General features: G+C 40.0%; 35 protein-coding genes and 1 pseudogene (1 of these 36 running past the window's edge). 4 read left to right on the top strand and 32 right to left on the bottom strand.

The window, feature by feature from the left end:
• Positions 1–252, top strand: a pseudogene (locus tag BMX11_RS18705) (hypothetical protein); the annotation flags it as partial.
• 933 nt (positions 253–1,185) lie between these two features.
• Positions 1,186–4,227 carry a DUF2723 domain-containing protein gene (locus tag BMX11_RS18715; protein ID WP_090887180.1) on the top strand — a complete coding sequence of 1,014 codons (3,042 nt, stop codon included), beginning with the start codon at positions 1,186–1,188 and terminating at the stop codon, positions 4,225–4,227.
• A gap of 281 nt (positions 4,228–4,508) precedes the next feature.
• On the opposite strand, the gene BMX11_RS18720 is transcribed toward BMX11_RS18715, so the two are convergent.
• From BMX11_RS18720 to BMX11_RS18800, 19 genes are all read right to left on the bottom strand, one after another.
• Positions 4,509–5,471 (bottom strand): acetyl-CoA carboxylase carboxyltransferase subunit alpha, encoded by a 963-nt coding sequence (locus BMX11_RS18720; protein ID WP_090887183.1) that lies wholly within the window; start codon positions 5,469–5,471, stop codon positions 4,509–4,511.
• A gap of 442 nt (positions 5,472–5,913) precedes the next feature.
• Complete coding sequence (locus tag BMX11_RS18725; protein WP_090887186.1) at positions 5,914–7,473, bottom strand: S10 family peptidase; 1,560 nt, start codon at positions 7,471–7,473, stop codon at positions 5,914–5,916.
• Between the two features lie 360 nt (positions 7,474–7,833).
• On the bottom strand, positions 7,834–9,414 hold the full coding sequence (locus tag BMX11_RS18730; protein WP_090887261.1) for a SusD/RagB family nutrient-binding outer membrane lipoprotein: 1,581 nt from the start codon (positions 9,412–9,414) through the stop codon (positions 7,834–7,836).
• 19 nt (positions 9,415–9,433) lie between these two features.
• Positions 9,434–12,277: a SusC/RagA family TonB-linked outer membrane protein gene (locus BMX11_RS18735; protein ID WP_245738715.1), complete on the bottom strand. Its 2,844-nt coding sequence runs from the start codon at positions 12,275–12,277 to the stop codon at positions 9,434–9,436.
• The gene (locus BMX11_RS24700) at positions 12,237–12,710 is read right to left on the bottom strand and encodes an STN domain-containing protein (protein WP_245738716.1); all 474 of its coding nucleotides are present in this window, start codon (positions 12,708–12,710) and stop codon (positions 12,237–12,239) included. The genes BMX11_RS18735 and BMX11_RS24700 overlap by 41 nt, the downstream gene beginning before the upstream one ends.
• A 184-nt stretch (positions 12,711–12,894) precedes the next feature.
• A complete protein-coding gene (locus tag BMX11_RS18740) occupies positions 12,895–13,959 on the bottom strand; it encodes a FecR family protein (protein WP_090887189.1) in 1,065 nt (354 codons plus the stop codon).
• Positions 13,960–14,651: 692 nt separating this feature from the next.
• Entirely contained in the window at positions 14,652–15,206 is a 555-nt protein-coding gene (locus BMX11_RS18745; RefSeq protein WP_090887192.1) for an RNA polymerase sigma factor, read from the bottom strand.
• 61 nt (positions 15,207–15,267) lie between these two features.
• On the bottom strand, positions 15,268–16,125 hold the full coding sequence (locus BMX11_RS18750; RefSeq protein WP_090887195.1) for an SPFH domain-containing protein: 858 nt from the start codon (positions 16,123–16,125) through the stop codon (positions 15,268–15,270).
• A gap of 5 nt (positions 16,126–16,130) precedes the next feature.
• Positions 16,131–16,310 (bottom strand): hypothetical protein, encoded by a 180-nt coding sequence (locus BMX11_RS24165; protein WP_139180229.1) that lies wholly within the window; start codon positions 16,308–16,310, stop codon positions 16,131–16,133.
• A gap of 96 nt (positions 16,311–16,406) precedes the next feature.
• Positions 16,407–18,281, bottom strand: coding sequence for an alpha-amylase family glycosyl hydrolase (locus BMX11_RS18755; protein WP_090887197.1), 1,875 nt, complete (start codon positions 18,279–18,281; stop codon positions 16,407–16,409).
• A gap of 126 nt (positions 18,282–18,407) precedes the next feature.
• On the bottom strand, positions 18,408–19,775 hold the full coding sequence (locus BMX11_RS18760; protein WP_090887200.1) for an MFS transporter: 1,368 nt from the start codon (positions 19,773–19,775) through the stop codon (positions 18,408–18,410).
• Between the two features lie 112 nt (positions 19,776–19,887).
• Complete coding sequence (locus BMX11_RS18765) at positions 19,888–21,567, bottom strand: alpha-amylase family protein (RefSeq protein WP_090887264.1); 1,680 nt, start codon at positions 21,565–21,567, stop codon at positions 19,888–19,890.
• 182 nt (positions 21,568–21,749) lie between these two features.
• On the bottom strand, positions 21,750–24,068 hold the full coding sequence (locus tag BMX11_RS18770) for a glycoside hydrolase family 65 protein (protein WP_090887203.1): 2,319 nt from the start codon (positions 24,066–24,068) through the stop codon (positions 21,750–21,752).
• A gap of 165 nt (positions 24,069–24,233) precedes the next feature.
• Positions 24,234–24,899, bottom strand: a complete 666-nt coding sequence (gene pgmB / locus BMX11_RS18775; protein ID WP_090887206.1) for a beta-phosphoglucomutase — start codon at positions 24,897–24,899, stop codon at positions 24,234–24,236.
• Between the two features lie 53 nt (positions 24,900–24,952).
• The gene (locus BMX11_RS18780) at positions 24,953–26,863 is read right to left on the bottom strand and encodes a glycoside hydrolase family 13 protein (protein WP_245738717.1); all 1,911 of its coding nucleotides are present in this window, start codon (positions 26,861–26,863) and stop codon (positions 24,953–24,955) included.
• 72 nt (positions 26,864–26,935) lie between these two features.
• Entirely contained in the window at positions 26,936–27,991 is a 1,056-nt protein-coding gene (locus BMX11_RS18785; protein WP_090887208.1) for a SusE domain-containing protein, read from the bottom strand.
• A gap of 18 nt (positions 27,992–28,009) precedes the next feature.
• Positions 28,010–29,599, bottom strand: a complete 1,590-nt coding sequence (locus BMX11_RS18790; protein ID WP_090887269.1) for a RagB/SusD family nutrient uptake outer membrane protein — start codon at positions 29,597–29,599, stop codon at positions 28,010–28,012.
• Positions 29,600–29,612: 13 nt separating this feature from the next.
• Positions 29,613–32,600 (bottom strand): SusC/RagA family TonB-linked outer membrane protein, encoded by a 2,988-nt coding sequence (locus BMX11_RS18795; protein WP_090887211.1) that lies wholly within the window; start codon positions 32,598–32,600, stop codon positions 29,613–29,615.
• 428 nt (positions 32,601–33,028) lie between these two features.
• The gene (locus BMX11_RS18800) at positions 33,029–34,048 is read right to left on the bottom strand and encodes a LacI family DNA-binding transcriptional regulator (RefSeq protein ID WP_090887214.1); all 1,020 of its coding nucleotides are present in this window, start codon (positions 34,046–34,048) and stop codon (positions 33,029–33,031) included.
• A 242-nt stretch (positions 34,049–34,290) separates the two neighbouring features.
• Here BMX11_RS18800 and BMX11_RS18805 point away from each other — a divergent pair, with 242 nt between their 5' ends.
• On the top strand, positions 34,291–34,650 hold the full coding sequence (locus tag BMX11_RS18805; protein ID WP_090887217.1) for a response regulator: 360 nt from the start codon (positions 34,291–34,293) through the stop codon (positions 34,648–34,650).
• Positions 34,651–34,655: 5 nt separating this feature from the next.
• On the opposite strand, the gene BMX11_RS18810 is transcribed toward BMX11_RS18805, so the two are convergent.
• Positions 34,656–35,009 carry a DUF6717 family protein gene (locus BMX11_RS18810; protein ID WP_090887220.1) on the bottom strand — a complete coding sequence of 118 codons (354 nt, stop codon included), beginning with the start codon at positions 35,007–35,009 and terminating at the stop codon, positions 34,656–34,658.
• A 64-nt stretch (positions 35,010–35,073) separates the two neighbouring features.
• Here BMX11_RS18810 and dinB point away from each other — a divergent pair, with 64 nt between their 5' ends.
• Positions 35,074–36,174: a DNA polymerase IV gene (dinB, locus tag BMX11_RS18815; protein ID WP_090887223.1), complete on the top strand. Its 1,101-nt coding sequence runs from the start codon at positions 35,074–35,076 to the stop codon at positions 36,172–36,174.
• 1,088 nt (positions 36,175–37,262) lie between these two features.
• Here the strand turns inward: dinB and BMX11_RS18820 are convergent.
• The 12 genes from BMX11_RS18820 to BMX11_RS18875 all read right to left on the bottom strand — a co-directional run.
• Positions 37,263–39,734 carry a glutaminase family protein gene (locus tag BMX11_RS18820; protein ID WP_090887226.1) on the bottom strand — a complete coding sequence of 824 codons (2,472 nt, stop codon included), beginning with the start codon at positions 39,732–39,734 and terminating at the stop codon, positions 37,263–37,265.
• A 199-nt stretch (positions 39,735–39,933) separates the two neighbouring features.
• Positions 39,934–40,779: a PKD domain-containing protein gene (locus tag BMX11_RS18825; protein ID WP_090887229.1), complete on the bottom strand. Its 846-nt coding sequence runs from the start codon at positions 40,777–40,779 to the stop codon at positions 39,934–39,936.
• Positions 40,780–40,791: 12 nt separating this feature from the next.
• Complete coding sequence (locus BMX11_RS18830; protein WP_090887232.1) at positions 40,792–42,213, bottom strand: PA14 domain-containing protein; 1,422 nt, start codon at positions 42,211–42,213, stop codon at positions 40,792–40,794.
• A gap of 27 nt (positions 42,214–42,240) precedes the next feature.
• Entirely contained in the window at positions 42,241–43,935 is a 1,695-nt protein-coding gene (locus BMX11_RS18835) for a DUF4983 domain-containing protein (protein WP_175474615.1), read from the bottom strand.
• Positions 43,936–43,972: 37 nt separating this feature from the next.
• Entirely contained in the window at positions 43,973–45,592 is a 1,620-nt protein-coding gene (locus BMX11_RS18840; RefSeq protein WP_090887239.1) for a DUF5008 domain-containing protein, read from the bottom strand.
• 36 nt (positions 45,593–45,628) lie between these two features.
• Positions 45,629–46,354 carry a hypothetical protein gene (locus tag BMX11_RS18845; protein WP_090887242.1) on the bottom strand — a complete coding sequence of 242 codons (726 nt, stop codon included), beginning with the start codon at positions 46,352–46,354 and terminating at the stop codon, positions 45,629–45,631.
• 18 nt (positions 46,355–46,372) lie between these two features.
• The gene (locus tag BMX11_RS18850; protein WP_090887245.1) at positions 46,373–47,905 is read right to left on the bottom strand and encodes a RagB/SusD family nutrient uptake outer membrane protein; all 1,533 of its coding nucleotides are present in this window, start codon (positions 47,903–47,905) and stop codon (positions 46,373–46,375) included.
• 11 nt (positions 47,906–47,916) lie between these two features.
• Positions 47,917–51,063: a SusC/RagA family TonB-linked outer membrane protein gene (locus BMX11_RS18855; RefSeq protein ID WP_090887248.1), complete on the bottom strand. Its 3,147-nt coding sequence runs from the start codon at positions 51,061–51,063 to the stop codon at positions 47,917–47,919.
• A 20-nt stretch (positions 51,064–51,083) separates the two neighbouring features.
• Positions 51,084–52,205, bottom strand: a complete 1,122-nt coding sequence (locus BMX11_RS18860; RefSeq protein WP_245738718.1) for a DUF5007 domain-containing protein — start codon at positions 52,203–52,205, stop codon at positions 51,084–51,086.
• Positions 52,206–52,208: 3 nt separating this feature from the next.
• Complete coding sequence (locus BMX11_RS18865; RefSeq protein ID WP_090887251.1) at positions 52,209–53,318, bottom strand: discoidin domain-containing protein; 1,110 nt, start codon at positions 53,316–53,318, stop codon at positions 52,209–52,211.
• Positions 53,319–53,331: 13 nt separating this feature from the next.
• A complete protein-coding gene (locus BMX11_RS18870; protein ID WP_175474616.1) occupies positions 53,332–54,840 on the bottom strand; it encodes a RagB/SusD family nutrient uptake outer membrane protein in 1,509 nt (502 codons plus the stop codon).
• 34 nt (positions 54,841–54,874) lie between these two features.
• Positions 54,875–57,671 carry the 3' portion of a SusC/RagA family TonB-linked outer membrane protein gene (locus BMX11_RS18875; RefSeq protein ID WP_090887254.1) on the bottom strand. Its footprint extends 209 nt past the window's final position, so only the last 2,797 of its 3,006 coding nucleotides appear in the window; its start codon lies off the right edge, out of view; it ends in the stop codon at positions 54,875–54,877.

Below are 57,671 nucleotides of genomic sequence, written 5' to 3' on the forward strand. Positions count from 1 at the left end.
ATAAACAACAATGCAATGAAACGAATAAATACAAAGGGACTCATACAAGCAAATAAATGTATGATAATGGCAGCAGTCGCTTACAATCTTAAAAAACTATTAAGGTTTACAGTACGTAAAAACCAGCTTAAGTATGTGGCTAAAGCCGTTTTGGCAAAAAACATAAGCAATAGTGTAGAGAAAATTTATTTACGCGTATTAAATACTTTGGATGTATGTAAATACCAATTTATTTCCATAGTACACCTTTAATAAATAATCAAAAACTGAAAACAAATGAACCAGAGACATAAAAGGTTGGGATGATTAGTTAATGTTGTGCAACGGCCACTTGATAAAAAGGTAACCAAAAAATCAAGGCTTGCATCCTTTCTTGGCTATGAGCATCCGAATGCCGTTAGCGGTAATAAGAGGCTTAGGCTTTTGCACTTCAGGCCTTTGCTCGCTGCTTATTCCCTTGGGTATTGAGTAAACGTTTGAAACTGCAAGCATTCAAATGCTCCTATCCTGCGAAATGCTGCTAGGCCGGAGGCGTGCTTAGGAAAGGACGGTTATGTTTGAACGGGAGTTTGCAGGATGCACAATCCCTCGGCGGTCGTCATTCCCTCAGGAGGGAATCTTAATGCGATAGGTGTGGTCACCCCCCTTTCTGGTTGTAGCGTTAAGCTATAAACTGGCAGCTGGCATGATGCATTACCTGTTTTCTTCTATGACTTATATGGTTCGAAACTTTTTTACCATTTAAGGCATGTAAGTTCATGGTAATGACCACTCCCGCCATTTCACACGCCATCCGCACCCCCTCCTTGAAAAAAGGAGGGGAGTTCTAACCGCCCAAACCTCCTGGATGATTTTTCTGGGTGCTCTGTGTTTCCGTGGCTGAATGCAAGTGAATTTAAAAATAGATTTCCAATTGCCTTGCCTTATTATTGGATTTGATAGGGTGAGATACTTACTTTTTCTTCTATGGCTTATATGGTTAGGATTATTGCGCTTTACTGCCTGGAATGACAGATACATTTTAATTTTTTTTCCATACTTAATCGCATTGATTACTTGAGACATTAAAAACACGTTAAATTTTGTTAAATCAATCGAAAAATTTACCCATTTTATCGACTAGAATAGTTAATTTCGGCAGCATTTTTATGTTAAAACACATTTAATTATCATTATCAGAAACCAATGAATTATTCAAAAGTTAATAATATAGTAGGCTGGATCTGCTTTTTAATTGCTACAATAACTTACGTTTTGACCCTGGAACCCTCAGCTAGTTTTTGGGATTGCGGCGAATTTATTGCTTCCGCTTTCAGAATGCAGGTAGTTCACCAACCGGGAGCTCCGTTGTTTTTAATGTTACAACGTTTCTTCTCTATCTTTGCGATGGGTGATACCACTAAAATTGCCTACTGGATGAACATTGGTTCTGCCATTTCAAGTGCAGCCACCATTTTATTCTTATTCTGGACCATTACTGCTTTAGCTAAAAAAACTTTAGTAAAGGCTGGTGAAGTAATCAGCACAGGTACTTTAATCAGTATTATGGGTGCAGGTGCTGTGGGTGCTTTAGCTTATACTTTTTCCGATAGTTTTTGGTTTTCGGCTGTAGAATCTGAGGTTTATGCACAATCGTCTTTGTTCACTGCCATCGTTTTTTGGGCCATCTTAAAATGGGAAGCCCATGCCGATGAGCCAAAAGCAGATCGCTGGCTACTGTTTATTGCCTATATCATGGGTTTATCAATCGGTATCCACTTGCTAAACTTATTAACTATCCCCGCAATTGCCTTCGTTTACTACTTTAAAAGAACCAAGCAGGCAACTTCCTCTGGTGTTCTTAAAACTTTATTGGTGGGGATATTAATTTTAGGCGTTATCCAGTATGGTATCATTCAATACCTGGTATCGTTTGGCGCTTACTTTGATTTGTTCTTTGTAAATACTTTAGGCTTAGGTTTCGGAACTGGTGTGTTGTTCTTCGCTATCCTTGTTATTGCCGGATTTGTTTGGGGAATTAAATATTCTATTAAACATCAAAAGAGATTATTAAACTTAGGTTTAATTTCTACCGTATTAATCATATTCGGCTATGCCTCTTTCGCCATGATCATTATCAGAGCAAAAGCAGACCCGAACTTAAATAACAGTGCCCCAAAAGATGCCTTCTCCTTTTTAAGCTACCTTAACCGTGAGCAATATGGCGACAGACCTTTACTATTTGGCCCGAACTATAACTCACAAAGAACTGGTGTAACTGAAGGCAAAACGCTTTGGAGAAAAGGTGCTGAAAAGTACGAAGTTGCCGGAAAGAAAAATGACTACGAGTACAGCGACAACACCTTGCTTCCACGTATGTACAGCGACGACCAGCGTCACGCTGAATTTTACAGGGAATGGATGCACCTGGATGAAAGTAAAAAACCAAACCTGGTAGATAATGTTGGCTTCCTGGCTTCTTATCAGATTGGCTATATGTACATGCGTTATTTCCTTTGGAATTTCGCCGGTCGCCAGAATGATGAGCAAGGGCAAGGAAGTGGATTTGAAGGGGAATGGATTAGTGGCATTAAAGCCGTTGATGCTTTACGTATGGGCGACCAGAGCCACCTCCCTCCATCTACCATTGATAATAAAGCTTACAACAGATTCTACTTTTTACCATTAATTCTTGGTGTAATCGGTGCAATCTGGCACTTTATGCGCAACCAGAAAGATGCTGGGGTTGTTGCTCTTCTATTCTTCTTTACGGGCATTGCCATTGTACTTTACCTTAACCAGAAGCCATTAGAGCCTCGTGAAAGGGATTATGCCTATGTAGGCTCCTTCTACGCCTTTGCCATATGGATTGGGCTAGGCGTACTGGCTATTCGAGAATGGATACTTAAAAAACTAACGCCAGCTACAGGCGCTGTTTTGGCTACGGCTATTGGATTGCTTGCAGCTCCGGTAATTATGGCCGAGCAAGGCTGGGATGATCATGATCGTTCGACTAAATTGGTTGCACATGACATTGCCTTAGATTACCTTCAATCATGCGCACCAAATGCAATATTATTCACCTATGGTGATAATGATACCTATCCTCTTTGGTACATCCAGGAGGTTGAAAACGTGCGTCCGGATGTGAGAATTGTGAACCTTAGTTTATTCGATACAGACTGGTACATCAACGGTTTAAGACAAAAACAAAATGAGTCTGAGCCTTTACCTATCACGATGAAACCTGAGCAATATGTTCAGGGAGAAAGAGATGTTCTACCTTATGATGATTACAAAATTGCAGGTAATGTTGAACTTAAAAACATTGTTGAGTTATTATTATCTAATGATGATGGTGATAAAGTTGCCATGCAGGACGGTTCAAAATCAAACTTCTTACCAACTAAAAACTTCAAAATCACCATAGATCCGCAGCAAGTTATCAGTACAGGTACTGTTCCAGCAGCAGATGCCTCGAAAATTGCACCAGAAATGACCTGGACCTTCAACAAAGGTTATGTAACTAAAGGTACATTGGCTATGCTTGATATTTTAGCGCACAACAACTGGAAACGCCCTATTTATTTCGCTTCTACTGTACCTTCTGAGCAATACAATGGTTTAGATAAATATTTGTACAGTGAAGGCCTTGCTATGCGTTTATTACCATTAAAAGCTGATACCGCTGCTACTGAAGAAAGAGCAGAGCTTTTAAATACGCCAGTTTTATACAACAACGTGATGACCAAATTTAAATGGGGTAATATGAAAACTGCGACCTATTTAGATCCTCAATCATCTGACGATACATTTATCTTCACCAATATTTTCAGCAACTTAGCGGGAAGCCTGATTAAAGAAGGAAAAACTGCCGAAGCTAAGAAGGTAATGGATAAGTATTTTGAAGTAATGCCTGATAAATTCTTCGGAATACGTACAGTAGTGGTGAAGTATTACATCGCAGAAAACTTATACAAATTGGGCGAAACTGAAAAAGCAAACGACATTTTGAATAAGTCAGGAATCTATATCAATAAAGAGCTGACGTACTTAGCAGATGTTTCTCAATCTAAAGGAAGCCTAACAGGTACACAGAATGTTCAAACGGCCTTATATTATTTAGACCGAATGATCAAAGCTTCTAAAGCTGCCGGACAGGATAAAGTAAGCACATCGCTACAAAACATCTTTAACGGTTTAGAAAGCCGCTTTTCAATGTATTTTGGACAGCAACAGCCACAATAGATTCAGATAATGATCACAAAAAAAGGGATGCAAATGTTGGATCCCTTTTTTTGTGATTAAAAGACTGGGTTTTTAAGGATTGAATGACTGAATATTGCCTGGCGATTGCTCTAATCTAATGATGGAATTTTAAATGAGTGAATGAATGAATAAGCATAGCTATCATTCCATCATTCACTCATTCCATCATTCACTCATTCACTCATTCTATCAACCCCTAATAAAAAAAATCCCATTCAGCATTTGCCAAATGGGATTCAATGAATATAAGTTAGTTAATCTTATTCGTTAACAACACCCATTGCACAGAATTTATCAATTCTTTGTTCAATGAGTTTATCGGTTTTAATTTTGCCTAATGCGGCTAAATCTTTAAGGAGATATTCTTTTAATGTTTGTCCCATTAATTCTGGATCTTGATGTGCACCGCCTAATGGTTCAGGAATAATGCCATCAATAAGCTTGTTTCCAAACATATCCTCAGAAGTTAATTTTAAGCATTCTGCAGCTTTTTCTTTGAAATCCCAGCTTCTCCATAAGATAGAAGAACAAGATTCAGGAGAAATTACAGAATACCAGGTATGCTCCAGCATATAAACTTTATCTCCAATACCAATTCCTAAGGCTCCGCCTGATGCCCCCTCGCCTACTACTACACAGATAATAGGCACACGAAGGATAGACATTTCCAATAAGTTTCTGGCAATTGCCTCACCTTGACCACGCTCTTCTGCCTCCAAACCTGGGTAAGCCCCCATGGTATCGATAAAAGAAACCACTGGTTTGTTAAATTTTTCTGCTAAACGCATTAAACGTAATGCTTTGCGGTATCCCTCCGGGTTGGCCATCCCGAAATTACGGAATTGACGCTCTTTGGTATTTTTTCCTTTTTGGTGACCAATAACCATAACGGTTTGCCCGTTTATGGTTGCAAAACCTCCGATAATAGCTTTATCATCCTTAACCGTTCTATCGCCATGTAATTCGATGAAATCATCGCAAATCATGTTGATGTAATCTAAGGTTTGTGGACGATCAGGATGGCGGCTCATTTGAACTTTATTCCAGCCCGTAAGGTTATCATATAAGTTTTTGGTTGTCTCTTCTAACTTACCGTCAAGTTCATCTAAAGTGGCAGACATATCTACCTTTGTTTTTTCGGCAACTTGCTTAACCTTTTCCATTTGCTGAACTAAATCAGCAATTGGCTTTTCGAAATCGAATGATGTTTTTATCTGCTGCATAATTGAACCACAAAAATAAGTAAATATTTTTAGTTTACAGTACTAATAAATAGTCCGAAAGTCGGAGGACCGGGGACGGAAGCATGGGAGCCTATTTTGAAATTGCTATATCTTGAAACTTAAAAGCAAAAAGAATAAAGCTGAAAGCAATTAAATAGTCCTTTCAGTATGGAGTATTTAGTCGTTAGTAATTAGATCAGCTGCCTAACCTTGCAATAACAAATATACTTAGATGTCTAAGGTGCCTTAGGTGGTTAAAATTAAACCTTTTCAGTATGGAGTATTTAGTCGTTAGTAATTAGATCAGCTGCCTAACCTTGCAATAGCAAATATACTTAGATGTCTAAGGTGCCTTAGGTGGTTAAAATTAAACCAGAAAGCCCTGCCCTGAATAACTGCACCGAATCTCGATACCCGATACTACTATCTCGCTACTCCAACACTAAAACTTTGCCGATTCACCTGGCTTAGGCAGCGCCTTTAAAATAAAATTACGGATATGGTTATTGGCTGTTTTCAGATCATCCTTACGCAGGTACATCATGTGCCCACTGCGATAACCCTCCCAAGTCATTCGATCCTGGAGTTTACCCGCAGCGTCTAATTGCCACATGTTGTATTTAGCATTGAAGTAATCGCAAGCACCATCATAATATCCAGATTGAACTAACAGATGTAAAAATGGATTCTGTGCCATGGCCTGACGTAAATTTTCGCCGGTATTATCTCCCGATCTATCCCAGGGGTGTACAGGTCCAAACATGTTATATTTAAGATCAGTTTTATAATTCAGCTCATTGCGGATATACATATTGATGGCTGGAGTAAAAGAATGCAACCAGGAAGTTAGCTCCGCATTATAATCAGGCCCCTCCCCTGCAGTCATTTTATCTACACCACGGTATCTTGAATCTAACCTACCTACTGTAAAACCCTTATCTCTTAAAAGCTCTTTCCAGAAAAAATCGGTTGGTACATTTAAATTGTAACTTAAAATCACCTTTTCAGATAAGCCTGAGAAGCGGGCCATTTTAGCCGCAATGGCTCTTTTCTTTTCGGGATTAAGCGTTGCCCCGTGAGCAATAGCCGGGATCAATTCATCGATAGTAAACTGCTCAACTTCTGGAAGCATGGCGGTTAAATCTTTATTTTGTAAATCTGCTGATAGTGCTTTGTGGTACCAGGCGGTAGCAGCAAAATATGGCAACCTCAATGCAGCATCTACCGGACCACTCCTTTCTATACCCAATTCTGTTGGAGAAACCAAAACCACCCCATTCAGGTACATCCATTGATTATTTTGCAACTCTAATGCTAAGCCCGAAACACGAGTAGTGCCATAGCTTTCACCGATTAGAAACTTAGGTGATGCCCAGCGGTTGTTGCGGGTGACAAAAGTGTTAATCCACTCGGCTAGATACTTGATATCGGCTTTAACACCGAAAAACTTCTCTTTTGGTACATCCTTACTTGTAGCCCTCGAATACCCCGTGTTTACCGGATCTACGTATACAATATCGGCTACATCTAAAATAGAATAAGGATTTTCCTTATAGCCATAAGGTTGAACAGGGTAGCCCTCATCATCGATATTCAGCACTACAGGCCCAGTATACGCAATGTGCATCCATACCGATGCGGAACCTGGCCCGCCATTAAAGGAGATTACCAATGGTCTCTTATCTCTATTCTGAACGTCTGTTCGCTCATAATAAGTGTAAAACAATCCTGCAATTGGTTTACCCTCTTCATCCCACACGGGTAATGTACCTGTTGTAGCCTTGTAGGAAACAGCCTTTCCATTAATATTAACCGAATGATTAGTGATTACACTACTTTCCACCTTAATCGTTCTTTCATTGACAGTAGATTTAGGCTCATCCTTAACCGTTACTTGTGTAGTGGTTACCGTCTCTTTGCCCGAACTTCTTTTAGGCGTTTGTTGTGCCTGGGCAACAACATTTAATAATAATAGTAGTGCTAGGGTAGATTTTAATTTCATTTAAGCTGGTTTGATACCTAAATATCAAATTTAAGCGGCGTTTATCAAAAAACACACTATAAATGTTACCATAATTAGCTGTTTATGCGCTAACGGCGAAAGCTAAATCCAAAAAACCTTCCCAAAGGCTGGACTTAGGTCATCAATATCCATAAAAAAGCGGCATCACTTTCGCAATACCGCCGCTTAGATAACTTATGCCTGAAAAACGTAATGTTAATATTTGATGGAACTAAGATAGGCTAGTAATTGAAAAAAAGTGCAATCAAATCCTGCACAAACGTTTGTTTTATCGCTGAAACGGCATAAAAAAGGCCAGTATAGTTTACATACTGGCCTAATAACGGGGACGAGTTATTATTATTTATCCCACCATACTTTTCCTACTAATTTATCACCGCCAGGAACAGCGCCAGAAGCCGCTTTGTAGTTAGCCGCATTCGATACGCCCTCTGCCAGTGGATATGGGAACCGGCGTGGAATGGAGCCTCCTGTATTGGTGTTAGGGTAAACGATAGGGACTAAAGCCGGAATTCCGGTTCTTCTCCAATTTGACCAGGCTTCATAAAAATCGAGCATAGTGATGGTGTGTGCCCAATACTGTGTAGCAATCATATCCAAACCATTTGCTGCAACATAGGGATGTGCCGTTAAATAGGTATTCGCATCGGTAGTGGTTATAGCCATAGCAGCATCATATTGCGAAAGATAAGTCATGGCCGAAATTACTCCAGCATTATAGTGAGTAGCGGCAGAACCACCGATACCAAAACGTTGTGCAGCTTCTGCCCACAGCAGTTCGGTTTCTGCATAGGTTAAAATAAAGGTATTGCCCTCTCTTTTTAACATGCCAGGGTGTGGAGATGAGTAGTCGGTAAAATCGGTATAGGAAGGATCCTTACGAACATCTCTACCAGCAATACCGCTCAAATCTTTACCATTTGGCATTCCTTTCTGCACTGCGGCAGTGGTAATGAAGTTTGGATTCTGTGTTTTGGTTCCATCGGTTAAGTACAATTTAGTAACAGCTACCTTGCTTAAACGTGGATCGGCATTTGTTTTCAAATAATTGATAAAGGTAGAACTCCACCTGGTATAGTAGTTTTCTTGCCCTCCATCGCCTAACAAAACCTGCGCATTTCTATTTTGTGTTGGTCGGCCACCACCAGCGTCATGCTTAAAAAATGCATTATCCGCATCGCCAATCATGGTTTTTCCTACAGCTTTATTAATATAAGTTTGCGCTAAAGTTGCATCTGCTTTAGTTAAGCGCATGGCCATACGCAACAATAAACTATAACCAAAACGTTTCCACTTCGCGATATCGCCTGCATAAACCAAATCACCACTTACGGCATCACCACTTGCGTTTAAGGCAGTTGTGGCTTCGTCTACTTCCTTCAACAAATCGGTATAAATGGCCTGTTGAGAATCGTATTTAGGATATAAATTTCCGGTATAATAACCTGTGCCAGCTTCCGAATAAGGAATATCACCATATAAATCAGTTAATCGCTGAAAAATTAAGGCTTTCCAAATTCTGCCCATCTGATGAACATTGTTATACTGAGGTTTACCTTTGGTAAATTCGACCAGATCTGCGGCGTATTTAACCTGATCGGGATAAGCTTTTTCCCAGTAAGCAGCGGTGTATCCTTCATTAAGCATATATTTATCTCCTGCCCAATAACTGATTACTGAAGACAATCCCTGCATCATTGTAGAGGCGTAGATTAAGTTTCCCCTCCAGGTTTCATAGGCAAAATCGATACTGCCTGTATAATTAAGCTGTGCTGTAGATAAAAGATAATTTGGATTGTATTCAGCTTGTCCAACAGATTGTGGATCGGTATTTATTTTTTCGAAGTCTTTGGTACAACTGGATGCCAGCATAAGGCCAGACAATAAAAGTGGTACGTATAATTTTATGATCGTTTTCATTTTCAATTCGTTTAAAGGATTATAACTTAACACTTAGATTTAAACCATAAGAACGCACTGGCGGTACACCACCAAGCTCCATACCTGGAAAAGTTGCATTGTAACTCGATTCGGGGTCTATGTTATCCGTTTTCTTCATTAAGATGAATAGGTTACGACCAACAAAACTGAGGTTTAAGCCCTTTATTTTATTATTGAAAAGTTTAGCAGGGAAATTATATCCCAATACCAGTTGCCTGAATTTGATAAAGCTTGCATCTTGTACAAATTGCTTGGAAACATTATTGGCATAGGTAGTGTAATAATTAGCGGCATTGATACCCAGGGCATCACGGTTTTCTAAGGTGGCTTGATGTAAACCAAAAACATATCCATAATAATCAGTAGCCGAAAATATTTTACCACCCCATTTACCATCTATCAGGAAGGAAAGATTTACGCCTTTGTAGCTGAACTCGTTATTCCAGCCTGCTGTCCATTTGCTGTAAGCCGATCCATAAGCTTTCAGTTCGCCTCTTTCGGGCGCGCCATTGGTATCTTTTAATATGTTGCCATTAGCGTCATATTTAAAATCGTAAGCCATAACCTGACCTGCAGCCATGCCACCAATGTTCTGTAAGAAACCTACATTACTTCTTGATGTAGCCAATAACTGCGAAGCTGTTCCGGGTGCTAACGTAATTACTTTGTTATCGTTATATGAACCATTTATGCTGGATGTCCAGCTGAAATCTTTAGCTTTTAAAATCACGCCCGAGACCAAAGCTTCGACCCCTTTATTTTGAAGCTCTCCAATATTTAGGGTTGCACCACTATATCCTGTTGTGGTAGAGGTAGGTACATCCAAAATCTCATCACTTGATTTTTTACTATACCAGGTTAAATCTAAATTTAACCGGTCGCCAAAAAGGCGCATCTCCGTACCTACTTCAAACTCTTCGGCTTTAGAAGCAAACAGACTTGGGTTTGGAATAGAGGAGTTCACAATATTACCTATCGGACTGCCATTGATGGTTTCACTTCTTAAGTTATAATACAATTGGGTTTTAAAAGGTAGTGCCCCTTGCCCTACTACTGCATAACCTGCTCTTAATTTACCGAAGCTTAAGAAAGAAGGTTTCCAAAGCTCACTAAAAACAAATGAACCGCTGATGGCAGGATAAAACACACTTAATTTATTGTCTCTTCCTGGAGTAGCCAAAGTAGAAAACCAGTCACTTCTACCGCTACCTGTTAAATATAAGATGTCTTTATAGGTAATTTCTAATGTACCATAAACAGATTGAACTTCCTGATCGCTTTGGGTAACGCTTACGGTTTTGCCGCCGGTATTAGACAGGGTGTAAACGCCTGGAATTTGGAAAGATCCACCTTGGTTTGTGGTTTGACTTACTTTTGTACGGCGGTAACTGGCCCCAATATTTGGAGTAATAGAAATTTCGTCTACTTTGAAGCTTTTACCAATTAAACCATCTACGTTAATGTCGGAAAAATTAGTGAGCTGCTCGGTAAATCCTCCATCTAAATCGTAGGCCGTTCCAGATGGTGTAACCCCCAGATACGTTTCATTGTAGGCATCCCTACCTGCTCTTAATTGTAAAAATAATCCATTATCAAAAGTATACTTGGCATTGGCCGAACTCAATAAACGGTCTTTCTTGGTGTTATGAATAAATTCATAAGCGGCAAACCAGGGATTGGTTGCATAAGGGTTACCTGTATTGTATAAAATTTCATTCCCCTTGGCATCTTTCCAGGGTTCAAGATCTTTGATATTAATACTTGTAGGTAAGAAAGCAGCATTATAGTTAGCATTTCCGGCACCATCTGATACCATCGGGCGATTTTTAGCCTGTTCTAAAATGTAGTTAAAGCGGGCATCAATTACTAACCTCTTAATGGGATCTAATGTTGCAGATAAGGTAAAGTTTTGTCTATTTAAACCTGAATTAGGTACAACTGAATTGTTATGTAAATCACTTCCCGAAACCCGGATTACCCCTCCTTCGAAGGTTTTATTCAAGGCCAGGGTGTTGGTAAATGTATTTCCTGTTCTGTAGAAATTCTCAATATTATCTTTCTGAGCGGTGTAGGGTCTGCTCACTCCATCAAACTGAATTACATTTGAGCCATCCAGTTTTGCCCCCCAGCTTGAACCACCGGTTGAAGCAGCCGCCAGTTGCGTGGTTGGTTTTTGTCCGTTTGTTCCCTGACCGTAGATGTATTGCCAATCGGTTCTATCCATTACCTGTTCGCCAACATAGTTGCTATTGAATTCAATGCTATTGCCTTTTCCGCTTTTGGTGGTAATTAAAATTACGCCTCCTTTTGCACGATAACCATATAAAGCGGCTGCCGCAGCGCCCTTAAGTACAGAAATACTCTCAATATCATCAGGATTTAGGTTGCTGATGGCATCTCCCCTATCTGGCGCATTGTCATATTGCCCACCAGAGTTCCCTACAGAATTAGCGCTGAAACGTCCAACAGGCTCGCTTTCCATCGGAACGCCATTAATCACATACAATGGCTGGCTACTTTGACCCAAACTGGAAACGCCGCGAATGGTTACGCTCGTTGCTGCACCGGCACCGCCCGAAGTAGAACTCACATCCAAACCGGCTACCTTACCCACCAAAGAGTTTAGTACATTATTTTCTCTGGCCTGGGTTAGGGTCTCCCCTGCTACCTGAGTTACAGAATATCCTAATGCCCTGCGCTCCTTCTTAATACCTAATGCAGTAACCACAACTTCAGTTAGTTGCTTGGTATCTTCTGTTAAAACAATGTTGATAATGGCCTGGCTGCCAATGGCTACTTCTTTAGTTTGAAAGCCCGCATAAGAAAATAACCAAAATTGCATTTTCAGGCGCATTCAGGCTAAATTTTCCATTTATATCTGTAGAAGTACCTACACCAGTACCTTTAACCCTCACCGTTGCCCCGGGTAAAACGCCACCAAGCGGATCTTTTACAGTCCCCGTAATGGGTACTTCCTTATTTCTGCTAATGACAATTAATCCTCCATCGGAAACTGAATATTTTAGGTTCGTTCTATTCAATATGGCCGATAAAACTTCTGTAACAGGTGTATTGGTTACGGTTATACTTACATCCTTATTAATGGGAACATAAGTAGAACTATACACAAAATGGTAACTGCTTTGCTGTTCGATAATCTGTAATACCTTCGCCAACTTCGTTTTCTTCACATCAAGCGAAATCTTCTCTTGCGAGAAAACGGATGCCGAAACGTTGAGGCAGGTAATGAACACCACAATACAGGCTAGTTTCATTAGCATGATGAATTTTAAGAGCCTCCTATAGCTAGAACGCTCTTGCAGTAAGTAATAATAAATCATATTTTTGTTTTTTTGGTTGCAAAGTTCTTGGCAGCAATCTGTTCGCGCATAAACTGCCATTAATTAATCAGAAAGAAATCTTAAGGGCGGTGCGCCAACACCGTCCTTTTTCGCCTTTCTATTTAGAAATGATTACCTGGTTTCCTTTTATTTCATATTTAAAATATTCTACTTTTTGTAATGCCGATAAGGCTTGATTAATAGTTTCATTGCTGAATGTTGCTGTAAAACGGTACTTTTCTATTTCGGCATCCTTAAACCTGATCTCTACGTTATACCATTTTTCCAGTACGCCTTTAATTTCATCGAAATTCTGATCATAAATCTCTATCCGGTTTTTTGTCCAGGCTGTTTCTACGATCGTGCTATCTTTAATTAAGGTATAGTGGTTAATAGAAATTTCGGGGTGAACCACTTTTGGCTTTATCGCCTTGGGCTTATTGATGATGGGTTCTGTTTTATAAAAAGTAACCTTCTGACTAGGTTTTAGCGTGATGATTCCTCCATTACCATTTACGGCTTCCATGGTAATTAATCCACGAATGAGTGTAGCTTCCGAACTTACTTCATCTGGATAGGCCTTAACATTAAATGCTGTTCCCAAAACATTGATATTGAAATCGGTTGTTCCCACCTTGAAGGGCTTATCTTTATTATGGGTTACATCAAAATAAGCCTCTCCCTTTAAGTTTACTTCTCTACAGGTCACATTGAATTCTTTACCAATTGAAAGGGTACTTTTTGCATTGAGTAATACCACCGAGCCATCGGGCAGGGTAATTTTCTTTCTTTCGCCACTTCTGGTAGTAAATACCTTTGCCTCACTGGTATTCAAAGATGCAGGCTCAAGTGAATAATAGCGATACAAAAAAGTGATGGCTACTAAAACGATGATTGCTGCAGCAATCTTTAACCATAATTTATTATCCTGTAATTTAGATATTTTAGCAACGGGCAGAATATTTTCCTTCCTGTTTTCCAATTGTATATTTAACGGACGCTTATTTCCGCTCAGAATAAAATAAAGCCGCTTGGCTTCTCTTATTGTATTCTGCTGTTCTGGATGGGCATTTACATATTTCTCCCAATATTCAATGCACAACTTGTCGGTACCTGCGCAATACTGCTGAAAGGTACTATCGACAAGAAAATCTTCGGCATTGAATTTACTTCTATCAACCATTTGTAAACTGTCTTTTATATAACAGTGTCCAAAAGCTTAACTTTTTCCTAAGAAAATTTTAACTTTTTTTTAACTAACAGCATTTATGGGAAATAAACAGATCCTAAATGATTGTTTTATCTGGTGTAAGGGTATCCTGGCTAGCTATACCCTGATCTTAGCGTATCGCTAAGAACCTTTAAAAGTTTTATCTAAAACACAGAAAAGTCGTAGCGAGACGCTACCAATGCTATTAAGTTAAGGAGAAAACTAAAATGTATTGTCATCCTGAGCCTGTCGAAGGGCAATTCATTTTAGTTATACCCTGGTCTTAGCGTCTCGCTAAGAACCTAAAAAAGTTTTATCTAAAATACACAAAAGTCGTAGCGAGACGCTACCAATGCTATTAACTTAAGGAGAAAACTAAAATGTATTGTCAATCCTGAGCCTGTCGAAGGGCAATTCATTTTAGTTTTCGACTTATTAAGAAGGTCTTCGACGAGCTCAGACTGACACCATTTTGCTTAACTTAATAGCATTGGAGACGCTACAACAAGGGTAGGCATTGGAGACGCTACACTAGGGTAAAACACACAAAAGTCGTAGCGAGATGCTACAACTAGGATAGTGCGTGAGCAAATCAACCATGGTCCATGGCCTTCGCATCTGATGCGTGAGCAAATCAACCATGGTCCGTGGGTCACGGACCATGGTTAAGCATTAAATTCTTTTCTTAGAATTTTGAGTGCATCATAAATGGTATTGTAGGCCGTTTTAATGGTTTGGCTGGTTTGCTCAGCAATCTGTTCGTAGCTTAAGCCCTCGAAAAATTTGAGGTGAATCAGTTGCTTTTGTCTAAAGGTGAGTTTCTCTAAAGCTGTTTTCAGCTGGTGCCTTACAAGTTCATCGCTTTGCACCTTAACGATAAATTCCTCGTAACTCATTTCCATCCAATCGCCCTCTGCGCCCGCATTAAAAAGCGCATCGTTTATTTTGCGTTTGCGCTCCATAATCCGCAATAATTTGCGCTTTAAAAATGTGCGGAGATAGGCCTCTACATTATCTACCCGGTTAAGAGATTCGTGTTTTTCCCATATTGTGGTAAAAACCTGATCTGTAGCCTCGCTAGAAATATCGGCATCGGCACAAACCCTGATTCCAAAATTGACTAATGGATAATAAAGTTCCTTATAAAGATCGAAAAAAGCATCTTTATCACTTATACGTAAACGTTCCCACAATAAGTGGTGCGACAGTTTGCTTTGCATGTAATCGGTTAGGGATAATCACAATGATAAATAAAAACTTGCTGAATTGAATGGCAAATGGCTATTTAATTCCCATCATCAAGTTGGCTCCACCGGCTTGTGTGGTTGGAAGTGTACCGTTCCATTTTTGTATCCACTGCTGCTGGATCAGCAATGGGGTTAAAGATTGCTGTCTCAACCTGTTGGCTTCCGATTCTGCCTTTGCCTTAATCAATAAGGCCTGAGCCTCTCCATTTGCTGTTGCCACTTTAACTTTGGCCTCGGCTTCTGCTTGCTTGGCTTCATTTTCGGCCTTTAGTCTTGCCTGAATTGAAGCATTTTTTTCATCGATCATCTTTCTTAAACTTTCTGGTGGCGTAATGGCCGAAGTAAGCTGATCGTACACAAAACCATCTTTATTTAAATTTTTGGAAAGCAACAATTGAATTTTATCTTCAAAACGCTCCCGATTTGACATCACCGAATCGGAGGTAAATGAATTGGCAACAATGCGATAGGCATCGTATATGGTATTGCGCATAAATTGTTGTTCAATTTCGTTTAGCGGCTTTCTATACTGGCGATAAATTTGAGGTACCATTGCCGGATTAACATGGTAATTTAGTTTCGGATCCACCTTAAACTCTGCTGCATCCCGAGTAGTAACTACAAATGGATCATAATCTACCGATTGCGTAAAAGTTGGAAACTCCACAATTTTTGTGGTCCAGGTATTATACCACACTCTACCGGTAACAATGGTAATATTATCTACCCCTCTGTCAGAACCATAGAGATTAATTTTGATCCCCACGTTTCCGGCATCAATGTTTTCGAAGGTAAAAGGTTGAACAAACCAAACGATGATTACCACAATGGCAATGATGCCAATTCTACCAAATTTTTTAAACCAGTTACCAGAAGGGGTATTGTATTCCATGAGTGTTACTTTAAGATATTTCTAAATAGGTGTTTTACAGGTTTGATTAGTATCCATACGGCAACCACTACTAATGTAAGTCCTGCTGCTACGTATAAATTCGAAGGTCTATCTATAAAACCTACTGCCACTGTTAAAAGTACAATGGCAACTAGAATTCTTAAAATGACTTGGAGCGTAGGCATTGGTTAGTTTGATGGTTACAATTGTAATAATACCAAGATTAAGCTGAATCTGCAAATTCAAACCAACAAAACAATCTCCGTTGCCATTTAAAGCCATTATTTTAAAGCAACTTTGCTAAATATATGGTACTCACCAGGAGCCAGGGTTCCGGTGTAAGTATTGGCTGTTAAGTTAATACTTGTACCTACCGCATCCAACCAGGTACCCGAAAGTCCAAAATCAATATTAGCCGTTTGTGGCACTACATCAAAGTTCCCTACTACCACTACAGTATTGCTGGCATCTGTAAGTTTTATGTATTTAATTCCATTGGCAAGATTATAACTTGAACTGCTGGTATTGAAGATACTGTTGTTTTTTTTTAAGCGAATAAACTTAGCATAGGCATCATAAAGCAGCTTGCGATCTGGGTCGGTGTAATACTCCCATTTTATTGGCTTTTCGCCTGTACGTCCATTAAAGTCGATATTGATATCGTAACCTAACTCAGCAAATTGCCAGATCATTTTTGGCCCTGGGATGGCGAAAAGAAATGCCGCAGCAAGTTCTTCCCTTTTCAATGAAGTAGCTAAGTTCCCTTTAATGACGTAGCTTCCAGAAGCATTTCCATAGGTCATATTCTTATAATTCAATCGCTCTTCATCGTGACTTTCTCCATAAGTAACCAAATTCTCTGATTTGGTAAAACCATGCCTGGTATAGAAACCCCAGGAGAAATCGGAGTTGCCCAACCAACCCATAGTTGCCTCGTTCATATTATAATTCAGGTTGTTCCAAAGCATCATTCCATCATCGGCGAGTGCTTTTTCTTCAGATTCTTCTGCAAAATGCTCTAAAATAACATAGAAATTATTGGCATCAATACTTCTAATGAAATTGTTGTATTCTTTCCAAATCGCTACCCTGCTGGCATCGTATAATCTAAATTGTGCATCATCAGCAGAAGCTTTCTGGGTAAATCCCTTGGATAAATCGAACCTGAAACCATCAATTTTATATTGCTGCATCCAGAACTTCATTACATCTTTTGAAAATTTTCTGGTAGCTGCACTTTCATGGTTAAAGTCATAACCTACATTGAATGGATGCTTGGCCTCTGCATTAAACCAGGGACTTGAACCAGTTGGCTTTGATCCATCAAAATACAACTGCACCATAGGCGATTGCCCGAAAGAATGATTTAATACCATATCTAAAATCACGGCTATTCCCTTTCCGTGACATTCATCGATAAAATTCTGGAGTGCTGTTTTGGTGCCGTAATATTTATCCGGAGCGAAATAAAAGGATGGATTATAGCCCCAACTGAGATTGCCTTCAAATTCATTAACAGGCATGAGCTCTATGGCATTAATGCCCAGTGTGGTGAGGTAATCTAATTTTTGTAAAGTAGAAGCGTAATTATGGTCGGTAGTAAAATCGCGGATCAATAATTCGTACACCACTAGGTTATTTTTATCTGGCCGCGTAAAATTGGTGTTTTTCCAGGCATAAACAGGTTGATTAGCTTGCATTACACTCACAATACCAGTGGTTTTACCAGATGGGTAGGCTTTTAAATTGGGATAAGTGGCTGCTGAAATGTATTTATCATTATTTTCATCGAGAATCTTTTCGCAGTAAGGATCAGCCACTTTTAAGCTTCCATCCACCAAAAATTGATAAGCATATTCGGTACTGGGATTGAGGTTGTCTATTTGAACCCACCAGGTATTTCCATCAGTGGTTTTCTTCATTGCGGTTGTAGACCAGTTATTAAAATCCCCCATTAAGGCTACGCTATTTTTTCCTGGCGCATATAAAGTCACAATTGCTGATGTACCATTGTTAATAAAGGCTACACCATCTTTGGCTCCGGCTGGTAACGCTGTATTAGTAACAGGTGCTTCGGTTACCGGATCGCTGGTTGTCTTCTTACAGGCTGTTGTAAGTAACACTATGTAGCATAACAGATAAAATACTTTTTTCATTTGGTTAGTTTTAGTGTTTTCTGTTGATTTTTTGGGCAATAGTTTAACTGCCTCAGCACTGCAGCATGCAGTTGAGGTGTAAAAGCTTTAAAATGTGATAAGATCTTCCGTTAGAAAGATTAGGGATTACACCGCTCTATTTTCTTCGATTCCTAATTTAGAGCTGAGTATTTCGTTGGTTTTCTTAGGTTCGCGTATAAAAATATAGCAGATTACTGCAGCAATGATCATTAACCCGCCGCCCAATTGAACTGCCAATAACCGGTCGTTATCCAATACATTTTTCATCAGCCAGCCAAATCCTAAAGAAGCAATGATTTCTGGAAGTACAATGAAAAAGTTAAAAATCCCCATATAAATACCGATTTTATCTTTAGGTAAAGAACCGCTTAGCATGGCGTATGGCATAGATAAGATACTTGCCCAGGCAATGCCCACTCCTGTCATACAGAGATAAAGCATGTTCTTATCGTGTACCCAAGCTACACTAATCAATCCGATTGCTCCGCAAAGTAAGCAAATGGCATGGGTTGTTTTTCTACCCAGTGCATCGGCAATTTTAGGAAGCACCAAAGCAAACAAGAAGGTAACTACGCTGTAATAGGCTAAGGTTAAGCTTCCAAAATCTGCGCCATGGGCATAAACCGGATCGCTGGCATCCTTACCACCGAAAACGTTCACCGCTACTGCCGTGGTGTAGTAAAACCACATTAAAAATAAGCCGGGCCAGGTAAAAAACTGCACTAAGGATACAATTTGCATCCTTTTGGGCATGTTTCGTAGCGCACTGAATATTTCGCGTGCTCCATCTCCAAAACCCTTACCAATTTCTTTTAATTTATCTGTTTCCTGCGGAGGATATTCCTTCGTGGTTAAAACGGTATAAAGTACTGCTGCAAAGAAGAAAAAGGCACCTAAATAAAAAGAGAATTTTACATTTTCAGGAATACTTCCCTGAGCGGCTGTATTGGTTAAATCGAAGATATTATTCATCACCCAGGGCAGTGCCGAAGCTACACTTCCACCCAAACCAATCATCATGCTTTGCATAATAAAACCACGGTTAACCTGGCTATCGGGTAGTTTATCGGTAACAAAGGCACGGAAAGGTTCCATGGCCACATTACCAAATACATCCAATACCCAAAGCAATCCTGCGGCCATCCATAAAGCGCTGCTATGAGGCATAAATATTAAGGCAATACTACTTACCAATGCACCAACCATAAAGTATGGCCTCCTTCGCCCCCAAGTGGGGTGCCAGGTACGATCGCTTAAATACCCAATAATGGGCTGGACTAATAGTCCTGTTAATGGCGCGGCTAAAAACAACAAAGGAACCTGATCGGGATTGGCACCCAGGTTTTCGTAAATACGCCCCATGTTGGCGCGCTGTAAATCCCAACCGAACTGGATGCCGAAAAATCCCACACTCATATTTATAATTTGTGTCAGTGTTAATTTCGGATTCTCGAATACTGTTTTTAAGCTCATTATATTTGGTTTATTTAACTGCTAAAGGGCAATAAGTTTTTCGCAGAGGACAAAAAGCCTTTCTCTGTGTATCTCCCTGCGTACTTTCGGTGTTCTACATGGTTTATCTTTATTAAAACGCTATTATCTGTGCCGAAACAGGCCCCATATTTACCGGGATACTTGTTCCTGGCGGGATATTTAATTTTCTATCTGTTAATAAATCTGTAACTGGCGATGAAGACTTTAATTTCAGGATATTATCTGGTATTTCGATATTGGCTTCTAAACTTTTTGTCCTGTCAAAATTCACTACTACTAAAAGCCGCTGCTTTGCTGATGAACGAATAAAAGCATACATGCGATTGTTCATATTCCCCGTTTGCGGCACTTCATACATTCCTCCTTCTGCAATGGCATCGCTTTGCGAGGTAATTTTCATTAATTGCTGGTAAAATGCTCTTAGCTTAAGTTGATCGGCATCGAGTTTAGCGCCATCAAATGCTCCGTTATTCATCCATTTCTGATGTTCAGGAACTCCCCAATAATCGAAAATTGATGTGCGGTTGTCGTCACCTCCAAAACCTTCTGCACCTTTAGCCGGCTCGCCAACTTCCTGCCCGAAATAGAGCATAACCGGCCCTGAGCCCAGTGTTGCCGATACTACCATTGCCGGTAAAGCCAACTCGGCCTTTCCTGCAAATCCCGCAGATGCGATACGCTCCTCATCATGATTTTCCAGAAAGCGCAACATGTGCTGGCCAAAACCAGCACTTTCTACCTGCCATACCTGGCGAATATCTTTCACGTCTGCATTGGGTTCGTTCCTGATTAATCTCTTTAATCCATCGTAAAGTCCCACCTTATCATACAGATAGTCAAACTTTCCTTCTTCGAGGTATTGTTTATAAACTTTTGGATTATAAGCTTCGCCTAAGAAAATTAAGTCGGGATTAACCTGCTTTACCTGTGGAATTACCCAGTTCCAAAAAGCAATGGGCACCATTTCGGCCATATCGCAACGGAAACCATCTATTCCTTTTTTAGTCCAATAAACCAGAATATCCCTCATTTTCAACCAAACGGGAGGTATGGGATCAAAATACTGCTGCTCGCCATTTTGGTAATCTACACCATAATTCAACTTAATGGTTTCATACCAATCGTCATATTTGGGTGTTGGAGAAAAAACATTATTGCCCGTAGCCTTGGCTGGATTTTCTTCAAATTTACCGTCCTGTAAATTGGCAATGGGTGTATTTTTTGGACCATTGGGTGCTACAAAGGGTTGTTTTGGTGTGTAGTAAAAGTCGTTTTGCGGACTAAAACCTTTAGAAACATCATCCTGAGCGCCAAAATCCACTATATTTTCGGGTTTGGCATAAGAATGATAGCTTCGGGCCACGTGATTTGGAACAAAATCAATGATAACCTTTAGGTTTTTTGCATGGCTGCGCTGAACTAAGGCTTCAAACTCCTGCATTCTATTCTTCACATCTACAGCCAAATCAGGATTTACATCGTAATAATCGCGGATAGCATAAGGAGAACCTGCCCTGCCCTTCACCACATCGGCATCATCTACCTTAATTCCGTAGGCAGAATAATCGGTTAAACTGGCATGTGCCAAAGCGCCGGTATACCAGACATAATTGACGTGAAGCTCTTTTAAGCCATCTAAAGCTTTATCGGTGATGTCGTTAAATTTACCTGAACCATTTTGCTCAATGGTACCATAAGGGATGTTGGCGGTGTTTTTATTCCCGAATAAACGGGGCAATAGTTGATAGATCACGATCTTTTTATCGTTCATTACTACAGACTTTTTTTGTGCACAGGATGATAATGAAAGTGTAATAAAGGCACAGCAAATGATCAAAAAGCTATACCAAATGCGATCAAAAAAAGGATTTTGAGCGAACGATAAGCCAGCTTGACGTTTTACCTTCGGGCTTATTAACCCTTGGCCTTTACACGCTTTACCCCTAACCATTATCATACCAATTCTGGGTTACTAACTCCAATTTCAGCATTTCCTGCTAACTTATAAATTTGGCCTTTAATCCCAATTTCTAAATCGACATCGTTGTTATTTTTAATATTGATTCCGTGTTCGGTAATATTAACTTTCAAGGTAGCACCTCTAAAGCCGATGGTAAAGGCAAAGGATTTCCATTTTCCAGGCAAGAAAGGATTGAATTGCAATTTGCCATCTCTTACACGCATCCCTGCAAACCCTTCTACCACACTCATCCAGGTTCCAGCCATTGAAGTAATGTGCAAACCATCTTCAGTATCGTTGTTATAATCGTCTAAATCTAAACGGGCGGTTCTGAGGTAAAACTCATACGCACGGGCTTCATCATTTAGCTTAGCCGCTAAAATACTGTGTACACAAGGTGATAAGGAACTCTCATGAACGGTACGCGGCTCATAAAAATCGAAGTTTCTCCTTAAAGTCTCCAGATCGTAATCTTCCTCGAAGAAATATAACCCTTGTAATACATCTGCCTGCTTAATGAAGCAAGAGCGCAATATTCTATCCCAGCTCCATTTTTGATTGATTGGTCTTTCGCTTGCCGGAAGATCCTTTACCAAAACCTGTTCTTTATCTAAATAACCATCTTGCTGTAAGAAAATTCCCTGCTCAGCATCTGCCGGATAATACATTTTCGCTATAATGTCTGCCCAGTCTGCAAATTCCTGATCTTTAAAGTTGAGCGACTTCAACAAACTATCATATTCTGCATTTGCTTTTGTTTTTACTATTTCTGCTGCTTCAGTGGCATATTTCATGCACCAGGTGGCTAAAATATTGGTGTACCAGTTGTTGTTTACGTTATTTTCATATTCGTTCGGCCCTGTTACGCCAAGCATTACATATTGCTGTTTATCGTTACTCCAGTTCACACGCTGTTTCCAGAAACGGGCAATACCAATTAATACCTCTAAACCATATTGAATGAGATAATCTTCATCTCCCGTATAACGGATATAATTGAAAATAGCAAAGGCAATAGCGCCGTTACGGTGAATTTCTTCAAAAGTAATTTCCCATTCGTTATGGCATTCTTCACCATTCATGGTTACCATTGGATAAAGTGCCGCTCCATCTTTAAAGCCTAATTTAGCTGCATTTTCTATCGCTTTTCCCAATTGCTTGTGGCGATAAATCAATAGGTTTTTACTCACTTCCTGAGGTGCTGTAGCCAGATAAAAAGGCACGCAATAGGCTTCTGTATCCCAATAGGTAGAGCCACCATATTTTTCGCCTGTAAAGCCCTTAGGACCAATATTCAGGCGATCATCCTTGCCTGTGTAGGTTTGGAAAAGCTGGTAAATGTTAAATCGGATGGCTTGTTGAGCAGATACATCGCCTTCAATTACGATGTCGCTTTCTTCCCATTTATGTGCCCATGCTGCCGCCTGTTCTTGCAGTAAAGTATCGAAACCTTTAGCCGCTGCATTGGCAATAACCGCTTTTGTTTCTTGTAGCAGTGATTCTTTTGGATGGTTTTCAGAAGACAGATTTGCGGCAAGCTTGATTATGGTGATCTCCGTATTTGCCTTAGCGGTAACCATTGTAGACAGTCCGACAAACTTATCCCGGTAAACCGGTTCGAATTTGAGGTTGAGATTTTCTGCTCCCTGATATACTTCTATTGTGCTTCCTGTGCAAACTTCAAATGCTGTTTTCTTAGTTCTCAGTTGGAGGTAAGCCTCATTGCCGATAATTTCATCTGATACTTTATCCCAGAATTTCTCATCGTAGTTGCTGTCCTGGTTTTTAACATCACCATCAATGAAAGGCATTAAACCGATTTCAGCATCAAAGTTTAAAGGCGTGATGCTATAGCGAATCGCTCCTACCTCATCATTTGCGATACTACAAAAACGGGTAGATTTTACGGCTACACTTTTTCCATTTGCGAGTACAGCGGTGAAGCTGCGCTCCAAATAACCCTCATGCATGTTTAAAACACGCTTAAAATCCTTTACTTCAGCCTTTGCTAAATCGAGCAGTTCATGGTCAATTTTCACTTCAATACCGATCCAGTTGGCCGCGTTGAGTACTTTTGCAAAATACTCCGGATAGCCATTTTTCCACCAACCCACTCGGGTTTTATCTGGATAATATACACCGGCAACATAATTCCCCAATAGGGTTTCACCAGAATATGTTTCTTCAAAGTTGGCTCTTTGCCCCATTCGGCCATTACCCAAACTGAAGATACTTTCTGAAATTTTATTTAAATGTGGATCAAAGCCCTCTTCAATGATGTTCCACTCATCCGCTTTTATATAGTTCTTCATTTTTTAGTATCAAGTATTTAGTATCGAGTACTTAGTATTGAGTAGCAAGTATTTAGTATCAAGTATCAAGACCTTAGTATATCGCCTTGAAAATCTCAGCTACTTATCTCTGCTAACTATTATTTATTCTTTCACACAGACTCCGGACTACCGACTATAGACTAATCAAAGCGTTTCCAGATCTTCAACAGTTAGTTTATCCAGTCCGCTTACTACCAGATCTGCTTTGGTAAGCACGCTTTTTTCTCCGATTCCGATGGCCTTCATTCCGCCTCTTTTTGCGGCTTCCACTCCTGCCACAGCATCTTCAAAAACAACACATTCATTGGGTTTGAAACCTAAAAGTTCTGCTCCTTTGAGAAATACTTCCGGATCTGGTTTCGATTTGGTAACACTATTCCCATCAACAATTTCATCGAAAAAGTGAGCCAGGTTGGTTTTCTCTAAAATGGTTGCAGAATTTTTACTGGCAGAGCCTAAGGCTAATTTATAGCCTGCCTTGTGGATAGCTGTTAAGAAATCAACTGTTCCCGGGAGTACTTCTGCCGGGGTCATTTTATTGATCATTTCTACATACCAGCTATTTTTTAAGGCGGCCAGTTCTTCCCGCTCTGCTTCCGATTTTTCTACTTTTCCCCAGGCTAAAATCTTATTCAGACTCTCTACCCTGCTTACGCCTTTTAACTGCTCATTCTGTTCTTCGGTAAAATCAAAATCCATGGTATTGGCTAATCTTTTCCAGGCTTTATAGTGATAAACGGCGGTATCTACCAGTACGCCATCTAAATCGAAAAGACAGGCCTTAATATTGCTACGAAGTGTTTCTTGCATTGTATCTTATTTTTTGTCCGTTGGTGTAGGTTTAAACCAATGCCAATGGTTAATTAATTCAGCTCTAATACCCAGGTTGTTTTTGCAGGAACCTTGATTTCCTTGAAAGGCATGGTCTTACCCGTAATCACCTCTCTTGCGGTTGTAATTCCGCTTGTTCGTTCTGCAAACCTTTCTGTTGACAAGTTTTTTTCCTTATCGGTATTATTTACGACTACCATAACACTTCCCTTAGCAGAATTGTTGTAGCGGAAATAAACATAAATATCATCCTGAGGCACAAATTGCATTAGTTTACCAGTTTGCAATGCAGCATTTGTTTGACGAAAATTGGCCAGTGTTTTAACGAAATTGTAGGCTTCATTTTCTTTTTCAGTTCTGCCATTGGCGCTGAACTTGTCTTTTTTATCCCCTTCCCAGCCACCAGAAAAATCGGCACGTACCAAACCATCAGGGTTAGAGAAGTTTTTCATTAAAATCTCCGTACCATAATACATTTGAGGAATTCCCCTCATGGTTAGCAAAATTGCCATGCCCATTTTATATTTATCAAAATCTTCATTTACCACCGAGTAAAAGCGACTCATATCATGGTTATCTAAGAAAATACAATTGGCATTGGGATTTTTGTATAGAAAATCGTGTGCCAGGGTTGCATATAAACGGTTAATTCCATCTACCCAACCATTTTTACCGTTCAATCCCTCATAGATCGCGTCTTTTAAAACGGCATCGGTTATTCCTTGTAAATGAGTATCGAATCCTCTGTTAACTGTATTTCCACCGGTAAAGAATGCCTGGTTAGCTGCTGCGCTAACTAAAGTTTCTCCAAAAACGGAAAGTCTGGGGAACTCTGCTTGTAATTTCAATGCCCAATCGGCCATGTAAGCCGGATCATTATATGGATAAGTATCTAGGCGTAAACCGTCAATTCCGGCATATTCAATCCACCAGATGTGGTTTTGAGTAAGGTAATTCTGAACGTAAGGGTTGGTTTGGTTCAGATCGGGCATAGAAGGAACAAACCAACCATCGAGCATTTGTTTACGATCTGCTGCAGAAGCATGCGGATCCATAACGGTTTGATCGCGGTAACTGGTTTGTGTATATTTTGGCCATTGATTTAGCCAGCTCTTCATCGGTAAATCTTTATAAAACCAATGCCCTGTGCCAATGTGATTGTGCACAATATCTTTAATAATTTTCATGCCTTTGGCATGTGCAGTTTCTACATACTTTTTATATAGCTCATTGGTTCCGTAGCGGGGATCAATTTTGTAATGATCGGTTACCGCATAGCCATGATAAGAGGCCTGTGGCATATCATTTTCCAACTCGGGAGTCATCCAAACCGTAGTTATGCCTAAATCTTTTAAATAATCGAGGTGATTCATTACCCCTTGAATATCTCCGCCATGGCGGTAGTACATACTATCGCGATTGAGTGCAGTTTCTGCCAATCCTTTTACCACGTCGTTGCTTTTATCGCCATTGGCAAAGCGATCGGGCATTAAGAGATAAATGAAGTCTTTAGTGGTTACCCCCTGAATTCTATTTGTACTTTTATCTCTATTTTTCAATGCGTAAGCATAAGACAATATCTTTTTACCCTGAAGAGAGAAATTAATTGGGAACGTTCCCGGTTTTACGGTAGGAGAAAGCTCCAGATCCAGGAATAAATAATTTGGATTTTCGACTTTATTAACCTTCAGCAGCTTTACTCCCTGATAGTTTAATGAAACTGTTGTATTGGCAATATGATCGCCATGAACGAGCAGTTGCAACTTAGGATTGTGCATCCCCGTAAACCAGAACATGGGTTCTATCCGCTCTAATTTTTGGGCAAATGCGTTATTAAAGGTTAAAAGAATACCCAGCACCCATATTATTTTTTTCATCAGGGCTTGCACATTAAAAACAGGAAAGGACGGAGCTGAATATTTTGGTGTTAAGGATAATTTCATTAGGCTAAACTTTAAGAGGTGAAAAACCTACAGCGCGAAATGCGCTGTAGGGAAATGTAAGTTAGTTAATGATTAATTTTTGACGATCGTATAAGTACCCCCCGTAACAGCTGTTGCAGCAAGGGTTGGGTCGGGATTATTCACAGTTAAGGTTATGGTGTAATTACCTGCAGTGGCTACATTGATATCAGCACCGCCCAATGTAAGGCTTGTTCCGCCACCAAGATTAACAGCCCAATCATGGTTCATTCTGAATTTAAAGGGACCAGATTTAAGATTTAATGTTATTCTCCAGGATTCCTTTCCGTCGTTGATGTATTTCATGTCTGTATCACTACCCCAGCCTCCCGGAGTGGCATCACCAATTAGAGACCAGAGTTGCAATACTGGTTTTATTGACCAGGTTTTGGCATTCATATCTACTGTTACCTGTTTTAATCCGGCTGTACCAGCATTGATGTTGCCGCCAGTAGAACTTAAAGTGCCACCGCCACCATCACCATAGTTCACATCCCATTTTTTCTCAGGCGTGATTTTAAAGTCTAGTTTGCCCGCAGGATAGTTGATCACTCCTTTGTAAATCCCATTGCTGGTTAAGGATACAAGACTATCAGCTGTGGGTGGATTCCAATCAGGAGAAACCTGATAAGCTCCAGGTGCATAAACCCATGCAGAAGCTAAGTAAGGCGTTGCAGTTAAGGTAACAACATTAGAATAAGTTATGGCGTTGGCTGCCGGACCAGATTTTAACCTCACCTCAACTTGTGTTGAAGTTCCAATTACTCCACCTAGGGCCAAGAGCATAGTATTAAACTCGCTCACCGTTGGTGTATAAGAGGTAGTAGACATCACTACTTCTTTTGCTGTGCTAAAATTTTTACCTTTCAGATCAAATTGTAGGGTGTTGGCAACTGGAACAACATATCCCGTTACCGTTGGTGCAGGGAATGATAAGGTTAGTGCCGGTTTTGTTTGATTGGCTTGTGTTAAGCTTAACGCAGTAGCTGATGCAGCTAATGTACCTGCCGGACTTACATTGGTAACCGTTTGAGTTTCCTCTTTTTTACAAGACCAAACTGCGGTGGTTATCAAACCTAAGATCAATATTTTAGAAAAAATCGATTTCATCTTTTTAATTTTTAGAAATTAATAACCTGTGTTTTGAACCAAATTCGGGTTGGCAATTAAATCTGCTGATGGAATTGGATATAAGTTGCGGTATGCCGGCAAAGCTGTTCCAGCCTTAACCCCACCTTTGAATGGCCACAGATAAGTTGAACCTGTAAATTTACCATAGCGGATTAAGTCGGTACGGCGGTGACACTCCCAATACAACTCACGACCACGTTCATCTAAATAGAAATCGGTGGTTAAAGCCGCAGTGGTTAAATTACCAGATGCATTTCCATAAGCTCTGCTTCTTAAAGCATTAACATAAGTAAGCGCTTGAGCAACCGATCCACCCGATCCTCCTCTTGCCACTGCCTCTCCATAAATTAAATATTGCTCTGCTAAGCGGAATAATGCAAAATCTAAAGAACTGAAGGTTCCGTTTAATGAGGCAGGTGTTACGCCCGTTGAAGTCACATTTTTAAACTTAGTTACCCTTAAGCCATCTGTAAAAACCCCAATTTCATCTACTGTACTTTTTGTACCGAAGAAAACACCTCTTTTATCTAATGTACCGTTGGCATCAGGGAATAGTGCTGGCAGGTTTTGACGGGTTCTGTTACCACCCCATCCGCCAGATGGCACGCCATACGTTGCCGGACTCATGTCTGCATTGATGGCAGCGTTCACTAAAAATGTGGTTCCACCGTAGTTTGTTCCTCTTACGCCATCGTAATTGATGGTTAAAATGTTTTCGTTATTATTCAGGTTATTATCAGCCAGGAACAAATCTTTGTAGTTAGCTTTTAAACCATAGCCGGCAGCGATTACTTTACTAGAATATGTTATTGCCTCTGTATATTTTGCCGTTCCGGTATAAACCTGAGCATTTAAGTATAATCTGGCCAGTAAAGCCCAGTCTGCGCCTTTATCTGCACGGCCATACTCGTTGGTACGGGCATCGGCTAAATCGCCTTCAATGGCTTTTAACTCGGATTCTACATAAGCAAATAATGCTGCGCGTTGAATTTGTTTTGGATTTGTTTTTCCAATCGCATCATCTTCGGTTACAAAAGGTGGGTTTCCAAAACCATCCAATAAAACCCAGTATTGAAAAGCTCTTAAAAAGCGAGCCTCTGCACGGTAGCGTTGAATTGCTGCTGCATCTGCCCCGGTAATGTTGCGGCTGGCCAATTTCTCAGGTGTACTTTCGCGAAGAAACTCATTACAAATGGTGATTTGTAAGATACTTTTTGAATATAAACCTCTTAAAAACTGGTTATCTGTATTCCATGTTGAATAATCTAATTCTGGAATACCCGTATCTCCCCAGGCACAGATGGCCTCGTCGGTTACCAATTCTTGTGAAGTCCAGAATAACCTGAAGAAATCTGCAAAACCTGAGTTTAAGCCACCAATATCACTGTTATCAGATCCGGTTGGACTGGTTAAGGCATAAGTGGCGTATAATTTTACCAGTTCTTGTTTGTATCCGGCAGGGGTAGCATATACCACATCTGCGGTTACATCATTCGTAGGCGTTAAATTTAAGGCATCCTTTTTACAAGAATTTAAAGAAAGCAATAAACCTGTGGTTGCCAATATTATTTTAAACGAATTTTTCATCTCTATATCTTTATTAAAAACCAACATTTAAACCCAAAGTATATGTCCTAGGTCTAGGATATAACTTGAAGTCGATACCATCTGTTAACTCGGGGTCAACACCTTTGTAGTTAGTGATTACGAATACATTTTGGCAATTAGCCGTGATTCGCAAATTGGTGTTACTATTTTTAAATAGTTTACCCGCATCATAAGCCAATCCTAAGTTATCCATCTTTAAGAATGAAGCATTTTTAACGTAGTAATCGCTTAAATACTGGCTATTGGTGAAATTGGTATTTAAGAAATCTACACCAGCGTTGTTAATTAATCCGGCTGCACTCAAAATATTGTTTCTGATACCGTAATTTGATGAAATGTTATCGTAAACATAGTTTCCTAAATTAGCCCTTAGTACGGTGCTGATGGTCCATTTTTTATAACTGAAAGCCGAATTGAAGCCAAAAGTTACCTTTGGATCTGGTGATTTGTAGAAATATTGATCACTTGAATTTACTACACCATCCTTATTCAAATCTTCGTACACACCTTCTAAAGGTTTGCCAGTTCCATCATATACTTGTTTGTAAACGAAGAAGGAACCTGGAATTTGATTAACCGCGTTGTATTTAATGGTAATACCTGTTCCTCCGGAAATATCACCTGCACCTTGTTTACTTCCCGGATCAGGATTTAGGGTTAGGTTAGTTACCTTTCTTTGGTTGTATGCTACGTTGAAACCAAAATCCCAAGAGATATCTTCAGTTTTAATAGCTGCAAAATTTAAGCTAAACTCAGCACCCCTTACATCCATATTACCCACGTTGGTAGTTAGGGTGTTGTTGAAATTGGTACCTACCGGAATATTTACAGTAGCCAGGAGATCTTTTGTTTTTTTGTAATAAACATCTAAAGCTCCATAAATTCTTCCTTTGAAGAATCCGTAATCTAAACCCGCATTATAGGTAGAAGTAGTTTCCCATTTCAAATCCGGATCGTATTGTGAAGGTGCATAGTAATCGTAAAAAGTGTTACCAATTTGGTATTGACCCGTATTGCTATTGGCATAATATTTTGCCAGGTAGCTGTAATCGCCAATGGTATCTCCATCTTTATTACCTGTTTCACCGTAACTCAACCTTAGTTTTAAATCAGAAACGGCTTTACTTTCTTTCAGGAAGTTTTCACCGATGATTCTCCAGGTAAAACCAACTGAAGGGAAGTAACCCCAACGATTTTCTTCTCCAAATCTTGAAGACGCATCGGCACGCATGGTTCCAGAAAGGATATATTTATCAGCTAAGGTGTAAACCAACCTTCCATAATAAGATAATAACTTATTGCGATCTACTGAGAAAGGAAACTTAGCTGTAGTTCTCACTACACCAGTGGCGCTGTATTCGTCGAAACTGTAGTTGGTTTTAGCATTATCATAATAACCATAACCTGCGGTTACATCGAAGCGACTTCTGATACTGGCTACATCTTTAGCATAATTAAGGTAAAACTCTGATACTTTATTATTTGAGGTACTTAATGATTGAGTAGCTGAGCCATTAGTTGAAAAACTTGTAGCGGCAAAAGCCGGAACAAAAATACTTCCATATCCTTTAGAAATGTCATAACCCAGGTTTAAGTTAGCGTGCAACTCTGGTAAGAAATGGAAAGAATAATCGAACCTTGCATTACCAAAACTTCTGGCTGCATTTCCCGAATTATCTCTTAAAACCACCTGAGCAACCGGATTTCTCGGTGCATTAGGGTTTAATGTGCCATCTGCCCTTAACCATTCGAAATAATTACCGAATTGATTGTTGGCCGTTACCGATTGAGTTGGATCAAACTGTAGTGAAGCAGCAATGGCGTTGTTGTTATCGTTGGCAAACCTGGATTCGGTTAACGTACCTTTTAAGCTTAAATCAATTTTCAGGTGATCGGTAAATAACCTTGGCGAAACAGTAATTGCACCTGTTGCCCTGTTAAACCGATCTGTAATTAACAAACCCTGCTGATCCAGGTAACCTGCCGATACGCGATAAGGAACACCATGAAATTTACCCGCAACGCTTAAGTTATTATCTGTAGAGAAAGCATTTTGAAAAATTTCATCCTGCCAATCGGTATTTGATTTTCCTAATAGGGAAACAAATGTTTTACCCACATCGTATGTTGCATTTGGATTGGCATTTACGAAGCTTCTGATTTGATCTGCTGATAGTACATCTACTTTTTTCGCAACAGTTGCAATAGAGTTATTGGTACTGAAATTGATGATCGGATCTCCTGATCCACCTTTTTTAGTGGTGATTAGGATTACCCCATTGGAAGCTCTTGAACCATAAATGGCCGTAGCATTGGCATCCTTAAGTACGGTAAAGGTTTCAATATCATTTGGATTGATTAATGATAGTGGACTAGGTGCATTATCTATTGATTTTCCACTGAAAGGAACACCATCAATTACAATTAAAGGGTCGTTACTGGCATTTAAAGAAGCACCACCACGAACCCGGATAGTACTACCAACACCTGGCTGGCCACTATTGGTGATGATGTTAACCCCTGCTACCTTACCCTGAATTAATTGTTCGGGGGTAGTAATAGTTCCTTTTTGAAAATCCTTTGAACCTACCGTAGTAATTGATCCGGTTAGATTCTTTTTCTCTGAGGTACCATAACCAATAACCACCACCTCGTTCAATTTTTGTGCATCAGGCACCAGTTGAAAGGTAATAGTTGTGGTTCCGGGAACGTTCACGGACTTTTCTAAAGTTTGATAACCGATAAAACTTGCGGCCAGTACTATGGAACCATTTGTTAAACCTGCAAGTTTAAAATTACCATTGGCATCTGTAGATGTACTTCTGGTTGTTCCTTTTACTATTAAAGAAGCACCAGGTAAGGGTTGGCCTGTTTCGTCGAGCACCTTTCCGGACACTGATCCGGTTTGTGCTTTTACCATGAATGCTGAGAAAAGAAGCAGCACCAAAAGCCCCTGTTTTAACAGGTAAAATACTCTCATATTATTAGCTCGTTTAAGTATATAAATTTGGTTAAATATTACAGTGAATTACACATAGCCCTAATTTACAGCAGGAAATGATAATTCAAAATTTATTTAAAAAATATATTTTTCGAGGAAAAACACGCCCATAATTTTGATGAAATTTAAAGATTTTTGGCAGGTAAAAAAGTTAGGCTTGCTGAGCAAAGCTAATCTAACTAACAGATATACAATGCTTTAAAAACATTTCATATCTAAAATTAGTGTAAGAATTACACTAAGCTGTTTTTTACCGATTTTTCGGGAACGTTCCCGAAAAAAATAAACCAAATTCGATGTCATTTTCGGGAACGTTCCCGAAAATGAGCCGGAATTCTGCGTATTTTACACTAAGTGATGAATTTTTTTGAAAATTCAGGGCTTAAAAAGAGGCCCCGTTTTGAGCCCTATTTTGGCTGGTTGGAAGTAGAATTTCTTTGGATAATTTTAGATTGTAAAACCACTTCATGAGGATGATTTTTATCTGCTTTTCCATCCAAAATGATAAACAATAATTTTGCAGCCTGCTCCCCTATTTCAACGGCTGGCTGAGTGATGGTACTCAAAGATGGGTTTAGTAAAGGGGCAATCTCTAAACTAGAAAAACTGATGACCTTTAAATCATGAGGTATGCTGATTTTCAAATCGTAACAGGCGTAGTAGGTGGCAAATGCCAAACGTTCTACCGATGTGAAAACGCCGTCTGGTTTCAAATCTGTTAAGGCTTGTTTGATAATTACGCTGTTTTCTTCATAACTGTTGCTACAGTCTACAATCAAACTTTCATCAAATTTAATGTGATGTTTTTCCAGGGCATCGATATATCCCTGCATTCGGGTTTTACCAATCGACAAGCTTTTGTTTACCACCATATAGGCTATACGCTTACAGCCCTGATCAATCAGGTGTTCTGTACCTAAAAAACTGCTGTTATAATCGTTGGTTATTACCCTTGGTGTTTCTATGTCTTCGTAAATCCTGTCAAAAAAAACAAGTGGCAATCTTTTATTGCCAAACTTATTGAGGTAATTATGATCATTGGCTTCGCCGGAAACCGACATCACGATTCCATCTGCCCTGCCATTATGTAGATGTCGGATAAAGGTTACTTCTTTCTTGAAATCATCATCGGTAACATAAATCAAGATATGGTAGCCATTTTCCCTGGCAATGCGTTCTATTCCATGAATGGCTTGTGAAAAATAATTATTGGCCAGCTCTGGTACAATTACCGCAATGGTTTTGCTTTTTTGCTCCCTTAAATTACTGGCATAGTGGTTGGGTTGGTAGTTTAATTCCTTTGCTTTGGCCAAAATAAGCTCCTTGGTAGCGCTGCTTATGTCGCTATTATCCCGAAAGGCCCTTGAAATAGTAGAGGTAGATAACTTTAATGCTTCCGCTAGTTTCTTGATATTAATGCTATCCATTATTAAAAATCACCCAGTAATTTAAATTGTGCTGTAAATATAAAGCATAATAATCCTAAATAATTGATGTATTTCTTTTAAATCTAATTAAGCAGTGGGCAGTAGCACTAAAATGTTTGAAAATAACTTTGGATTATAAAAACAAAATACCCCCTTATCTTATTAATACTATTGTACAAATTAGCATATTTGCGGCTATATTTTTTATCTGCTACATTATGGCTTAGAACTTTACCGAAGACATGGAGAATAAAAAGATACTCATTGCCGATGATGATGAGGGAATAGTGGATGCTGTAACGATGATTTTAGAAGTTATGGGGTATGAGGTGGAGTATACTTATGACGGTGGAACCGTTATAGATGCGGTAAAAAATAAACCAGATTTAATTTTATTGGATATCTGGATGAGTGGTCATGATGGAAGAGACATCTGTAAGCAGCTCAAAAATGACCCCACTTATAAAGAAATTCCTATCCTGATGATCTCGGCCAGTAGAGATATTAAACAATCGGCCTTAGATGCAGGTGCGAATGATTTTATGGAAAAGCCTTTCGAAATGGATTCCCTGCTCAATAAAGTGAATCACCTTTTAAATTAGTCTTTTCAACTTAACTGCTTAAAATATATTCTTTCGGGTAATTCGTTAAAAACAAATTCGGTTACCTCACAAAGCCATAATTTGTGGTTCTTGGTTTCTCCTTTAAACGTTTCGAGCAAATAATCTCCACCCCCTCCAAGGTTTTCTTCGCGTGCATAAACTAAAGTGAGCAATTCTGCATCCTCAAAATGTGCATCTGCCATCATCAGTTTGCATTCTGTGGATTTAGCTGCAATCCAGTTTAAAAGCTCATCGGCCCCTTCTACCATCTGTAAATCAGCTATATCGCCATTCCATTCGGGAATATCTGCATACCACTCGTGTTTTGCATTTTTATAAAACCTGATTGTTCTTTCCATTGGATGTAAAGAAATGAAATCTGGTTTAATTATCCTTGAAAAAATGCCGAAATTTATACTTTAGATGACCGATCAGCCTCAACCTCTTTTAAGGAAAATTATCCACATTGATATGGATGCTTTTTACGCTTCGGTTGAGCAGCGTGATTTCCCTGAATATAGAGGTAAACCGCTTGTGGTTGGTGGAAAGCCTGATAGTAGAGGTGTAGTGGCCACTGCCAGCTATGAAGCCCGCCAATTCGGAATCCGATCTGCCATGTCTTGCAATAAGGCTTATCAGCTCTGCCCTACTGCCATTTTTGTATACCCCAGGTTTGATGCTTACAGTGCTGTTTCTAAGTCGATAAGAGAAATTTTTAGCCGCTACACGGATTTAATTGAGCCATTATCGCTGGATGAAGCTTATCTGGATGTAACTGAAGATAAGCTGGGGATTGGTTCTGCTATGGACATTGCCAAATCAATCAAAGATGCCATTAAAAATGAGTTGAATCTTACTGCATCTGCAGGCGTAAGCATTAATAAATTTGTTGCTAAAGTGGCTTCTGATATGAATAAGCCTGATGGTTTAACATTTATTGGTCCCTCCAAGATAGAGGCTTTTATGGAGAAACTCCCGGTAGAGAAGTTCTTTGGCGTGGGTAAAGTTACTGCCGCTAAAATGAAGGCTATGCAAATTACTACGGGTGCCGATCTGAAGAAATTAACGGAAGTACAGCTACTTGCTCAGTTCGGTAAATCGGGTAAATTCTACTACCAGATTGTCCGAGGAGTTGATAACCGGCCTGTACAACCACACCGGGAAACAAAATCTGTAGGGGCGGAAGATACCCTTGCTGAAGATACCAACGATGATGCGGTAATGCACGATTTGTTAAAGCAAATTAGCGAAACGGTAGCCAAACGCTTAGAGAAATACGGTTTGAAAGGTAAAACAGTCACTTTAAAAATAAAGTTCTCCGATTTTAAACTCATCACCAGAAGCAGATCTTTTAGCAACGCTATTGATGCCGCAGAGGTAATGTATGCTGAAGCTATAAAATTGTTAAATGAAGCCGAAATTGGTAATGCCAAGGTGCGCTTACTGGGGATTACCCTATCCCGTTTTTATGATGATGTATTGCCGGAGAAGATTCAGGATAATCAGTTGGAATTTGATTTTTAATGTGAAGTATTCAATTAACCGCAAAGTGCGCAAAGTTTTCGGAAAGCCAGGGAAGGGATAAGCACAGAGAAAAGGAGGTTTACTAACCAGTTTTTAAATGACAAAGCTTGTATGAACGGTCGTCACCCGGAAAGTTAATGAACGCCTGGCTTGGTGTTCTCTGCGCCTTCTCTCTGCGTACTTTGTGGTTAAAAAGAAAATGAACCACAGAGAAAAAGAGACCTACACGGCGGCACTGAATAAAAACATATAGCCTAATTTGAACCATATAAGCCAGATAAGAAAAATAAGTGGGATAGTAACTTTCCACTGCGTTACAGGTAAGCAAGACGTTTTTCTTTCTTGTTTTTGTCTTTACTGACCTGTTTTAAATGACAAAGCTTGTATGAAAGGTCGTCACCCTGAAAGTTAAAAAAATGAACGCCTGGCTTGGTGTCCTCTGCGTCTTCTCTCTGCGTACTTTGTGGTTAAAAAGAAAATGAACCACAGAGAAAAAGAGACCCACACGGCGGCAATGAGTAAAAACATATAGCGTAATTTGAACCATATAAGCCAGATAAGAAAAATAAGTGGGGTAGTAACTTTCCACTGCGTTACAGGTAAGCAAGACGTTTTTCTTTCTTGTTTTTGTCTCTACTGACCTGTTTTAAATGACAAAGCTTGTATGAAAGGTCGTCACCCTGAATTTATTTCAGGGCCTTTATTTAAAAGATGCTGAAATAAATTCAGCAAGACGTTTTCTTACTTGTTTTTGTCTCTACTGACCTGAAGCGAAAAACTAAATTTGCAAAATGAACGCCTGGCTTGGTGTTCTCTGCGCCTTCTCTCTGCGTACTTTGTGGTTAAAAAGAAAATGAACCACAGAGAAAAAGAGACCTACACGGCGGCAATGAGTAAAAACATATAGCCTAATTTGAACCATATAAGCCAGATAAGAAAAATAAGTAACGGTGCTACCTCAGCAGCGCAGTGAAAAAATGAACGCCTGGCTTGGTGTCCTCTGCGTCTTCTCTCTGCGTACTTTGTGGTTAAAAAAAAGGTCGTGGCAAGAAACCACGACCCATTATGAGCACGTTAATTATTAAAATTTATTTTGCTGAAAGTTTATCTTCAAACATTTTCATGAAGAACCCACCAACCACACTTCTCGCTTTAAAATTGTCGCGAATTCCGGTGTTAGAATCGTAAAAATCATTTAAAGGAACTCTTGATTCTGTTTCGATTGCATGTTTGTAAACGGGATGAATAAGTGCCTGAAAATCTTTCTCATTTCCAGCGAAAGTAGCTGTCCACAATATCCAGTCGTTTTTGGTGTAAGCTTTTCTGCTATCTAGTGGCAGACCGTATCTATTTTGCTTCGTTAAGTAGTATTTAATTTCAGTATCATACACTTTCTGAGGAAAAAGATTAAGCTTTAAAACCTTATCCCACACCAGGTTGTATTTTTGACTCCAGGTGTTTTTATTATCAAAAGTAAGGGCATAATGATCTCCGGCATCAGCCATTTCGATCCATTTTGGCACCATACTTTCTGCTATTGCGCGGTATTTTTTGGCAACATCCTGATAGCCTAAGGTTTCTGCCATTTGCGCATAGCAGGCAATCCCCACAATCGCCTTTACAGATAAGTTTGCATTTCGGGCCAGGTGACCGGCAAAATCATCAGTGCACAACTGTGTTTTAGGGTCTAAACCTTCACGGGTAAGATAATCTACCCAGGTGGTTAACGTTTTCCAGTGTAATTTAGCATAATTGGCATTGCCCTGGGCCTTTGCAATAGCGGCTGTAAGAATAATCATGTTTCCAGATTCTTCTACTGGCATCGGCTCACCATAGGTTTGTCCGTTGGCTAATGGATAGGTTCCCAAATCATGCGCTGCCCAATCGTGCGGGTATTTTCCACTTTCACTGAAATAGAAAATACCATTTAACATGCCTTGTAATAACTGAGGGTTGTAAATGAGGTATAAAGGCGCTGAAGGATAGGTAACATCTACGGTATTGATGAAGCCACCACTGTTGTTTTCTTTAGATAGCCAAAGGATTTCATTTTGTGGACTCTTTACCAAGGTATGTGCAGCAATACTTTGGCGATACCCCAACACACAAAGATCTGCATATTCTTTACCGCCAGATTTTAAAGCATCGGCATACATGGTTTTGTTAAAGGCCTCACATTTTTGGATTACCGATTTATATTCCGTTACCGCATCAGTTAATTGCCCTTCAATAGTTTCTTTACCTGAGGTATTCCACCATGGCCGTAAATTCTGGTTGAAATATTGGATTGAATAAATCTCATCATAGCCTAAAGTGATGAATTTTTCTACTGCTTTTTTACCAACCGTTCCGAAAGGGACAATGGTATTAAGTGCTAACATATTGCCTTTTACTGCGGTTGAGGCTGCATTGCCTTTTTTAAATGCATCAGCAGCATCTTTTTCTGGTGTTACAAACTGAATGGCATTGGTACTTTTTGGTGCTGCTACATAAAAATACCCCCAGTCGATACGCATATCATCCGAAGCTTTTTTTAATATTGGTTGCTCCACAGTACCAACTTTTAAGATCGACAATTGTGGTGTTGCATATTTGGTAGATATTACGGGTTGTGAAGGCCTGTAAACCGCAATATTAGAAGAGGCGCTTAAATAAACCTTAACCTGATGGGTTGTATTATCGTTAGCATTTACCTGGTAAGATACATAAGAAACTGGCCTGGCCAGCAAACCCAGATCATTCATGAGCAAGGGTGAAGTAAAAGTTAGCTTAAGGTCTACTTTACCGCAGCTAAAGTTATAAATGGTTTGCGTTGCATTTACATCAACACTTTTTTGCTTGGCCAGCTGTACTTTTTGACTACTGTTTTTTTCTTTTTCTACTATGCCGAAATCAAGAAAGCGACCGTCTGCGGTATTTAGCAGGTGGATCGCAATTACATTTTGGCCTGCTACCAATGCACTTTTATTGTTTTTCAATGCAATGTATTGGAAATCGTTGGTCCATCCTTCTTTGGTATAAATTTGCTTCCCGTTAAGAAATACTTCAATATTATCGTCGTGGTTTAATTTTAAAAATAACTCATTAAGGTTGGCCGGATTGGCCACCGTAAAGTTTCGTCTCACCCAAATATCATGCGATTTCCAAATGGTTTTAGCCGTTTTGGCATCGTCTCCGATTGGTGCAGTACCACTTTTCCAGGTATTGGCATTATAGCTTGATGCTTTCCAATCTCCCGTTGGTTCGTTTTCAGTGTATTTAACATCGTAGGCCTTATCATCCGAACTTGGAAGAATAGTTTTATAACTCACCGTCTCTTTACCCAAAAATTGATAGATATTTCCATCCACATTAATCATCCCTAAGAGAGATTGCTTTGCTCCGGTCCAATGTTCCGTTGAACTTTCATTCAGCTTATCGGTATTAGACCAGATACTGAAATAAGTATTGTGCGTAATTAAGGGGTAGGCAGGTGCCTTTCGTTCCTGCGCCTGGAGCATATTGGCCAGCAACATGCTTCCTAGCAAGGCAAAAAATTTAAGATTCTTGAATTTGTTCATCATTTTGTGTGTGGTATTAAATATATTTTGGTTAGGGGGAATTACACTTGGTTAAACGTTTTAGTTAAATGTATAAAAATCTGCTTTTAATTGATAATTCCTACCTATAAATGTTACGATAAGGATTTTATAAGCTTAAAAAAATACATGAAGCATTACGCTCCATGCATTTCCTATAAACACTAACTAACAACTAATATTAAGGTTGTTTCTTGTTAATCGTCCATTCAGAGAGCTGAAAAACACGACTTCCTCTGTTTTGCTTAATGTACAGCCTGTAAAATTTGTAGGCGATGTAATTATCAAAGTGGAATATTTTGGTTTGTCTTCTGCTTACCCCCGAATTTTCATTGGCCCATGGGGCTGAGGTAACGGTATGCAGATCAGTATATTGGATGCCATCATGTGATCCCTGAAGAATCCAGTATTTAGGGTCACGGTCAGCAAAGTCATTTCCTGAAGTTAAGGTGTAAGCCCCCACCACCTGAGGTGTTTTGAGTTCGAAAGTACATCTTTGCGTCCCATCAAAACCTGCCTGTAAAAACTTCGTGGTGATATCGCCATCTACCAGCTTGCTTGATCCTTCGGCTGAATTCGGTCCGGCACCCGCTTCAAGATTTACGGTATAGGTACCTCCAATGGTTCTCATATAGTTTTCACCCACTTTACTGGCATCAAATGTAGGATCGACAATTTTAAGCGTAATTTCCTTACTTGCCGAGTAGCCCTGACCATTGCGGGTAGTTAAAATAACATGATATATTCCCGGATAACGATAAATGTGTTTAGGACTTACTTCTACGGAGGTACTATCATCGCCAAACTGCCACAATAAGGACTTATAATTGGTGGATGTTCCGGTAAACTGGTATTCTAAGAATTTGACCGGGTTAGGAACAGTATAATCAAACCCAGCCGTAGGCTTAGGTTCTTCAGGTTCCTGAACAACTTCTACTACTTCATCTTTCTTGCAACTTGTTATGGCCAATGCCATAAAAGCGACAAAGGATAATCTTGTAAATATTTTTTTAAACGTTGCTTTCATATCGATCTTATTTTATGGAGCCGGGAATAATTGACTTTTAGGGATTACCCTTTTACTTAATACATTTGGAACTTCGATCTCTAGATAGGCTTGCTGCCCGCCTACGTTTTCGCGGTGATGTGCCTCAATTTTATATTTTACACCACGTTCAAGGCGAATGGTAAATTTGCGGTAATCCTTATCCCACTGGGTGGTATAATCGTCTATCACGGCTACACCGTTAATAAATAAACGCGATCCATCATCCCATCTGGTTTGATAAAAAGTATAGTCGCCACGAACTGGTGCTAAAAATTCGCCTGTCCATTTTACAGAGAAATTATCGCGGCTCATGCCTGCCCCATCCGGCCAGCCATCACCACTAAAATTGATGGTTTCGTCGATACGGTTGGTATTAGGCGCTCGACCGTCAAAATCTGCCAGCTGGTTATCCCTATAGTATTTAGCTCTTAATCCTGTTCCGTTTCCGGTGATGTAAGAGTTATTATCCAGATTAACATTTGGATCTACCACCACAATTAATTTGCTTTTGGTTGGATGCAGTACATGGTTGGTATTCTTGGCCAGGCTCAGGGCAAAAGCAAACTTTTTATTGGCGGCAATGTTGGCATCAAAAACCGGCCATGGAATAGAGAGCCTAACCACCGCACTGGCAGATCCGGTGCCAAACCTTATTAGGGTATCTATGGTATATTCGGTATCCTTTAAATGAATGGCATCTTTCGGAAGTACCCCAGAATTAACCAACGTGGCAATCGTATCTATATTTTCTTTCACATTGACGTTAAAGGCTGATGAGGGCTGATTATCTAAGTTGACAACCAAAGGAATGGTGACCCCTGCAGGACCAACGGTGTAATTCGAACCAAAACCCACATTATAAATTCCGCCACCAGTTAAGCTGAGGTAATGGATATCTGTAGCTTTAAATAAATCGGCAGGGTTAATTACGACCAGAATATTTGATTTGGTAGGCACAACCTTATTTCCCTTTCCAGGCTGCGACAATTTCAGTGCAAAAGCAAGTTTTTGGTTAAAGAAACGCTCAAGTGTAGCTAATCTGATGGTGGCAATACCTTCTCCGGTATTTGTTCCGTAGGCTACGTTGATCACATTAGGGTATTCAACCGAAGCCGAAGGCATTAAAATGGTGTTGGTTAAAGTTCCACTATTGATCAACTGGGTTACTGTATCATTATTTAAGGTTAAGCCCACTTGAAAAGCCTCGGTTGCTGTACCGCTTAGGCTTATTTTAAAAGGTACTTTAACAAACTCATTGTCTTTGGTTACGCTTCCCAGTACAATTCCCTCGCCAGTAATTCCTCTCGTTTCAGGCTCTGGTTTCGTAATCTCCTCTAACTGCGAGTCTTTACATGAATAGGCCCCAATCAAAATGGCTAAACCTATAAATGACAGGATTAAAAATCTTTTCATTTTATGCTGTTTTTAAATGATTTGTATTTATTGATCTAACCAAACTCTTCCATCAAGATCCCAGCTTTGTTTATTGGCAATTTTGAACCAGTTAACAATTTGTGCAGGGATATCTGATGTTTGAGGCACAAAAATGGCTAAGGTACTCGCTGAAGGAGGACAAATTAAATCGTTGAAATTTTCCCATGCATACGCTCCCTTTAGTTTAAAATCACGCGCCTGAGGCCCCAGATCTACCATCTTATCGCCATTCCCGTCTGTTGCCGGCCAATACCCCACTAAGAAATTGTAGTACGGATGCCCTTGATCAATGGAGGTTTCGCAAGAATAATTTTGAATTACTGCATCTGGCACAGGCGTTTTAAAGAAACGGATATCTGTTATGTAAACATCTGGTTCCCCATGTCCGGTACCATTTAAATAGCCTAATTTTAAAGCGTTTGAATTGGCTAATGATCCTGAGTTCGTAATGTCTACTTCATTATTGAAAAGACCATCGGTATAGGTTCTGATGTATCTCCGTCCTGCACGTACTTCACACTTTACAGATACATTCTGCCATCGGCCTTTAGCTAAATCAGCGCCTCTGCATTGGATATAATTACCATCTTTAGTACCTCTCCATTCAAAATACCAGTATTTATCTTCCAGGTAAATTACCCATCCAACAGTAGGGTGACCGCTTGACCATTCTCCACGCTTACCTAAAACGCTAGGCCAATTGAAAATATCCTGATTCTTTTTAATCTTAAACTCAATGGTAAATTTCGTGGTATCATCAATGTTAAATACATCGGCATCTGGTCCTTCAATTTCTGCCCTTACATCCTGGCCTTTGAGTTTAACCGTTTTGCCCAGGTATCTGTTGCCGGTAAAAGGCTTTACAATAATGCGCTTTTTGTATCCGGCAGTATGATAAATGATAAAGGAGTTGGCTACAGGTTTGCTAAAAACCGTCTGGTCATCTGTATTTGGAGGAAGTGTATATGCTCCTCCCCCGTTAGATGCAACCACAACCAGCCAGTTTTCGTTATTATAGTTCGGACGTTTCTTTAATGCGCCTATAATCTCTCCTACCTGGGCATCAAATTTCTCGATGGCCGATTTGTAATTTGAAAATGAATTATCATAACCAAACTGTGCGCCTGCTTTATCCACATCCATAAAATGGCCTAATACCAGGGAAGCTGTATCTTTGCTGAGGCTATTGATTAAGGCTGTTTTCACCTGTTCATCGTCTGCCAGGGTCTCCGTAATATCTGTTCCCGTTGTTAGTTTTTTGAAGATATTAGATGGCGAATACGCAGCAATTTTAATTTTTGGATTGCTTTCTTTAATTCTGGTGAATATGGGTGGAAATCCCTGCAAATTGGCATTACTTAATTCGTCATTTAATACAAAGTGCTTGCTTTTTTTCACACCTGTAATCATGTCTGCCCAATTGGTCACATCCTTGTTAGCATTTTCATCGCTTAAGGCTACCCAGCTGTAAATAGAGGTTGGCAAAAGTGCCGTAAGATTAGGAATATTGGCCGCTGCTACAGATTCACCTCTGGCACCGTCTACAATGAGATAAAGTACCTTACGCTGTCCGTATTTTACGGAAGTTGTATCCTTACTGTTTTTATCAGCGATTACCCTATCAAAATCTTTATTGCAAGAAAATATGGCTGTAGTTATTATCGCTGCGATAAAACCTAGCAATAATCTATATTTATTCATAACGCTCATGTTAATTTATAATTGATAAAGGCTAATACTATTCGATGGTAACACGCATAATGTTGTTCGCTGGCTGATTGTCGAACCGGTTTATATGACCAATCAGCAAGAGGGCTTTTTTCCCATCAGCCGATTTGGTTTCAATTGCGTCGGCTAAACCACCCTGAAAAGGTCCGGTGGTATTGTAGCCCGCAGCCAGATCGCCCTTGCTGTTTAGAATCATGAATCCATTTCGGGTAACATTGTTATATTTTTTGAAACCACCACTCAATACGATCAATCCACTATTAAGTTGTTTGGCAAAACTGGCATATCCACCATCCAGCGTTTTCGCTGTAAATGATTCATCCAGGCTTCCATCTTCATTGAGCATAGCAATGCCAATGGCTGTTTTACCGTTGTATTTGGTAAACGAACCGGTCATCATGTATTTCCGGGTGGTGGCATTGTAAATCAATGAGAAAATCTGGTTGTCGGCACCACTTCCTGCATTAAATGTTGGGTCGATTGTTCCATTTGCATTGAGCCTGATAATACGTCCTGCTGCCTGTCCATCAAAAGTATTGAAATTGCCAAATACAACCAGTTTCTCCAGTTTATCAGCATCCGTATGCATGTAGGTATCTACTTGGCCGTTTGCGCCAATATTGCCCTTATTCGTGGCGGTGTTAAAGCGATAAGTTTTATCTAAGGATCCATCCAGATTCATTCTTACGATCTGCCTGATTTCGGTACTATCCAGTATTACGGTATCGCGGGTGAAATCATAGTTCGGCTTATCGTAGGTACGTTTTACATAATACCTGAAATTACCAGTTGCCAAAATTTTACCCTGATGCGCATATAACCTGCCAATAAAGTCGTTGGTTCCTCCATTAAACTTGGGAAAAGCCTTGATGGTTACCGTATCTGTGAGGGAAGGTTTTCTTGCCGTTTTGATTTTTACGGTATCTATAGCACCATTGGTGAATAAACTTGTGATGTTGCTGATATTTTCTGTACGCTGATTATAGCCACTAAATCCTCCGGCAATGATGAAGCGCCCACCAATTTCGATTACTTTGGAAAGTGCGCCGTTTGCACCTCTTCCTGTTCTGAAAGTACGATCGTACTCGCCATCGATGGAAGTTCGTGCAATTCTGTTAATCGGCGTAATAATACCTTTATTATCAAAATTGTTAAACTGGCCAATTACCAGTGCCCGGCCATCTACCATTTCATAAAACTGACTTACAAAACCATTTGCTCCGGCAGTGGCTTTCCAGGTGATATCGGTTTTAATTAAACCTGTAACAATAAATTGTGGCCCTATAATCAATTGATCGCCAATGGCGATTGAGGTAACCCCGGTACTTCCCGCATCGGGCACTTTTACTTTAATGGTGGTAGCGGTTACCTCAGTAACTTCTCCCTTTTCTCCATTAAACATAAAGCTCAATTTATCTTTATAAGGTAGTACACCCGTTATTTTGAAAGTAACTTCCGTACCTGCAATACCAGAGGCTGGCGTAGGCAGTTCGGTTTCGCTGATCTTGATGCCCAAAGACTGCTTTGCATCCGCATAGGGATCTTCAAACAGTTCCTCTTCCTTTTTACAACCTTGAATGGCTATTGCAAATAGGAGTATTATGGCTATTATGAATTTAAATTTCTTCATGTCTTAATTTCTTAGCTTGAAACATTCTATAAGGTTTTAATTGCTTGGATTTTTTAATCCGGTGTTGTACACCTCGTTAAAAAACTCATTTTTATCAAAGCCGAAATAGGCCGAATTAAATCTCAGGGCGTGTACTACTCCGTTGGTTGGTTTTATATCAGAAGAGGCCACCAGGGTGCTGAACCAGTTATCGTTGGGTTTGGATATATCTGGAATATAAGATATTACCAATTGCCTGTAACCGATATACTTAATACCGTTTGCATCGTTAAATACGACCCCAATATTCAGTGCATTATTGCTGTAGGCATAATAAAGTCCACCCGGATAAACGGATTTAACACTGAAGTCTATCTGGGGATAATCTTTTAAGCGATTTACCCCTTTAAACATATAGCGTTGCAGGTATTTTTTCCATATCAAGGGATCAATCTGATCCAATGTTTTAACGGTGTCGCGCCCTGCATTATAGAGTGCACGGTTTAACCCATCGGTTCTGATGGTTCCGATGGTTCTTTTTATTACATCATCATCCGGTGCAAAGAAGGTGAAATCTTCATTGCTAAACTCTTGCTCCATATTTGCCAGTTTCACAATTTGAGCGATGGTATCGAATGGAACAGTTTTATCCCTTAAATATTTAAGCATATTGCCCGGGTATTCGGCAACCGCTTTACCACCATCTATATAGTATTCATCACGTTTGCAGGCGCTGATGAACAATAAACATGCTGCAGAAACTATGATTATTAGATTTTTCATATTATTTTTTCTTAAATATTAGTTACCGCCGTTAGTCCAATAATCGTTTAATCTCATGAAAGGATTATTATTCAATGCACCTGATGCAATTGGCCAGGTCCATGCTCCCCTGTTAAATTTATCTGCGGTAAGTACATTGTAAGACCACTGGTTGCTTAAAATTCTTTTTGTTCTTACCAGATCGAAGTAATGATGTCCCTCTCCGATCAATTCTCTTGATCGCTCATAGAAAATGAAATCTTTTAACTCGGTACCGCCACCTCCAGAATATTTGGACGCTTCTGCACGATCCCTAACCAGGTTCAAGAGTTTGATGGATTCTGTATCTTCACCCAAATCAGCCAGTGCTTCAGCGGCTAAAAGGATGGTTCCGCCATATCTAAAAATCATGAAGGTATTATCGGGGTTTGCATCCTCCTCTCCGGTAGCAAAAGAGTTTTGCGCAAACTTGAGCATCATAAACTTTCCGTTATCGGTAAAAATGTCTTCATTAAACCAGGCCGTAATGCGTTTATCGCTTCCATCTTGAAACAGCTTTTGCATGTACTCGCCACGGTAATAAGCAAAGCTTACGCGGTGGGTATACTCTGGGCGTTTATATGGGTAATGAAGAAACATATCGGCTACCGGAGCCAGATTGGTATTTACATCACCATAGTTTACACTTCTGTAAAACTCAAATAAACTTTCATCAGACCTGCCTTTGATAACTGTTGCCCAATCCTTAATTGGAAGTAAACGATAAGCATTACTGGCGATCAGCTCTTTACCTAACTCTGCTGTTTGCGTGTAGTATTTTTTGGCATTTGCCTGATCGAAACCTGCATTCCACATGTTCATTTCCATCATCAGGGCAATGATACTGCCTCTGCTGGCCCTTACACCTTTTAGCGCAGGGTCTGAATATGTCCAGGGCAGAAAGTTCTTGTGTGCTTTTAAATCTTCGATACACTTATTCAAAACAGAGACGAAGTTTTCACGAGGTAGTGCTGTAGAATGAAAGGCATCGGTATAGTAAACCACATCACCATACAGTCTAACCATAATGAGGTAGCTCAGGTTGCGGATAAATACCGCTTCCGCTTTATATTGGTTTTTCTCATTCTCAGAAATACCAGGCACCCCCTCATCTAGCTTGGCAATTAAAATATTGGCCCCCTGAATGGCCCGGTAGTAGCCTGTCCAATCGGTTATACGCCAGAAATTGTAATTGATATTAGTTGCCCATGGAACATTTCCATTCAAGAGAGTAATGAGGTCGTTTTTACCTAAAAATTCTACAAACTGACGTGATGGTGCGTTATCCGACTGGCTTTCATACATCACTTCTCCTGAACGATATTCTCCGGTAGCCCCTATAAAATGGGTTTCATTGAACTTTCCGAATACAATCCGGGATAAATCATAAATATTAGCAACAACATCATCTTTAGATTGGAAGAAGTTATTTCCGGTTAATTTATCTAAAGGCTGTATATCTAAAAACTTTTTACAAGCAGGCAAGCAGAAAGTTGCTGCTATTAATACGGTATAAAGAATAACTTTTTTCATAATCCTATTTCTTAATTGCCTGTTATAAGTTCTAAGTTTAACCCAATATTGTAGGTTCGTGGTAATGGATAACCGGTTGAGATATCACGACCGAGGGGGGTAACATTTTCGGGATTTGGACCGCTGTACGATGAAAAGGTGATTAAGTTATCGGTTGATGCATAGATTCTCAGGTTGTTCAAACCTATTTTTCTGATCAATTTTTTAGGGAACATGTAGGAAAGAATAACATTGTTAATTTTCAGGTAACTACCGCTTTCTGCCCATAGGGTCTGATCTGCACGTAGTGGTTGTATCTGGTCAAAACGTTTGTAATCATAAGGATATGGGTATTTGGCTACATCTCCGGGTTTGGTCCAAATGTTTAGATCGTTTAATGGCACAACAGCCGACAGGGCATAAGGATTTCTCATAATGGCAATCCGGTCTGCCAGCGCATTGTTTAAGATGGTTCGATCTGCCGTATAAGTAGCATACACATTTAGGCCCCAGTTTTTATACCGGAGGTTGGCCGAAATACCGCCTGTGACCAATGGCTGCGAGTTACCGGTTACTTCATAATCCCGGCCATCTAAAATATAATCGCCGTTTACGTCTTTCATAATAGGATCACCGCCCAGGAAAAATACACCGTTCGATTGGTAGCGTTTTCCTGTAACCGGATCTACAGGAACATCTGCATCGGTTTGGTAAACACCCTGGTTGATTCTTAAATAATTAGATAAAGTATTTCTACCTACCCTAAATACATTGTGCTGGAGGTAAGATGATCCATCAAAACGGATATACTGCCCGTTGTATTCTGCAGGAAGTTTGAGCAAAATATCGCGGTTTATTGCACCATTCACAGAGAAATCTAACCCGAAATCCTTATTGTTGATAACCTTGTAAGAGATCATTAACTCGGTTCCATAGTTGGCAATTCCCAGGTCATTACTCGCCAGCTTATTGAAACCCGTAGTATTCGCTAAAAACCTATCAAACAACAGGTTATCAACCTTTTTAAAATACGTATCGAAGGCAATGGTTACTTTATTGAAAAACCCGAGGTCAAATCCAAAATTGTACTGAGTAGTGGTAGTTGGTTTCAGCGCCGGGTTTGGGATCATATCATAATTGATACCAATGGTTGGGCTGTTGTTAAAGTTGCCATTCAGGTTATAAATACCATAAATACTTTGTAAGTTTCCTGTAGGTACAATATTTTGCCCCCAGGTTAACCTTAAACTTCCATAGTCTAACCATTTTTTATCTGCCAGCCAGTTTTCTTTGTTGAAGTTCCACCTTAAACCTACTGATGGATTTTTGGAATAGGGATTTTCTAATCCGCTTGATGAAGTACCATCTAAGCGGTAAGAGAACTCAGCTACATACTTTTTATCGAAATCGTAAGATACCGAACCTGCAAAGGAAGCAATAGTTGCATTTCTATAGTTGCTTAATACCCCCCCCCCTCTTGAATAGTAGGCATCATATCCAACCGGACCCTGTAACTGATCGTTGGGTATACGTTGCTGGGCGGTGATGCCTGCCTGTGCACCTTGTTTGTAAATCTCGTTGAAGGTGTTCACAAAAAGGTTGTGTTTTTCGCCAAAGGTTTTAGCATAGGTAATTCCATTACGGTTGTAAAGCTGGAATGTTCTGCCCACGTAATCATTCAACCTGGCAAACTGCCCATTGGCTGCCGCGGGTGTAAAGGTAGATTCCGTATCAGAAGTATAATCATAACTCAGCGTAGAAGAGGCTGCCAATCCGGGAATAAATTCATATCGTCCCTCAATATTTGCCCTCAAATTTCTCGAGTTATTATCATTATAGGTTTGTAAAGCAGAGAGTACGCCCCCGGAAGCCTGATAAAAAGATGGAGGAGGAAGCAAGGTAGAGGCTTGCCCATTGGCTGCAACGCCCGATTGAAGTAATCCTACCCCATTTCCTTTATTCTGTTTACCTACTGAACCGAATATAGAACCAAAAAACCTGAATTTTTCGGATGGCTTAAATTCCATATTCATGTTGAGGTTATAGCGGTCGTATCCGGTATTTTTAATTACACCCTTTTCCGAGTAATAACCCAGGTTGGCTTTGTAGTTAAATTTCTGGTCGCCTCCATCCATAGCCAGGTTATGACTTTGGTTGTATGTGGTTTGATAAAATACGTCCTGCCAATCTGTAGAGTTATTCCAGTAGGCATTTAAACTGTCAGATAAAAACGATGTTTCACCGATTCTTCTGATATCATCTATACTTTGTGCATTAAGGATAATCTGCTGAATTTTTAACTGTCTCTCTGCATTACCACCCAATGTTTCGCGAAGTTTTGGTGGCGTTTTGGCAAAGAAGTTGGTTACATACCTGATTCTTGGCACTTTAGAATTTCCACGTTTGGTGGTAATAATGATTACCCCATAAGCTCCTCTTGAACCATACATGGAAGTTGCCTGTGCGTCTTTAAGGATTTGGATACTTTCTATATCTTCCTGAGGGATTAAGGAAAGCGGGCTGATACCCGGACCCTGGCTTTGAAAACCAAATTCAGCAGCCTTATCTGCATCCAATGGTACACCATCAATAATGTATAATGGCGATGTAGGCTGAAGAAATGATTCGTTTCCACTTCCTGAAATACTTAATGTAGAAAGACCACGAACTTGCACCGAACCCCTAAAACCTGGCGCTCCTGTGTTGTTTTGGATATTTAATCCTGGTACTTTTCCCTGTAATAGGGTTTCAATATTTGGTGTTGGAGCATCTTGTACCTCTTTTCCCTGAATTAATGCAGAAGAACCAGTGGTGGTTTCCTTACTTCTCTTTTGATAAGCAACGATGATTACCTGATCGAGCTCTTTCCTGTCTTCACTAATGGTTACAGTAATACTGGTTTGCCCGGTTACTTTAACTTTTTGGGTATTGTATCCAAGGAATTTAAAGATTAAGGTTCCCCCTACCGGAGCACTCACCGAAAACTGCCCTTTGCCATTGGTTTGTGTAAGGCCTTTATTGGTTGATTCCAGAATGATAGATACACCAGGTACACCAGTCCTTGTTTCTTTATCGATTACTGTACCGTTTATAATGATGTTTTTTTCCTGCGAATAAGCTTGCGCGCTCCAAATTAAGCACATCACCAGCCATGCGTAAAAACGTATATATTTTTTCATAATGATTAGCTTTAAACTTCTTATTCGTTAATGAACTTTGGATTATCGTTTCTGAAGTGAAATACGATTTCCCAATCGCCTGTTTTGTAGATTGCGAAATCAATTCCGGCATATGCGGTAACCCTGATCCCCCCAAAACCTAAGCGTGAATAACTTAACTCTGCTTTTGCTCTCGATCCTCCCGTTGCATATGAGGTTGGTATTTCTACCAATGGAATAGGATAAGCCACGTCATACTGCACGTAGGTGGCGGTTTTCTGCACATTGAAACCATGAATCATCTTCTCCCAACGGGTTTCATTGAATAAAGCCGGGTTAATTGGTTTACTGTCCTTATCTAATGCCACAATTCTTAAAGAATGCCCATTTCCACCTGTAAATGGTCTGATGTATACCACTACATCCTTTTTATCATCATTACTTACCAGGTTAACATTTGTATTTACCCCAACAACATTACTGAGATAAGGACGGATATAATCTCTCAGCGTTTTATCGAATGGAAATTTCGGATCAGGTGCAGGAAGCCCGGTGTACAGGTTCATATCATTGGATGGTTCGTACGGGCGCTCCCTCCATGGCCTGATTTGCAAATCCTTAATTAAGCGTTCACCTCCTGTATTTTTAATCTTCATATCGAAATACCGGGTATCCTGAGAAAAATTAGTGCTATCCGTAGGGCGTGGTGTAATCAGTTCATTGGTAGAAGAAGCCCAAAGAATGAATTGTCCGGAAGAACGAACTTCGAACAAAGCATGTTCTTCGAGTTTACGTTTCGCTTCAATTTCTGCCAGGCTGGTTTCCAATCCGGTATAAGGCGCTATCCAAACATAGGTAGGTACCTTTTTAAAAATATCTGTTACCGGCCTTCCATCACCAAACCTGGCATTTGTAATTTCAAAGCTCATGGGTGATGTAGAGTTATCTGCATTAAACTGCCCCATTACGTTATTTCTGCCAATAATGGGTTCGAAAATTTTATTGGTATAGTTAACATTGTTACTGAGGTAATCTTTCTCAGTCGGCAAATCGAATATTTTTTTGCAGCTGCCCAAGGTCAAAACGCCGACCATGGCAAAAAGGAGTTCTTTTTTAGCCAGTAATCTCATTAGATTATTGCTTTTATATTTTCTGTATTCCATGATCTATTTCGTTTTATTAATGGTCCACTCGGCAAGTTGGAATACTCCACCGCTTCTGAGTTCGGTTATATCAACACGGTAGTATTTATACGCTACCTTATTATCACATCTGAAAACTTTTGGCTGATATCTTTCTTCGAAAAAGAAGTTAGATACCCGGTGAAGTTCTACCCAGTTAGCCCCATCATTTGACCCTTCATAGGTCCATGCTCTTGGATCACGCTCAGGTGAATCGTTCGCAGAGGTAAGGGTATAAACGGATGATACTTCTGGTGTTTTCAGTTCAAACTGCATCCATAAACGACCATTTAAATCTGCCAGGAATTTGGTGTGGTCGTCGCCATCAATCACCTTCTTAGATCCTTCACCACTATTAGCTCCTCCATTATTATCATGATGTACCGTTAATGTTCCGCCAATCAATGCCATTAGGTTCGGTGGTGGCGGAACAAATGTTAAACGGGTAACAAACTCGTCAAATCCGAAGATGTGGTCGGGACTAATAACATGCACCAAACCGTTTTTAGTTTTGATGTTGTTGGAAGCGGTAGTACTCATGGCCCAGTTTCTTATAAACTTGCTTCTTTTGGTATTGGCAAATTCAATAACCTCCGGGCCAGCAGCCACCTGCCCAGAAGCCGATCTTCTGTTTAATTTTGCATGCATCGGGTAGCCAAAGCGAACACCCTTTAGGTCTAAACCATCTTGCAATACCAATGAATCTGATGGTCTTCTACCTCTAATAATGTAATAAGATACCATGGTATCGAGTTGTACTCCGTCTATATTGGATAAAAACAGGGGGTCTTTGTCGGATCTTTTGCGCAAAGTATTTAAATTGGTTAAGGCCAATTGAAAACTTGGGTTGGAAACCGCAAACAGCGTTACGTTACTATCGGTTAAAGTGGTTTTCAGCCCCATCCTGTCAATCGCCACCAATAAGGAGTCATAAACCCCGGGTTTGCTTTTCAAATATTCGTAAGTATTGCCTGTAAATGCAGTATTTTCATCGGCAGCATCATAATAGCCCCCGTTCTTTTTACAAGCGGTGTAGCCAAGTGTAAGCAATGCAAACATTGCCACTGCGCTGATATATTTTAATGACTTTTTCATATCTGTATATGGTTTAGCGCCAGTAAGGGTTTTGAGTTAAAAGGTTATTTTGAGAGATCAACTTGCGTGATATTGGCCAGTAAATCCCTCCAGAATTAATCAGGTTCATGAATTTGGGATCGTTCTGTTTAATCTTATTATACCTGATCAGGTCAAACCAACGTTGTCCTTCCCCTAACAATTCCCGGTGCCGTTCTTCGAAAATAGCTTTGATCAGATCGTCGTAATTGATGTATATCACCGACTCTGCTTTTACTCTTCTGGCTAAGATTTGAATCAATGCATCTGTTGCACCAATTCTGTCGCCCAAAACGGCAAGAGCCTCTGCTCTCAGCAGCACTACATCTTCTAATCGCGTAAAAATCAATGCACTGGTAAAGTATCTGAAATTAGGGTCTGTTCCTCCACCCTGTATCACCTTGATTTTGCTGAAGATGGGGTACTTACCATTAAAGTTGGTAAAGTATCTTTCTGAAACCGCCTGCCCTAAAGTATCTATCGTAAAACGATCATCGTTGGGTAAGTTGAAATATTTGAGAATAGAATCTTTAGGCAAATAAATATCCGGAACCGTTTTCGTGGTAACAGGTTCTGCCAATGTCAGTTCTTCAATATGGCCTGTAGATGATCCATCAACATGGCCCCAATCGGAGTTAAAGCCAAACATCTGGCGGGTATTTTTATTATAGAAGAAACCATTTGAATTGGTTAAATCGTTTGTTGAGGTAAATCCTATCCCACTTTTGCTATAATTATCCATCACAAACTTGGTGTACGTGGCTACGCTGGTATAGTTGGCTGTCCAGGCGGCAACATGGGCCAGTACCGCATAGGCCGTATTTTTGGTGGCCAGTGCGCCACCCCATCTCCCTGATGTTTCATTGTAGTAATCGGTTGGTTGCTGCACATCGCCACCGCTGTAAACAAAGGGTAAATCTGTCGCTGCTTTGAGCATTTCCTGCTCTGCCCAGGCTAAAATTTTAGCCTGACTTTCTCTGGGTTTATTTTCAAATACGCCTTCGTTAGAGGAGGTAATAAAAGGTACATCGCCCCATAGTCTAACCATATAGAAGTAAGCAAAAGCACGTAAGAACCTGGCCTGTGCAATATCAACCGTCATGGTATTATCGGTATAGCGTTTATCGTTGGCTTTTACATGCGCAATGTTCTCTAAAAAAACATTTGCAGCATTTACTATGGCATAAAACCTGGTCCAATCGCTTAATGATTCTACTACAGGATAAGATGCATTCAGGTTATTGCTGATTACGGCTTTTAAATCTTGTCTTTTCGGACTGGTAAATTCAGCGGCACGAACGTCGCCATAAATCCAGTGCCCATTATTATCAGATAATGCGGCGCGTGTTAAAGCATATACACCCAAAATTCCGGCCCGGGCATCTTCTACCGTGTTCCACATGTTCTTCTCACCAACTACTCGTGTTGAGTCTGTTTCCAGGGCCTTGTTACAACCCGTTAAAACTACCAGTGAGCATAGAAATACGTATAATATCTTTTTCATCTTCGTTGATCTGTTTTGATTACTCGCTTTCATATTACAGTTCCATTTTTACGCCTAAAGTGTATGTTCTTGGTATAGGCTGGCCATATCCTGTATCCAGGCCATCATAGCCCACCAATTCAGGATCCTGCCCGGTATAAGGGGTTACGGTGAATACATTGTTAACCGATCCATACACGAAGAACTTGTTGATTTTGATATTTTTCCGCTTGAGTAGATTACCCAGTTCGTAACCCACTGCTACGGATCTTAATTTCAGGAAAGAGGCATTCTCCAGGAATAAGTCCTGATCTACGCGGTAAGGAATAACTGTACTCCAAGGATTATAGAGTGGATACTTACTGTAATCGCCTCTTTTTTCCCAGAAAGTAATTTCTTTAACGGAATTCACTTCAGAGTTTCCTTCTCTGTTCACAAAGTCGAAGCGATTAGCCATCTCCTGGTTAATGAGTTTTCTGCCTAAGTTGAAGTATAAGCTTGTGTTCAGGCTCCAGTTGCCATATTTGAATCCGTTATCAAAGCCTCCTGAAAGCCCCGGCATCATGTTCCCTTTCAGCACTTTATCTTTCTCATCAATAACATTGTCGCCATTTTGGTCTTTCCAGCGGGGATCACCGGCTTTTAATACAGTGCCGTTATATTTCAACGGCTGCCCATTAACTACCGGAATTTGAGAGTCGGCAGTATAAATGCCTTCATTTTCCAATAACCAATATTGATCTACAGCTTCCCCTACTTTTAACAATCTATTGCCAATCACAATCTGATCTAAACCACGTGGAAGTGCTTTTAATTGATTTTGGTTGTGATTAAAATTTAAAGCCGAATTCCATGAGAATTTATTTCTATTGATTACCAGGGCACTAACCGTTAAATCAACACCTGTATTATTTACAGACAGGCCACTCTCAATAGCTTGTTTATAGCCATATTCTGCGTAAGAAGGGATCGCAATCAGTTGATTTTTATCCGTTTTGCTGTAAACATCCAATGATAAGCGGAGCCTGTTTTTCAACATGGAAACATCGGCGCCCACATTTACCTGATCGGTATAAGCCCATGGAACACCATAACCTACCCAACCAAAAGCATATGACCTGGTTAATACACCAAAGGCATTATATCCCGGAACGGTTAAGTTTCCGGTATAACCTACAGAAGCTGTGTACTGAGGACCCTGAGCATAGTTGTCATAAACATGCGTACGTCCCATTCTGCCTACACTGGCCCTTAAAATAACATCGTCGATACTTTTGTTATCCCTTAAGAACTCGTTCTTGATATTCCATGCGGCCGAAAGCACCGGAGAATAAAACCACCTGCTGGTTGGCTGAGCATTGGAAGAGCCATCTAAACGAAGCGTAGCAGAAAGAAAATATTTATTCTGGAAGGCATAATCTACTTTACCAGAGAAAGTGAGCAGGTTATCTTCTGTTTTATCTAAGAAACGATAAGTCAATTCCCTTGGAAAAGCCTTTGGTGTCAGGTAATCAGGATTTGGCTGGCCGTTTCTGATGGGTTCAGAATCCAAAAGATTGATCTTAATATAATCATTGGCACCTTTATAAGCATATGCATTATTATATTTATACATATCCCAAATCATCGATTGTCCGAGGGTGAAATTGAAATCGTGATCTTCATTTATTTTATAATTATAGCTCGCTTTGTTATCCATCATCAACCTCTGGTTAAAACCATAGTAATTAGAAGCATAGCTATTACCCTGAAGCAAGCCCTTGGCATAAAAAATATCACGGTATCCCTCGTTGTAATCTACGTTGAAAGCAGAACTCAGCTTCAGTTTACCAAACGTACCTACCAGCCTGGCATAGCCCTGGATTGCATTTGTTTTGTTATCATCGAATCCTTTGTCATATTCGCTCAAATAGCTTGCGTAATAGTCTTTATTAGGGGCTAATGGCGCACTTAAGTCAGGGAAGTAATTTAACTGGGCAAAACGATCGCGAAGTGACCTGTTTCTGTCGCGGTTAATCCGGTTGGCGTTAATCATAGCAGAAAACAATAACCACTGTACAGGTCTCATATTGATGTTAAACATGGCGCTGTACCGATCAAGGCCAGTTTGATCTGCAACACCTTCACTCTTGGTGTTTCCTAAAGAGAATCTAAAATTAGCGCGATCTGTTCCGCCTGATAAACCCAGATTAATGCCATATATTAAGGCATTCTTATAGTATAAGTCGGTCCAGTTCGATTTTCCGCTATACACATTATTAAGTGAATCGCTTAAATAAACCGGATACTCCTCATCATCAGAATACCGGCCGTTGGTGGTATAAATATCATAAAAGCGTTGTCTGAATTCATTTTCATACTTCCCGTTAATGGTATTTACCGTTGGTTTCTGAACCATGCCGATGTAAGAGTTAAATGAAATCCGTCTTACATTATCCGGCGATTTAGAAGTTAATACAATTACGCCATTTACGCCCCGCGGACCATAGGCTACGGTTCCAGCCAAATCTTTGAGTACTTCTACAGATGCGATATTATTCATATCAATACCTGCTAATAAATTAGTAGCGGGGCCAATACGATTGAAATCATACTGTTGAATATCATATGCAAACGGGTGTTCCATAATAAGCGGAATACCATCCAGCACTACAAGTGGCTGCGCTGCATAAAGGTCTTTCTTGTTCAACAGTGGCATCGCTGTACCCCTAATGAACATGTTTTGCATCGATCCAGGTTCGCCAGAGGGCTCCTGGATATACAAGCCTGCATAATTCCCTTTCAGGTATTGCTGCAGGGAAATTGCAGGAAACATAGATAAGTTTTCTGTTTCCTTTTCAGTATTGGATGAA

It is taken from the genome of Pedobacter rhizosphaerae, from assembly GCF_900111155.1.
GTDB classification, from domain to species: domain Bacteria; phylum Bacteroidota; class Bacteroidia; order Sphingobacteriales; family Sphingobacteriaceae; genus Pedobacter; species Pedobacter rhizosphaerae.

Bases quoted from the DNA above. Each gene is read 5' to 3' on its own strand.
- BMX11_RS18715 (WP_090887180.1), top strand. From the start codon at position 1,186: ATGAATTATTCAAAAGTTAATAATATAGTAGGCTGGATCTGCTTTTTA.
- BMX11_RS18720 (WP_090887183.1), bottom strand. From the start codon at position 5,471: ATGCAGCAGATAAAAACATCATTCGATTTCGAAAAGCCAATTGCTGAT.
- BMX11_RS18725 (WP_090887186.1), bottom strand. From the start codon at position 7,473: ATGAAATTAAAATCTACCCTAGCACTACTATTATTATTAAATGTTGTT.
- BMX11_RS18730 (WP_090887261.1), bottom strand. From the start codon at position 9,414: ATGAAAACGATCATAAAATTATACGTACCACTTTTATTGTCTGGCCTT.
- BMX11_RS18735 (WP_245738715.1), bottom strand. From the start codon at position 12,277: ATGCAATTTTGGTTATTTTCTTATGCGGGCTTTCAAACTAAAGAAGTA.
- BMX11_RS24700 (WP_245738716.1), bottom strand. From the start codon at position 12,710: ATGAAACTAGCCTGTATTGTGGTGTTCATTACCTGCCTCAACGTTTCG.
- BMX11_RS18740 (WP_090887189.1), bottom strand. From the start codon at position 13,959: ATGGTTGATAGAAGTAAATTCAATGCCGAAGATTTTCTTGTCGATAGT.
- BMX11_RS18745 (WP_090887192.1), bottom strand. From the start codon at position 15,206: ATGCAAAGCAAACTGTCGCACCACTTATTGTGGGAACGTTTACGTATA.
- BMX11_RS18750 (WP_090887195.1), bottom strand. From the start codon at position 16,125: ATGGAATACAATACCCCTTCTGGTAACTGGTTTAAAAAATTTGGTAGA.
- BMX11_RS24165 (WP_139180229.1), bottom strand. From the start codon at position 16,310: ATGCCTACGCTCCAAGTCATTTTAAGAATTCTAGTTGCCATTGTACTT.
- BMX11_RS18755 (WP_090887197.1), bottom strand. From the start codon at position 18,281: ATGAAAAAAGTATTTTATCTGTTATGCTACATAGTGTTACTTACAACA.
- BMX11_RS18760 (WP_090887200.1), bottom strand. From the start codon at position 19,775: ATGAGCTTAAAAACAGTATTCGAGAATCCGAAATTAACACTGACACAA.
- BMX11_RS18765 (WP_090887264.1), bottom strand. From the start codon at position 21,567: ATGAACGATAAAAAGATCGTGATCTATCAACTATTGCCCCGTTTATTC.
- BMX11_RS18770 (WP_090887203.1), bottom strand. From the start codon at position 24,068: ATGAAGAACTATATAAAAGCGGATGAGTGGAACATCATTGAAGAGGGC.
- pgmB (WP_090887206.1), bottom strand. From the start codon at position 24,899: ATGCAAGAAACACTTCGTAGCAATATTAAGGCCTGTCTTTTCGATTTA.
- BMX11_RS18780 (WP_245738717.1), bottom strand. From the start codon at position 26,863: ATGAAATTATCCTTAACACCAAAATATTCAGCTCCGTCCTTTCCTGTT.
- BMX11_RS18785 (WP_090887208.1), bottom strand. From the start codon at position 27,991: ATGAAATCGATTTTTTCTAAAATATTGATCTTAGGTTTGATAACCACC.
- BMX11_RS18790 (WP_090887269.1), bottom strand. From the start codon at position 29,599: ATGAAAAATTCGTTTAAAATAATATTGGCAACCACAGGTTTATTGCTT.
- BMX11_RS18795 (WP_090887211.1), bottom strand. From the start codon at position 32,600: ATGAGAGTATTTTACCTGTTAAAACAGGGGCTTTTGGTGCTGCTTCTT.
- BMX11_RS18800 (WP_090887214.1), bottom strand. From the start codon at position 34,048: ATGGATAGCATTAATATCAAGAAACTAGCGGAAGCATTAAAGTTATCT.
- BMX11_RS18805 (WP_090887217.1), top strand. From the start codon at position 34,291: ATGGAGAATAAAAAGATACTCATTGCCGATGATGATGAGGGAATAGTG.
- BMX11_RS18810 (WP_090887220.1), bottom strand. From the start codon at position 35,009: ATGGAAAGAACAATCAGGTTTTATAAAAATGCAAAACACGAGTGGTAT.
- dinB (WP_090887223.1), top strand. From the start codon at position 35,074: ATGACCGATCAGCCTCAACCTCTTTTAAGGAAAATTATCCACATTGAT.
- BMX11_RS18820 (WP_090887226.1), bottom strand. From the start codon at position 39,734: ATGAACAAATTCAAGAATCTTAAATTTTTTGCCTTGCTAGGAAGCATG.
- BMX11_RS18825 (WP_090887229.1), bottom strand. From the start codon at position 40,779: ATGAAAGCAACGTTTAAAAAAATATTTACAAGATTATCCTTTGTCGCT.
- BMX11_RS18830 (WP_090887232.1), bottom strand. From the start codon at position 42,213: ATGAAAAGATTTTTAATCCTGTCATTTATAGGTTTAGCCATTTTGATT.
- BMX11_RS18835 (WP_175474615.1), bottom strand. From the start codon at position 43,935: ATGAATAAATATAGATTATTGCTAGGTTTTATCGCAGCGATAATAACT.
- BMX11_RS18840 (WP_090887239.1), bottom strand. From the start codon at position 45,592: ATGAAGAAATTTAAATTCATAATAGCCATAATACTCCTATTTGCAATA.
- BMX11_RS18845 (WP_090887242.1), bottom strand. From the start codon at position 46,354: ATGAAAAATCTAATAATCATAGTTTCTGCAGCATGTTTATTGTTCATC.
- BMX11_RS18850 (WP_090887245.1), bottom strand. From the start codon at position 47,905: ATGAAAAAAGTTATTCTTTATACCGTATTAATAGCAGCAACTTTCTGC.
- BMX11_RS18855 (WP_090887248.1), bottom strand. From the start codon at position 51,063: ATGAAAAAATATATACGTTTTTACGCATGGCTGGTGATGTGCTTAATT.
- BMX11_RS18860 (WP_245738718.1), bottom strand. From the start codon at position 52,205: ATGGAATACAGAAAATATAAAAGCAATAATCTAATGAGATTACTGGCT.
- BMX11_RS18865 (WP_090887251.1), bottom strand. From the start codon at position 53,318: ATGAAAAAGTCATTAAAATATATCAGCGCAGTGGCAATGTTTGCATTG.
- BMX11_RS18870 (WP_175474616.1), bottom strand. From the start codon at position 54,840: ATGAAAAAGATATTATACGTATTTCTATGCTCACTGGTAGTTTTAACG.